At 54.1% G+C, this 57671-nt stretch carries 39 protein-coding genes, 3 tRNA genes and 1 pseudogene (1 of these 43 running past the window's edge); 14 read left to right on the top strand and 29 right to left on the bottom strand.

Annotation, left to right across the window (positions count from 1 at the left end):
- The 6 genes from HMPREF2804_RS02065 to HMPREF2804_RS02040 all read left to right on the top strand — a co-directional run.
- Nucleotides 1-137, top strand: the 3' end of a protein-coding gene (locus HMPREF2804_RS02065; protein WP_070450853.1) for an HtaA domain-containing protein. 2557 nt of this gene lie to the left of the window's left edge; 137 of the gene's 2694 nt are visible here — the last part of the coding sequence; the start codon falls outside the window, past its left edge; its stop codon occupies nucleotides 135-137.
- A 199-nt stretch (nucleotides 138-336) separates the two neighbouring features.
- Entirely contained in the window at nucleotides 337-1521 is a 1185-nt protein-coding gene (locus HMPREF2804_RS02060) for a heme/hemin ABC transporter substrate-binding protein (RefSeq protein ID WP_048754549.1), read from the top strand.
- Between the two features lie 12 nt (nucleotides 1522-1533).
- Complete coding sequence (locus HMPREF2804_RS02055; protein ID WP_048754548.1) at nucleotides 1534-2619, top strand: FecCD family ABC transporter permease; 1086 nt, start codon at nucleotides 1534-1536, stop codon at nucleotides 2617-2619.
- Nucleotides 2619-3380 (top strand): heme ABC transporter ATP-binding protein, encoded by a 762-nt coding sequence (locus tag HMPREF2804_RS02050; RefSeq protein WP_048754547.1) that lies wholly within the window; start codon nucleotides 2619-2621, stop codon nucleotides 3378-3380. The genes HMPREF2804_RS02055 and HMPREF2804_RS02050 overlap by 1 nt, the downstream gene beginning before the upstream one ends.
- 246 nt (nucleotides 3381-3626) lie before the next feature.
- Nucleotides 3627-6188, top strand: coding sequence for an HAD-IC family P-type ATPase (locus HMPREF2804_RS02045; protein WP_172884750.1), 2562 nt, complete (start codon nucleotides 3627-3629; stop codon nucleotides 6186-6188).
- 463 nt (nucleotides 6189-6651) lie between these two features.
- Nucleotides 6652-8727 (top strand): glucose PTS transporter subunit IIA, encoded by a 2076-nt coding sequence (locus HMPREF2804_RS02040; RefSeq protein ID WP_048754546.1) that lies wholly within the window; start codon nucleotides 6652-6654, stop codon nucleotides 8725-8727.
- A gap of 109 nt (nucleotides 8728-8836) precedes the next feature.
- Here the strand turns inward: HMPREF2804_RS02040 and HMPREF2804_RS02035 are convergent.
- Nucleotides 8837-10282, bottom strand: a pseudogene (locus HMPREF2804_RS02035) (ABC transporter family substrate-binding protein).
- Nucleotides 10283-10598: 316 nt separating this feature from the next.
- On the opposite strand from HMPREF2804_RS02035, the gene HMPREF2804_RS11170 reads away from it, so the two are divergent.
- A complete protein-coding gene (locus tag HMPREF2804_RS11170; protein ID WP_048753391.1) occupies nucleotides 10599-10841 on the top strand; it encodes a hypothetical protein in 243 nt (80 codons plus the stop codon).
- An 89-nt stretch (nucleotides 10842-10930) separates the two neighbouring features.
- Here HMPREF2804_RS11170 and HMPREF2804_RS02025 read toward each other — a convergent pair whose 3' ends face one another.
- From HMPREF2804_RS02025 to HMPREF2804_RS01985, 9 genes are all read right to left on the bottom strand, one after another.
- Complete coding sequence (locus HMPREF2804_RS02025; RefSeq protein ID WP_070627051.1) at nucleotides 10931-12649, bottom strand: ABC transporter family substrate-binding protein; 1719 nt, start codon at nucleotides 12647-12649, stop codon at nucleotides 10931-10933.
- 365 nt (nucleotides 12650-13014) lie between these two features.
- Entirely contained in the window at nucleotides 13015-14733 is a 1719-nt protein-coding gene (locus HMPREF2804_RS02020; RefSeq protein ID WP_070627049.1) for an ABC transporter family substrate-binding protein, read from the bottom strand.
- A gap of 384 nt (nucleotides 14734-15117) precedes the next feature.
- Nucleotides 15118-16833 (bottom strand): ABC transporter family substrate-binding protein, encoded by a 1716-nt coding sequence (locus tag HMPREF2804_RS02015; RefSeq protein WP_070627048.1) that lies wholly within the window; start codon nucleotides 16831-16833, stop codon nucleotides 15118-15120.
- Nucleotides 16834-17074: 241 nt separating this feature from the next.
- A complete protein-coding gene (locus HMPREF2804_RS02010) occupies nucleotides 17075-19189 on the bottom strand; it encodes an ABC transporter ATP-binding protein (RefSeq protein ID WP_070627046.1) in 2115 nt (704 codons plus the stop codon).
- Nucleotides 19190-19194: 5 nt separating this feature from the next.
- Complete coding sequence (locus HMPREF2804_RS02005) at nucleotides 19195-20268, bottom strand: ABC transporter permease (protein WP_070627044.1); 1074 nt, start codon at nucleotides 20266-20268, stop codon at nucleotides 19195-19197.
- Nucleotides 20265-21260, bottom strand: coding sequence for an ABC transporter permease (locus tag HMPREF2804_RS02000; RefSeq protein WP_013398417.1), 996 nt, complete (start codon nucleotides 21258-21260; stop codon nucleotides 20265-20267). The genes HMPREF2804_RS02005 and HMPREF2804_RS02000 overlap by 4 nt, the downstream gene beginning before the upstream one ends.
- 527 nt (nucleotides 21261-21787) lie before the next feature.
- Nucleotides 21788-22741, bottom strand: coding sequence for a phosphoglycerate dehydrogenase (locus HMPREF2804_RS01995; protein ID WP_070627042.1), 954 nt, complete (start codon nucleotides 22739-22741; stop codon nucleotides 21788-21790).
- 139 nt (nucleotides 22742-22880) lie between these two features.
- Nucleotides 22881-24647: an MDR family MFS transporter gene (locus tag HMPREF2804_RS01990; RefSeq protein WP_070627040.1), complete on the bottom strand. Its 1767-nt coding sequence runs from the start codon at nucleotides 24645-24647 to the stop codon at nucleotides 22881-22883.
- A 2-nt stretch (nucleotides 24648-24649) separates the two neighbouring features.
- Nucleotides 24650-25363, bottom strand: coding sequence for a TetR/AcrR family transcriptional regulator (locus HMPREF2804_RS01985; protein WP_048753409.1), 714 nt, complete (start codon nucleotides 25361-25363; stop codon nucleotides 24650-24652).
- Nucleotides 25364-25430: 67 nt separating this feature from the next.
- On the opposite strand from HMPREF2804_RS01985, the gene cls reads away from it, so the two are divergent.
- On the top strand, nucleotides 25431-26909 hold the full coding sequence (gene cls, locus HMPREF2804_RS01980) for a cardiolipin synthase (protein WP_070627039.1): 1479 nt from the start codon (nucleotides 25431-25433) through the stop codon (nucleotides 26907-26909).
- Between the two features lie 257 nt (nucleotides 26910-27166).
- Here the strand turns inward: cls and HMPREF2804_RS01975 are convergent, their stop codons facing one another.
- Complete coding sequence (locus HMPREF2804_RS01975; RefSeq protein WP_048753412.1) at nucleotides 27167-28363, bottom strand: RNase H family protein; 1197 nt, start codon at nucleotides 28361-28363, stop codon at nucleotides 27167-27169.
- Nucleotides 28364-28518: 155 nt separating this feature from the next.
- On the opposite strand from HMPREF2804_RS01975, the gene HMPREF2804_RS01970 reads away from it, so the two are divergent.
- Entirely contained in the window at nucleotides 28519-28929 is a 411-nt protein-coding gene (locus HMPREF2804_RS01970; RefSeq protein ID WP_246824095.1) for a putative quinol monooxygenase, read from the top strand.
- 100 nt (nucleotides 28930-29029) lie between these two features.
- Here HMPREF2804_RS01970 and ilvD read toward each other — a convergent pair whose 3' ends face one another.
- A complete protein-coding gene (gene ilvD / locus HMPREF2804_RS01965) occupies nucleotides 29030-30874 on the bottom strand; it encodes a dihydroxy-acid dehydratase (protein ID WP_070627037.1) in 1845 nt (614 codons plus the stop codon).
- Nucleotides 30875-31252: 378 nt separating this feature from the next.
- Here ilvD and HMPREF2804_RS01960 point away from each other — a divergent pair, with 378 nt between their 5' ends.
- Together HMPREF2804_RS01960 and HMPREF2804_RS01955 are read left to right on the top strand one after the other, a co-directional pair.
- A complete protein-coding gene (locus HMPREF2804_RS01960) occupies nucleotides 31253-33115 on the top strand; it encodes an alpha,alpha-phosphotrehalase (protein ID WP_070627034.1) in 1863 nt (620 codons plus the stop codon).
- Nucleotides 33116-33265: 150 nt separating this feature from the next.
- Nucleotides 33266-33748 carry a hypothetical protein gene (locus HMPREF2804_RS01955; RefSeq protein ID WP_070627032.1) on the top strand — a complete coding sequence of 161 codons (483 nt, stop codon included), beginning with the start codon at nucleotides 33266-33268 and terminating at the stop codon, nucleotides 33746-33748.
- A gap of 113 nt (nucleotides 33749-33861) precedes the next feature.
- On the opposite strand, the gene HMPREF2804_RS11060 is transcribed toward HMPREF2804_RS01955, so the two are convergent.
- From HMPREF2804_RS11060 to HMPREF2804_RS01900, 10 genes are all read right to left on the bottom strand, one after another.
- A complete protein-coding gene (locus tag HMPREF2804_RS11060; protein WP_168164900.1) occupies nucleotides 33862-34239 on the bottom strand; it encodes a hypothetical protein in 378 nt (125 codons plus the stop codon).
- Between the two features lie 339 nt (nucleotides 34240-34578).
- On the bottom strand, nucleotides 34579-35148 hold the full coding sequence (locus HMPREF2804_RS10910) for a hypothetical protein (RefSeq protein WP_168164899.1): 570 nt from the start codon (nucleotides 35146-35148) through the stop codon (nucleotides 34579-34581).
- A 128-nt stretch (nucleotides 35149-35276) separates the two neighbouring features.
- On the bottom strand, nucleotides 35277-35972 hold the full coding sequence (locus HMPREF2804_RS01940) for a hypothetical protein (RefSeq protein WP_070627027.1): 696 nt from the start codon (nucleotides 35970-35972) through the stop codon (nucleotides 35277-35279).
- A 26-nt stretch (nucleotides 35973-35998) separates the two neighbouring features.
- Nucleotides 35999-36697, bottom strand: a complete 699-nt coding sequence (locus tag HMPREF2804_RS01935) for a hypothetical protein (RefSeq protein WP_070536619.1) — start codon at nucleotides 36695-36697, stop codon at nucleotides 35999-36001.
- Between the two features lie 27 nt (nucleotides 36698-36724).
- Entirely contained in the window at nucleotides 36725-43036 is a 6312-nt protein-coding gene (locus tag HMPREF2804_RS01930) for a DUF6531 domain-containing protein (RefSeq protein WP_070627026.1), read from the bottom strand.
- A 463-nt stretch (nucleotides 43037-43499) separates the two neighbouring features.
- Nucleotides 43500-44420, bottom strand: a complete 921-nt coding sequence (locus tag HMPREF2804_RS01925; protein ID WP_179918997.1) for an ABC transporter substrate-binding protein — start codon at nucleotides 44418-44420, stop codon at nucleotides 43500-43502.
- Nucleotides 44421-44503: 83 nt separating this feature from the next.
- Nucleotides 44504-45262, bottom strand: coding sequence for an ABC transporter permease (locus tag HMPREF2804_RS01920; RefSeq protein ID WP_070627024.1), 759 nt, complete (start codon nucleotides 45260-45262; stop codon nucleotides 44504-44506).
- Nucleotides 45259-45951 (bottom strand): ABC transporter permease, encoded by a 693-nt coding sequence (locus HMPREF2804_RS01915; protein ID WP_013398405.1) that lies wholly within the window; start codon nucleotides 45949-45951, stop codon nucleotides 45259-45261. The genes HMPREF2804_RS01920 and HMPREF2804_RS01915 overlap by 4 nt, the downstream gene beginning before the upstream one ends.
- Nucleotide 45952: 1 nt before the next feature.
- Nucleotides 45953-46858, bottom strand: coding sequence for an ABC transporter ATP-binding protein (locus HMPREF2804_RS01910; protein ID WP_070627023.1), 906 nt, complete (start codon nucleotides 46856-46858; stop codon nucleotides 45953-45955).
- A gap of 643 nt (nucleotides 46859-47501) precedes the next feature.
- Nucleotides 47502-48302, bottom strand: a complete 801-nt coding sequence (locus tag HMPREF2804_RS01900; RefSeq protein WP_070627021.1) for an alpha/beta fold hydrolase — start codon at nucleotides 48300-48302, stop codon at nucleotides 47502-47504.
- Nucleotides 48303-48763: 461 nt separating this feature from the next.
- Between HMPREF2804_RS01900 and HMPREF2804_RS01895 the strand changes: the two genes are divergently transcribed.
- On the top strand, nucleotides 48764-49789 hold the full coding sequence (locus HMPREF2804_RS01895; protein WP_210399304.1) for a helix-turn-helix transcriptional regulator: 1026 nt from the start codon (nucleotides 48764-48766) through the stop codon (nucleotides 49787-49789).
- A gap of 42 nt (nucleotides 49790-49831) precedes the next feature.
- On the opposite strand, the gene HMPREF2804_RS11055 is transcribed toward HMPREF2804_RS01895, so the two are convergent.
- From HMPREF2804_RS11055 to HMPREF2804_RS01870, 6 genes are all read right to left on the bottom strand, one after another.
- Nucleotides 49832-50008: a hypothetical protein gene (locus HMPREF2804_RS11055; RefSeq protein ID WP_168164898.1), complete on the bottom strand. Its 177-nt coding sequence runs from the start codon at nucleotides 50006-50008 to the stop codon at nucleotides 49832-49834.
- Nucleotides 50009-50355: 347 nt separating this feature from the next.
- Nucleotides 50356-50428: transfer RNA gene (locus tag HMPREF2804_RS01890), tRNA-Phe, on the bottom strand.
- A 73-nt stretch (nucleotides 50429-50501) separates the two neighbouring features.
- Nucleotides 50502-50575 (bottom strand) — tRNA-Asp (locus tag HMPREF2804_RS01885).
- Nucleotides 50576-50642: 67 nt separating this feature from the next.
- Nucleotides 50643-50715: transfer RNA gene (locus tag HMPREF2804_RS01880), tRNA-Glu, on the bottom strand.
- A 410-nt stretch (nucleotides 50716-51125) separates the two neighbouring features.
- Complete coding sequence (locus HMPREF2804_RS01875; protein WP_070627019.1) at nucleotides 51126-52529, bottom strand: FAD-dependent oxidoreductase; 1404 nt, start codon at nucleotides 52527-52529, stop codon at nucleotides 51126-51128.
- A gap of 389 nt (nucleotides 52530-52918) precedes the next feature.
- Nucleotides 52919-53254, bottom strand: coding sequence for a DUF2218 domain-containing protein (locus HMPREF2804_RS01870; RefSeq protein WP_048780084.1), 336 nt, complete (start codon nucleotides 53252-53254; stop codon nucleotides 52919-52921).
- Nucleotides 53255-53576: 322 nt separating this feature from the next.
- Here HMPREF2804_RS01870 and HMPREF2804_RS01865 point away from each other — a divergent pair, with 322 nt between their 5' ends.
- Complete coding sequence (locus HMPREF2804_RS01865; protein WP_070627018.1) at nucleotides 53577-55040, top strand: NCS2 family permease; 1464 nt, start codon at nucleotides 53577-53579, stop codon at nucleotides 55038-55040.
- A gap of 286 nt (nucleotides 55041-55326) precedes the next feature.
- Nucleotides 55327-56796, top strand: a complete 1470-nt coding sequence (locus tag HMPREF2804_RS01860) for an NCS2 family permease (RefSeq protein ID WP_070627017.1) — start codon at nucleotides 55327-55329, stop codon at nucleotides 56794-56796.
- 317 nt (nucleotides 56797-57113) lie between these two features.
- Here the strand turns inward: HMPREF2804_RS01860 and HMPREF2804_RS01855 are convergent, their stop codons facing one another.
- Nucleotides 57114-57635, bottom strand: a complete 522-nt coding sequence (locus HMPREF2804_RS01855) for a hypothetical protein (RefSeq protein WP_070627016.1) — start codon at nucleotides 57633-57635, stop codon at nucleotides 57114-57116.
- Nucleotides 57636-57671 lie beyond the last annotated feature (36 nt).

Below are 57671 nucleotides of genomic sequence, written 5' to 3'. Positions count from 1 at the left end.
GTCGTCTGGCGCATACCGGTGCCAGCGGTGTAGAGGCTGGGGTTGCTAGTGGTCTGGCCTCTCTGGTCGCCGGTATTGGTGCCGTACTGTACACGCGCCGTCGCAAGTCCTCCAGGATGTCTGAGCGCTCCGAATAAACCTAAGATCAGCCTATAAATACCGGCATATGCGGCGATTCTTAGGCTCGGGTTTATTCCTCGGTGCAGCATCCGCACCTCATAGCTCACCGGATGCGCCAGGGTGCGGGTAGTATCGACTACCCGCACCCTCACCCTAAGCACACGCTCTCATCACGAATACATACACTCACAGTTTTAGCCGATAGGAACTCTTCATATGGCTTTTCGTCTCTCACACCCCGGCGCAACAACACGCCCCAGACACCGGCAAGGCAGAGCGAGCGCATCGCAGAAGGTTACCGCCGCGCTATTAGCGGCATCCATATTTTTTATCTCCGGATGCGGCATCGGCACCCAAAATCCGGGCAGCACGAGCGCATCCTCGCATTCCGTGGTTGATGAACAGACCACCAAGTCTGAGCTTGAGAACCTTGCGCAGGATCTCAAGAGCAATGTTTCTTCCGATCCGAAATCGCTGACGGGTCCCAGCAGCGCGAAGAACACCCCCGAAGTTCAGCCGATGGTTGAGACTCCCACCCCGCAGCTTCCCGTGACCTTCAAGGATTTCAAGGGCGATGAGGTGACTGTTAAGTCGGCGAACCGCATCCTGGCTCTTGATCTGTACGGCACTCTCGCGCAAGAGGTCATCTCGCTGGGTTTGGGTGATCGTCTGGTCGGTCGTGTAACGTCTTCAACCGAGTCTTCGCTAGCGAAGCTGCCGCTCGTCACTCAGAACGGCCACGACCTGAACGCGGATGCGATTCTCGCGACGAACCCCGATCTTGTGCTCTGGGATAAGAGCAATGGTCCCGAAGAAGTTGTTGAACAACTGCGCGATGCGGGCGTGACTGTGGTGGTGTTCGACCATGAGAGGCGCATGGATAAGATTATTCCCCAGCTCAAGGCTGTGGCACAGGCTTTAGGCGTGCAGGAGGCGGGCGATAAGGTTGCCGAGCGCGTGCAGAAAGACCTTGATTATGCCCTGAATACCATCAAAGAAGTTGCCCCTGAAGGCGATAAGAAATTGTCGATGGCGTTCCTGTACGTGCGTGGTAATGCCGGGGTATTCTTCATTCTCGGCAAGGGTTCCGGTGCGGATGATCTGATTGCCGCGCTTGAGGGCAGAGATGTGGCTTCCGAGCAGGGAACGCGCAACATTGTTCCTGCGAATAGCGAGGCGCTGGTCAAGGTGAACCCGGATGTCATTTTGACTATGACTCACGGCGTGGAATCTACCGGCGGCTTGGATGGATTCTTGGCACGTCCGGGGGTTGCCGAAACGAACGCGGGAAAGAGCAGGCGCGTGGTTGATATGAACGACGGGCAGATTCTATCCTACGGTCCGAACACCCCCGCCGTTCTGCTTTCCCTAGCCCGCGCTATCTACGCACCCCAGCGTTAAGAGGCTCTACCTGTGAATTCGTCCAACCGCACTGATGCGGCGACTCCCGGCAGCGCGGATTATCGCAGCAAACGCCGCATCCGTATTCTCGCAACTTTTGGCTTTCTGAGTATTGCCCTGATCGTCATAACCGTGGTGTCGGCGGGGTTGGGTCAGTACAATATTCCGACCGATCATGTGGTGGCTTCGCTGGGGCGCCGCTTGGGTATGATTCCCAAGGATCCGACCGCCTATCTTGAAGACAGCACCCTGTGGAATATTCGTTTTCCGCGTGTGCTTTTGGGGCTGCTCGTGGGCGCTGCCCTGGGATGCTCGGGCGCGGTCATGCAGGCGGTTTTCGGTAACCCGCTGGCCGAGCCCGGGGTTATCGGTGTGTCTTCGGGCGCCGCGGTGGGAGCATGTGTAGCGGTCGTTTTCAATCTCGAATTCTTCGATATTTACACGGTTCCAGCTTTCGCCTTCGGCGGTGCCCTCGCGGCAACAGCACTGGTTTATTTTCTCTCGCGTTCCTCAGGTCGAGCGAAAGTTCTCTCCATGATTTTGACGGGTATTGCGGTAACTGCGGTGGCAAACGCCGCAATCGCGTTCTGCCTGTACCTGGCCGATAATGTCAGCCGCGACCGCATCGTCTTCTGGCAGATGGGATCGCTCAACGGGTCTACGTGGAAGGCTCTTGCCAGCGTGTGGTTCGTGATCGTAGCGGGGCTAATCATGTGCTTGATGATTTCACGCAAACTTGATCTGTTGGCGCTGGGCGAGCGCGCGGCACAGCATTCCGGGGTGAATGTTGAGCGTCTGCGCGGTGTTGCGATTGCTGCTACGGCGCTTTTGACGGGTGCGGCGGTGGCTCATGCGGGCATTATCGCCTTTGTGGGGCTTATTATTCCGCATCTGCTTCGGCTTATTGTGGGGCCGTCTAACCGTTTGCTGCTGCCTGCTTCGGCGCTGGGCGGGGCGCTGTTAATTGCGCTTTCCGATTTGGGGGCGCGCACTCTCATTCCGGTCTCTGACCTGCCGATCGGTATTTTTACGGCGCTCGTGGGTGGCCCTACGTTCTTCTTCCTGCTGCGCCGTTCGATGGGGAAGGGAGGTCTTTAATGCTTATTGTTGATGAGGTGTCGCTGTCAGTGGGCGGGCGGCGCATCTTAGAGGATGTCTCTTTTGAGGTTCGGGCGGGCGAGGTTGTGTCGCTCATCGGTCCCAATGGTGCCGGTAAGTCCACGATTTTGGGGGTTATTGCAGGCGATATTAAGCCTGATTCCGGTTCGGTGCTGCTCAAGGATAAGCCGGTGGGTGAGTATTCATATCTTGAGCTTGCGCGCCTGCGTGCCCTGCTGCTGCAGAAAACTCAGGTGGCGTTTTCGTACCTGGCACACGAGGTAGTGGCGATGGGGCGCACCCCGTGGCGCGGTACCGAGCGTGCGCATGAGGACGACGCCGTGATCGAGCAGATGATGGCGTGCACGCATACAGAGATGATGGCAAATCGCGATGTGACAACCCTTTCGGGCGGCGAAAGCGGGCGCGTGCATTTGGCTCGTATTTTTGCGCAGCAGACTCCCCTAATACTCTTGGATGAGCCTACGGCGGCGCTGGATATTAAACATCAGGAACAGACTCTGCAGATGAGCCGGGAGCTTGCCGCTGAGGGCACGGCGGTGTTGGCGGTTCTGCATGATTTAGATGTGGCGGCGGCGTATTCGGATAGGATCGTGCTGCTGGATAGGGGTCGTGTGGCTGCCAACGGTACCCCTGCCCAGGTGTGTACCGAGGAGCGGCTGAGCCGTGTGTATCAGCATCCGATTGAGGTTTTGGAGCATCCGGTGACGAAGCGACCTCTGGTTCTGCCGCGGCGATAGAGCGGCACTGTGCTTTGAGTCGTCCTTTTTCTGGGCTGCTACCCCGAATATTTCATGCCGGTATCCGACGGATTCTCAGTATATTCCCAGTTCGGCATATAAGCCCTGTGCCATGGTTACTTGTTAGAATAAAGTAATGCCCGGCGCAGGGTTATTTCTCGTGATAAGAAGTCTGAACTCGCCCGGGTGCAGTCCAAACCGTATGTATTACTCTTCCCCTACCCCACGAAGGAGAGTACCCCATCCATGAGTTCTGACCAGCACAAGACAATGCTGTCTGAAGCCTCCGGTTATGTTCCCGAATATTCTGCTCAGGCACACAGCGGTTCTCAAGAGCTTGCTGTTCACGGGCTCAGCAGCGATGAGGTTGCTAAGCTCACCGCCGCCGGTAAGGTCAATGCTCAGAATAATAAGTCTTCCCGCACCTTGTGGAGCATTATGCGGGCACACCTATTTACGGTATTTAACCTGGTGCTTGGGCTGTGCGGTCTGGTTGTGATTCTGTACCAGCGTTGGGCTGATCTGCTCTTTCTGTTCGCCGTGGTGGCGAATGTGATTATCGGTTTTGTGCAGGAGTACAAGGCTAAACTTGAGCTCGACCGTATCTCTCTGCTTGACCGATCCCCGATCACGGCAGTACGCGATGGCGCTATGATCGAGGTTCCTATGGAGTCCCTGGTTGAGGGCGATGTGGTAGTACTCAAACGCGGCGACCAGGTTCCTGCGGATGCGGTGGTCCTCACCTCCGATTCGCTAGAGCTGGATGAATCCCTGCTGACCGGCGAGAATGACCCCATTCCGAAACGTCCGGGCGATATGGTGCTTTCGGCATCGAGCGTGCTCGGCGGCACCGGGCGCGTACTGCTCTCGGCGGTGGGCTCCGAGTCCCGTGCAAGTAAAATTTCCGATGAGGCCCGTCAGTTCTCGCGCATCCAGTCTGAGCTTCGCGATGCGCTCGACCGCGTGGTGCGGTGGATTACCTTCGGCCTTGCCATCATTATCCCGATCGTGCTGTGGGGCCAGGTGCGCGCGGCGGGCGGCCTTGAGATCGTCAATCGTGACGGTCTCTGGGAGAACGTTGCTATTGCGGTAGTTTCGTCAGTAGCATCTATGATTCCGCAGGGTTTGGCGCTCATGACAACCTTGGCGTTCGCGGCGGCGGCTGTGGCTCTGGGACGTAAACACAATATTTTGGTGCAGGAACAGCCCGCCGTTGAGGTGCTCGCCCGCGTGGATACGGTGTGCTTCGACAAGACGGGCACCCTGACCGAGGGCGGCGTGATTTTCGATTCGGTACGTCCGCTGACTACTCCGGCCGAGGCAAAAGCACCCGATGAAAATCAGGCGTGGCGCGCATCCCTGCCGCAGGGCTGGGACCAGGCATTGGCGTGGTTCGGTCATGATGAAAACGCGAATCCGACCGCAGCAGCACTCACCGGTGGGTTCGAGCAGGCGCCCACCGAGCAGGTCAGCGGCATTGTGCCGTTCTCATCGGCGTTACGCTTTAGTGCTATCGAGTTTAAGTCTTCGGGAGCCTGGCTTCTCGGCGCTCCCGAGGCTCTGCTGAACCAGGGCACCGAGGAACGTGAGCGGGCCCGTGAACTCGCATCATTAGGTCTGCGCACGATGGTACTCGCGCATGCATCCGCTGTGGTACGCAACGATGACGGAGACCCGGTGCAGCACATCCCCGCCGACCATACCCCCGTGCTCTTCGTGATTTTCCGCGAAAATGTACGTTCCGATGCCCCCGAAATCGTGGACTATTTCAATCGCCAGGGCGTAACCCTCAAGGTGTTCTCAGGCGATAACCCGTACACGGTGCAGGCAGCTGCGAAGACCGCCGGCATGGATATTTCTGCGGGCGCGATTGATGCCTCTACCCTGCCGGAAGACGGCCCCGAACTCGCCGAAGCCGCCACAACCCACAATATTTTCGGTCGCGTTTCGCCCGAGCAGAAGAAGAACATGGTGATCTCGCTCAAAGAGCAAGGGCACGTCGTGGCAATGACCGGCGACGGTATTAACGATGCGCTCGCCCTCAAACACGCCAATCTCGGCATTGCAATGGGTAACGCTGCACCCGCGACGAAAGCCGTCTCGCGCCTGGTGCTTCTGGACGGCAAGTTCTCTTCGCTTCCCGCTGCCTTGGAACAGGGCCGCCAGGTGATTGCGAACATCGAAATGGTGGCAAACCTGTTCCTAACAAAGACCGGCTTTGCGATCCTGCTGGGTGTGGTCTTTGGTCTGATGGGCCTGATTTTCCCGTTCTTACCGCGCCAGTACTCGACCGCGGATTTCCTGATTGTTGGGGCGTCCTCTTTCGCGCTGGCACTGCTGCCGAACTCGCGCCGGTACGTGCCCGGATTCTTGCGCCGCGTGCTAAATTACACGATTCCGAACTCTATTATCGTGGTGGCGATGCTGGTTCTGGTAAACCTGGCGGCGCTGTTTATCTTCCGTCCGGAAGGGGATATACGACAGGTTCAAACGGCATCGTTTATCACCCTGGTGATTATGGGGCTGTGGAATCTGGCAGCGGTAGCACGCCCGCTCAATACCGCACGAATGCTTCTCTTCGGAGCGCTTTTGAGTGTCTTCTTCGCAGCCCTTCTGGTACCGCTTCTCGTCAAGTATCACCAGTTTGAGATGCCATCGACGGAACTTCTTATGCTCTCTATCGGCGCCGGAGTACTGGGTGCCGTGCTGATTGAGGTGAACGCGCATCGTAGTCGCCGCTGGCAGAAACGCAGCTACCCCGAGCTTGAGGTGGCTTCACTGAGCTTCTTCCCTTCCGCGACGAAATAGCTCAAGACCGCATCTTCCCCTCAGCAGTCGTCTAAGAACCGGTGCCGTAACATCTAATGAACGGCACCGGTTCGGCGTTTAAACTCTTTCGGATGCTCTGCCTCGCCGTAACGTAAAAACCGCCGTATACCTGAACGGCACAATTTACACTTTCTGAACTTTCAAAACCTCATCTTGCGCTCGCGCAGGTTTACGCCTAAAGTTACATGCAGATATTGTGATTCTAAGAATCACAAAACCATAGAACACAGGGTTGTTACTGGTAAGGCAGGCAAGACCTGAGTTGCTGAATCCCTTGAGGGAATAGATTCCCTAGGGTTCGTCGTTATACCCACGATGCTTTAATGCATCACGGTACGGTGGCAGGCAGCTCGGGTCTTTTTTGTTTCTCTCGGGGCGTTTTGCTCTGAGGATGCCGCCGGCAACATCCCTAACACACTATTCACCGTGCAAGGATAACAACGTGAAAAACCACGAACTTGGCGAGAAGATTCTGACGGGACTTGGCGGTTCCGAGAATATCGCCCACTTTACGCACTGCGCAACCCGTTTGCGCGTAACTCCCGCCGACAGGAGCAAGGTCAATACGGAACAGATTAAGAGCATCCCCGGGGTGCTCTCGGTCATTGAGCAGTCCGGTCAGACTCAGGTCGTGCTCGGCGATCGTGTTGAGGGGGTCTACAACGAGATGCAGACCCTGCCTGGCATGGCGAACCTTGGCGAAGATAATGCTGGTTCCAAGAAGGCTTCCGGGGGCAAGAAGGCTGGCTGGCTCACCAATATCTTCGATGTGCTCTCCGATTCCTTCCGTCCCCTGCTGTGGGCGCTGTTGGGCACCTCCATGATTCTGACCCTGATCGTGTTCTTGCAGCAGTTCGGTTTCTTCGGTCAATACACCGACCTGACCGGCCAGAGCGTGAACATCGATATTGTGAACGGTCCGCGACTTTCCGATGAAGCCGCCGGTAAGGCGCTCGAAGCCGAATGGATGAAGCAGTTCGCTTTCTGGTACATCCTTAAGGCTGCCGCTCTGTCGGTGCTGAACTTCATGCCCATTATGCTTGGCGCAACCGCCGCAAAGCGTTTGGGCGCGAATATGTGGGTTGGTGCGGCTATTCCGGCGGCGCTGATGACCAGCACCTTCCAGAGCCTCACCAAACTTGCTGACCCGGCTACTAAGATGCTTGACGTATCCATTATGGGTCTACACCTGCCGCTGTACGCCTACGATTACACCGGCCAGGTGTTCCCGCCCCTGCTGGCGGTTGCCCTCTTGGCACCTCTGGAGCGCCTGCTGAAGAAGATCATTCCGAACATGCTGCAGATGGTCTTCGTCCCCATGCTGTCCGTTATTATTCTGGTACCTGTAACCGCCTTCGTGGTGGGTCCCATCGGTATTGGCGTGGCTATGGGTATCTCTGACTTCCTGAAGAATGTTAACGATGTAGCTCCGGGAGCTGTGGGTGCGCTAATCGCAGGTCTGTACCTGTTCATGGTTCCGTTGGGCCTGCACTGGCCGCTGAACGCCGTGATGATTAACAACCTGCAGACCCTGGGCACCGACTTCATCCAGTCCCCCATGGGTGCTTACAATTTCGCCGTCTTCGGCGCGGTCACCGGTGTTGCTATTAGGGCTTCACGGAATAAGGAGCTTCGCCAGACTGCGGTGGGTGCTTCCATGTCCGGCCTGCTCGGTGGTATTTCCGAGCCTTCCCTCTACGGTGTGGTTCTACGCTACAAGCGGGTTATTCCCCTCATCCTGATACCGGCTGTGGCCGGTGGTGCCACCATCTCACTGCTAGGGGTCAAGTCGCACGCTTTCGCCTTCACCTCGCTCCTGTCGATTCCCGCAATGCAGCCTTCCGCCCTGTATGCTCTGGGCTTGGCAATTGCGTTCGGTGGTGCAATGACGGGTGTTCTGCTCTTCGGGTATGAGTCCAGGAACGCTGCAAAGGCTGCCGAGGCTCCTGCAGATTCCGCACGGGATGCGGCGGCAAGCGCATCTGCGAAGAAAGACTCCGCCGAGCAGGCCGGGTCAGCATCCGCAGCTGCAACCGCTGCAGCGCCCGCACTAGAGGCAGGTACCGTTCTTGAGGTGGCTTCTCCCTTAGAGGGTAAGGCCGTAGCGCTTTCCGAGGTTCCAGACCCGATTTTCGCTGCCGGTAAGCTCGGCGAGGGTGTTGCTGTTGAGCCGACCGGCACCACCGTGGTTGCACCTGCGGCGGGTAAAGTCGCAGCTACTTACCCCTCCGGTCACGCGGTGGGCCTCAAGCTGGATAACGGCGTGGAACTTTTGGTGCACGTCGGTTTGGATACCGTGAACCTCGATGGTGAAGGCTTTACCGTCAAGGTAAAGAAGGGAGATCAGGTTGCCGCTGGCGATACGCTGATCGAGTTCGATCCTGCGGTCATTAAGAAGGCCGGTTACCCGCTCATCACTCCGGTGATTGTGACCAATACCCGCAAGTTCGCCTCGGTTGAGGGCGTTGTGGGTAATGCAAATAACGCATCCACCGTTTTGAAGGTGACTACTAAGTAGGTTTTCCGGTGAGGCAAAAGCCCCGTGTGCAGTTGAGCTGCACGTGGGGCTTTTGTGATATTCCGTTGTTTAGTCATGGCGGCGGAGCCTCTTAAGCCCCCGGTTCATACTACGATTTTTTCTCCCACCCCACGTTAATCCACACATTGGGGTCGTAGTAGGGTGCTGCGAAGAGCGCGGGACCATAGTTGGCGAGTTTTTTGCGCACCGCAAGATAGTTGGGCCCGTTGTACAGCGGAATATAGGTGGCAACATCCTGCTGATGCTTCTGTTCAATGGCGTTGGCGCGTTCCAGCTGCTGGTGTGTATCCTCGGTTCCCAGCATCTGCGCCGCCATGCTGCGGATTTCTTCGGTGCTCCAGCCTTCCGTGACGGAAGCGTACAGGTAGTTAACCGCCTCCACGGGGGTTGGGGTGATGCTGTACCCGGTGAAAACCGCATCGTAGTCGCCAGCGGCGAGCGCAGTGCTGTATTCGTTGGCTGGGCGGGTTTCAACCTTGGCGTCAATCCCCATGCGCTTGAGTTGTTCCATCATGAAGTTGCTCATGGAAGCCACCGTTGGCTCGGTCGTGAAGTTGGTGATGGTCAGGGCGGCTTTTTCTTCGCCTTTGGTGTAAATACCTGCGCGAGTGTATCCGGCTTTCTCAAGGATTTTGACGGCGTTTTCGATGCTTGGTCTGCTGGGATAGTTGTTGCGGTACCCGTTTTGGAGCGGCAGGAAGCAGAGCGAGCCGGGCAGGGTTTCTTTCCAGCCAAGCTGTCCGAAACGTATATGCTGAATCTGTTTGCGGTCGATTCCGGCAACCACGGCCTGGCGTATGGGCAGTGGAACTTTGCGGGGGTTGAGCTGTAAAACGCCCGCGTAGAGCGCCATTCCGCGGCGAATTTCGATGTCTGCAACACTCGTGATGTCGTTGTAGGCGCTCACGGTGTTCACGTTAACAACATCAAGTTCTCCGGTTTTGAAGGATGCGCGTTCTTCGGCGCTGTCTTCTATCTCGTACCAGGTGATGGTATCGAGAAGGGGCTGTGTGCCCCACCATGCTGGATTTCGCTCGACTCTCAGGTATCTTTCGGCGGTATTCCACTCTTGAACTTTGTAGGGTCCCGCTCAGTATTTATCAAGGGGTTTATCAAAGCCGTTGTTGAAGAGCTCCGGGTCTTTTAGCGCCGGGTGCAGGAAGAAGCAGAGGCTTCCATCGGCTGGGTACCACGGGGTTTTCATGGTAATGCTGATGGTGTGTTTGTCACCTGCTTCTTCGATCGAGGCTATCTGTTTCCAGGCTCCCCCGTCGTGTATTCGGTAGTCGTTGCCGCCGTCGTCTTTGCCGCGCAGGATTTCCCAGGTGGTGCGCAGTGCCTCAATGTCGATAGGGGTTCCATCGTTAAACGTGGCTTTTGGGTTGATCTTGATGCTGATGGTTTGTGTACCGTTCGCGGTTTCGGCTTTGAACTCGGTAACGTAGTCGGGGTTGGTAGTGAGGTTTCCGGCGTAGTCGCTTATCCATCCCCCGGTGGCGGCCGCCGAGTTCACGGCCGCGTGAATAGTGAGCATTGAGATTCCGTACCCGGATTCAGAGGTAATGTTAAAGTTTGGTCCGATAGCTGGATATGACAGGTTGAGGCTGCCGCCTTCGCGCAACTCGGCTCTATCGCGCGGGTTGGTTGCTGTTGCTTCTTGAGAGTCTGTTCCCCAGCCCGAGCCGGGCAGTTCTGAAGCGTTGGTTCCGGATTGGCAGGCGGTGAGCACGCCGATTCCTGAGAGCGCAAGAGTACCAGTGAGCAGGGTTCTGCGAGAGACAGATACGTTCTTCATCGAAGCTCCTGAGGTTCTGGGGAGAATCTGTGCCGGGTGAGCTAGTTCGCCGTGAATGGGTAAAACATACCGGATGCACAACAGTAAAACATCCCTGCTTAATTATATCCCGGCTATCCTGCCTTTTGAGCTTATTTCACGCGGTTTCATGAGCTTTCGCAACACCCTTCATCTTTTGATCTTCGCCACGCTGATCTTGCCGGTGGCTGTCGGCGGCGGAGGTATATACCGCCTTCACTGGTTGGAATTACATAGGACCAGCACAGAACCTCAAGGGCTTCATCTCAGCGACTACTAGTATCTTTCAGAAAACAGCCCAGCAAAAGCAAGTGCCCCCAACCGCATATCGGTCAGGGGCACTTCGGCTCAACAGTGCTGCAAGATTGACTACTCCTGCCAGCCTACATTGACCCATAGATTAGCATCTGTATAACTTGTCTGGAACAAGCGAGGACCATAGTTTGCCAGCTTACTCTTCACAGCCGAGTAGCTCGGACCATTAGCGAAGGGCAAGTAAATAGCAACCTTTTCCATGTGGAGCTTCTCTACCTGGTTGGCAAGCTTAATCTGCTCATCCTTAGATTCAGTTGCCGAAATCTTAGCAATCAGCTTATCGATTTCGTCGTCACCCACACCGTTGTTAATATCCTTGGTGTAGAAGTACTGGGGGCTATCTGCCATATTCGCGCCTACAGCCCAACCGGAAAGCGTACAATCGTAACTCTTCGTACCCACGACAGAGTTAAAATTCGACTCTGGCTGATTATCGTTGGTTACTTTAATACCGGCTTGTTTAAGCTGTTGCTCTATTCGCTGGAATTTTGCTTGGGTGACGGTATCACTACCGAAAGTAGTAATCGAGAATCCTGCAGTCTTACCGTCCTTCTGGTAAAAGTCACCGCTCTTGGTGTACCCTGCTTCTTCCAGAATCTTCTTGGCAGTATCTGCTCCCGAATCCTTCGGAACGTTATCCTCATATCCCTTCTGGAAAGGCATAGCGAGCATAGACCCGGGCATTGGTTCTTCCCAGCCAACCTGCTTAAAGGTAACATCTGCTAGTTGAGAACGATCAACCGCTGCAAAAGCAGCACGGCGAACCGCCAGATCTGTAACGCGAGTAGCATTAAACTGCAAGTTCTGCACGCCAGTATTCTGACCTGAACGAATTTCAGTACCGTTCTGCCCCTTAACCGCGCTATAGGTTGCAGCATCGGTAAATCCTGCGGCATCCAGTTCACCGTTCTTAAATGCAGCCCGAAGAGAATCGATACCCATCTGACGCCAGATAATCTTCTCCAGCAATGGCTTCTTCTCGCCCCACCACTTATCGTTCGGAGCCAAAGTAATAACCTTCTCAGAAGAGTTCCAGTTACTTACCTTAAAAGGACCAGCCCAGTATTGATCCATAGGCTTATCGACAAAACCATCGTTGAACAGCTTCTTATCGACAAGAGCAGGATGTGTAGCAAACGTACCCAGGTCATCCGATAGATAGTATGGAGTTGAGAGAGTGATCTTTACATGGAACTTGTCACCATCGACAGCTTCAATACTTTCCATCTGCTCCCATGAAGGGTTGGGGATGATGTTGTAGCCTGAGTCTCCGCCACCCTTATAGATCTCCCAGTATGCCTTGACTGCTTCAACGTCAATAGGAGTACCGTCATTAAAGACCGCCTTGGGGTTAATCTTGAATTCTACGGTCTGAACCCCATCTTTAGTCTCCATCTTGTGTTCCAAACAGAAATCTTTGTTGATAGAGCGTTCGCCTGCAGGGTCCGTATTATAAAAACCAACAACGGCTGGTATGTTACAAGGGCCTCCAAAAGCTGCTAGGTTCTCTGTGGTATAGCCACTCTGAGTCATGGTGTTGAAGTCCGGGCCCAAAGCACTTACGGAAAGTTTCAGTTCGCCACCCTTCTTCAGTGAAGAGTAGTCTTGCTTGTTAATCTGCAGATTCTTGACAACTTCTTCCGCGCTAGAAGCTGCTTTGCCGCTTAGCTTGTCATCTTTTGAACCGCCACACGCAGCCAGTAAGCCAACACTTCCCAGGGCGACAGTGCCCGTCAGCAGGGTGCGGCGGTTGAAGGTTCTCTGAACGTTCATGATGAGGATTCTCCTTTACTGCCTCGAGTCTATACGATGTGACACATCACCTATGATTCAAGGCACATACAACAATGTTGCTTTTATAGTACAGAACCCCCTACCCCACCGCAAATAGTTTTCGTGCCTTACCAACCTACGGAATTTTCTACCGTGTAAAACCTGTAGATTCTCCCCCGTCATATATTCGCTTTTTTAGAATAAAACTAATTTTTATCCGCAAATGCGATAAAGCGCGAGCGGATAATATTTTGTCGAGCAGATAACGGGTTGTTATCTGCTCGACAAAATATTATCTGCTCGCCGGGTTAGGGTGAGTGCAAATGTGCATAACACCCACCCCATCTGTCAGAAAGCAAGTAAAACTACTTCACCCAACCAACCTTAGTCCAGTCGATGGTCTTGAACAGGAACGCACCATAGTTAGCGAGACCCTTCTTCGTGAAGACGTAGTGAGGACCGTTAGCAGCGCATCCTAAGAAGGCAAGTTCGGCGGTATGCTTCTTCTCGATCTCGTCGCATTTGAGGTTCCGCTCCTTATCGTCCTCAATCAGAAGCATTTCATCAATCATGGCGTCGATTTCGGGGCTGCCGATACCGTCGCTATTGGACGAGTGGAAGAACTGTTGGGTGGCGACCGTAGCATCGGGATTATTCGCCTCGTATCCCGCGAACGTGATGTCGTATTCCCAGTTGCCCAAGACCCGACCGAAATCGCCTTCGGGATGCTGATCGACCTCAATATTGAGCCCGGCTTCTTTCATATTCCGCGTAAAGGTCTGAGCCATACCCTTATCAACAGGATCGTCGCCAAAGATCACGATCTTGTAGTGAATCTGCTGCCCATCTTTCGCGTAGAACTCACCGTCTTTAGTGTATCCGGAGTCCTCAAGCACCTTCTTGATGGCATCTTTGGGACTGCCCTCTACCTTGGGGAATGCATCCTGATAGTACTCCGAGAACGGCATGTGGAGCATCGATCCGGGTATCTCTTCTTCATAGGGCAAGCCCTGGTACCGAATCTTGGCAAGGGCCTCCCGATCAAGCCCATAGAAAATAGCCTTCCGCACGGCGGCATCCTTGACCCGCCGGGGGTTCACATCGATACCGGAAACATGCAGGCGCACTCCCTTGTGGAGTTCCGTGCCCGCCACCGCCTTAAACTCGGAGTAGGCAGAGGCGGTCCCGGCAGCCGCAGCATCGATTTCGTCATTCTTGAAGGCCGCTTTCTTCGCTGGTTCATCCATCTGCCGGAAGATAATCTTCTCCAGCACGGGCTTATCGCCCCACCATTTATCGTTCGGCACCACCGTAACGGTCTTCTCGGAGGAGTTAAAGCCGCCGTCTTTGATCGTGAAGGGTCCACAGCCCCACTCGGGATGCAGATTATCCACAAAGCCCTCATTGAAGACCTTAGGATCTTCCAGCGCCGGATGCAGAATAAAGGTGAATAGGGCGTTCAAGGGGTAGAAGGGCTTCGAGAATGTCACCTTCACGTGAAAGTTATCTTCTTCGGCTTCCACGCTTTCAACGTATCCATAAATATCCGAGGCCACAATATTGTATTCCCCGTCAGCCTTTTGCTGAGTTTTCCAGGTGGCCTGCAGGGCTTTCACATCAATAGGCGTTCCGTCGTTGAACTTGGCCTGGGGATTCAACACGATCTTGACGATAACCTTCTCCCCCTCTTTTCCGGGGGTAAAAGACTGGGCATATTCTTTCCTGAGGGTCGTAGTACCGTCAAAGTCTAGGGTCCACAAGCCTGCATCATGAATGGTGCTCATAATGGTCTGAGTATCGGTCATATTGCCCGACGTAGTCCGGGGGTTGAAATCTGGTCCCATCGACCCGACCGGCAGCCGCAGGGTTCCGCCCTGTTTCAGCTCAGAAACCTCGTGAGCATTGATGTCGTAGAGGTCTTTAAGGTTTGCACCCTGCCCGGGAGCGGTAGTTTTTCCGTCCTTCGCACCGCCGCCACATGCGGAAAGCACACCGACGGTTCCAGCTGCCGCAGCTACGCCCAGCAGAGACCGGCGAGTCAGTGCATGAGGAATGAACGCTGCTGGGGTTTTGCTGATGCTCATGATGTGTTTCCTTACGTGTATGCGCCCTGCGATGGGCTTGGTGTTTCAGAGACTTTGAGATAACTTATGCAGTATTATGCATAAATTATCCATACCCAGAACCATACACCAAGCTTCACGCAAAGGGTAAGGAAAACAGTAATAATGTGTTGTAAATTACATATTTTTATGCATATTTACACATGTTTTGAGTGTATATTTTCTTATTTTTTCAGGAAATAATGAGCATAACTTACAATAATCTAGAATATTTACTGAATATCATGTGTGGCTATGAGGGCACAGACAAGGCGCATCCCTACTCCCCCACGAGGGAATGCAGGATGCGCCTTATACATATTTGTAGAACGCTCCCCTAATTTCTAGGGGCTATAGCTCAGCAGACTAGTTTGTGAATCCGATGCGCGACCACGCCGAAGGGTTGTACTGCGGATCATCAAAGAGAAACGCACCGTAGTTCGCCAGGTTCTTCTGGCAGCATACGATCTGCGGACCGTTGTAGAAGACGCTGCTCGTAGCAAATTCCTCCATATGCTTCTTCTCGATCTCGTTGCACTTGAGGTTACGTTCTTTAGCATCCTCAATGGAGAAGAGCTCTTCAATCATGGCGTCAATCTCTTCGGAACCAGCCCCATCGTTGTCTTCGCGGGAGTAGAACTGCTTGGTGCCTTCAGTACCATCGTTGCTGCTTACGCTGTACCCAATGAAGCTCAGTTCGTGCTCCTTGGCAGACATCACCTTACCCAAGTTACTAGCAGGCTGCTGATCGACATCGCTCTCAATGCCCAGATCACGAAGCTGCTGAGAGAGGAAACGCGCCAGAGATTTTATGGTGTTATCCTCACTAAAGTTGTTCACCACTACTTTCGCGCGTTTTCCATCCTTTTCATAGAAATCGCTGTTTTTAGCGTATCCGGCCTCTTCAAGAATCTTAGCGGCCGCAGCCTTCCGATCGGCTGCCTGCGGCATACTATCGGCATAGTACTCCGAGAACGGCATATGGATCCTCGATCCGGGCAGGGCCTCGTTGAACGGCAAACCCTTAAAGCGAGTATCGGAAAGCGCCTTACGATCCAAGCCCACCATAATGGCGCGGCGAAGCGGAGTATCAACTTTGACGGGGTTCATCACCACACCGCCTGCAAAGAGGCGCTGGCCCTGGCGGAACTCGGCATTTTTAACATTTTCCAGTTCCTTGTATACGCTCACGACGTTAGCGTTTACGGCGTCAAGCTCGCCATTGGCAAAGGCGGAACGCTGCGCAGGGGTATCGAGCAGGCGGAACGTAATGGATTCGAGAACCGGTTTTTCGCCCCACCATTTGTCATTTCGTGTGACGGTCAGCGTTTTCTCGGTTGAGTTCCAGCCGCCTTCGGCAACCTTAAACGGTCCTGCCGCATAATCGGAATTCGGCTTATCCACTAGACCATTGGCAAAGAAATCGGTATCCGTCATTTTCGGATGCACCACATAGCTGAAGAGGCTGGCAATCGGGTATGAAGGCTTCGACATCGTGACCTTCACGCGGGTTGCGCTGCCGTCTTCTTCGATTGACTCAATATTTGGGTACAAACCAGTGCTCTGAATCTGATAAGTCTTGTTGTCTGAAAGAACTTTATGAGTCGCTCTTAGCGCTTCAATATCGAGCGGGGTACCATCGTTGAATTTTGCCTTTTCATTCAACGTGATATGCAAAACCTGTTTGCCGTTCTCCATTGCGGAGGTGAACTCGGTGCAGAAGTCGGGGTTGGGTGAAGTTTTGCCTTCGTAATCTTGCTGCCACAGACCACTCGTGAGCAAAGAATTATACGAAGAGATAGCACGAGCATTATCGCCAACGGCGCCCTGAGTATGCAGAGGATTGAAATTTGGTCCCAAACTGGTAACCGCCAGACGCAGCTTTCCGCCGGATTTGAGGGCAGAAATATCCTGCTTATTAATTTTTACGAGGTCTGCGATATTCGCACCTGCCGTTGCTGCAGCCTGAGTAGAGCCGGAACCACCGTTCTTGCCGGAACAAGCCGCAAGCATACCAGCGGTGCCCAGTGCAGCACCACCTGCGAACAGGGTGCGGCGGTTCAGAGTGGAGTGAGCTTTCACGAGCGTATTCTTTCTATCACCGACAAACGCACAGTCTAGCGCTACCGCCCGTGGTAGCGGCGTTTGATACATCTTAATTGTATTCATAGAATTGCAGAGCGAGAATTTATTTCCTGCAATCTCAAATACTGGTAATTCATATCACTATTTCGCTTTATCGCATAATATAAATTTTTATCTCTTTAAAACGTTGCGGGGATGATTCTCATAGAAGAATCACCCCCGCAACACACATGCGGTTCTACGAAACCGACTCTAACGCTACATCGGGAAGGTCTGCACCATCCGGGTAGTAGCAAGCATAACCGTGGTCTTCGCCGTCAAGCGTGATAACCTCGGGTTTTTCTTCCAGGCACCGCTTCTGCTTATCCTCAGGAAGCAGCTTAAAGATGGGGCACCTGCTGGAGAAGCCGCATCCTACCGGGGCATTGACCGGAGTGGGCAGGTCGCCATCCAGCATGATGCGCTGGCGCTTAGCCTCAACCTCCGGGTCTGGCACGGGAATAGCCGAAAGCAAAGCCTTGGTATACGGGTGAATCGGGTTATCAAAGACCTGATCCACGTGACCAATCTCGACGATGCGCCCCAGGTACATAACCGCAACCCGATCAGAAGCGTGGCGAATCACGGCGAGGTCGTGCGCCACCATCAGGTAACTCAGACCCAGGCTCGCGCGGAGTTCCTCAAGCAGGTTAATCACGCCCGCCTGAACGGAAACATCCAACGCCGAGACGGGCTCGTCCAGCACCACAAGTTTCGGGTTCACAGCAAGCGCACGGGCAATACCGATACGCTGGCGCTGACCGCCCGAGAACTGGTTCGGGAAGCGGTTCACGTGATCGGGCTGCAGACCCACGATCTTCATCAGCTCAACCACGCGCTTCTTAATATCTGGACGCTTCATACCCTGGTTTTCCAGAGGTTCAGCAAGAATCTCATAGACGGTAAAGCGCGGGTCAAGGGCGCCCGTGGGGTCTTGGAAAACCATCTGCTGGTTCTTGCGCAGTTCAAGAAGCTCACTGACAGATTTATGATCCTGCGTAGAGACACCGTTAATCAGAATCTCGCCATCGGTTTTCTTGCTGAACTCCATAATTTCCAGCAGCGTGGTGGTTTTACCACACCCGGATTCGCCCACGATCGAGAAGCATTCACCCTCACGAATATCGAAAGATACGCCGTCCACGGCCTTTACGGTACCCACGCGGCGCTTCATGAGAGAGCCCTTCATGAGCGGGAAATGCTTCTTCACGTTGCGCACTTCAAGCACCGGCGCGCGATCTTCGCGCGGAATGCTTTCAAACTTCGAAACGGGAGTTTCAGGAACGGTATAGAGTTCTTCGGCCGTCTTACTGATGAGATCCTGCGAGATAGTGCAGGAGGAGTAGTGCCCCTCACCAGCGCCCTTGAGCGGAGCGAGCTCGGGCTCACCAGCATCGTCCTTGCAGCACTGACCGCCGTTTTTGGCGACGGGGCAACGCTCACGGAACGAGCAGTGATCCACCGGGTACAGCAGATTCGGCGGAGTACCCTCAATGGGCACCAAAGAGGTCTTCTGCGAGCGATCCACGCGAGGAACCGCACCCAACAGACCGATGGTGTAGGGATGGCTGGGGTACTTATAAAGGTCTTCAGCCTTAGCGATTTCTACCGGTTTACCCGCGTACATCACCAGAATGTCATCGGCCATACCAGCGACGACACCCAAGTCGTGGGTAATCATGATAGTCGCCGCACCGGTTTCGTCCTGCGCCTTATCCATAACCTCAAGCACCTGCGCCTGAATGGTGACGTCAAGCGCGGTGGTAGGCTCATCCGCAATAAGCACGCGCGGATCGTTGGCAATTGCCATTGCGATCATGATGCGCTGGCGCATACCGCCGGAGAACTCATGTGGGAAAGAACGCAGACGGTCGGCCGGGGAAGGAATACCCACTAAGCGCATGAGTTCGATAGAGCGATCTTTAATCGCCTGCTTGCTCATACCCTTATTGTGGATTTTGAGGACTTCGGCAATCTGATCCCCGATAGTGTACACCGGAGTCAGCGAAGACAGCGGATCCTGGAAGATCATGGAGATGTGCTTGCCGCGGTACTGGCACATTTCCTTATCGCTCAGACCCAGCAGTTCGGTGCCGTTGTATGTGATAGACCCGGTAATATCGGCGGTCGTAGGGTGAAGCCCCATAATCGCCATAGATGCCACGGATTTGCCCGAACCGGATTCGCCAACGATACCTAGGGTTTTACCGGCGTAAAGGTCAAAATCAACGCCGCGCACCGCATGTACAACACCGTTTTCGGTATTGAAGCTAACATGCAGGTCTTTAACACTCAGAACGGGAGAAGTGCTCATGAGTTTTATGCCTCCTCATTCTGGGTGGATGCCTGAGCATCGGGATTGGGGTCGGTTGATGGTGCTGCAGCGTCGGCTTCCTGACCCTGCGCGTCTTCGACTTTGGATGCCGATTTCTGGCTCTTAGCTTTCTTTGACTTCTTGATCTTACCGACCGACATGGAGGTCGGGTCGAAGGCGTCGCGCAGGCCATCATTCATGAGCGAGAGCGGCCCCACCAGCAGGAAGAAGAAGATAACGGGGAACCAGAACATATGCGGCAGGGTATTAAGCTGCTGCGCGGCATCGGAAATCAACGACCCTAGTGAGTAGTTCGGATAGGTAATACCGATGCCGATAAAGGAGTACGCAACCTCAGAGAGCACAGCGATCATGATGCCGGTCGTGAAGTTCAGCACGAGCATCGAGCCGATATTCGGTACGAGGTGCCGCAGCACGATCTTGAAGGGGTGTACGCCCATGTAACGTGCTGCCTTCACGTAATCGCGCCCAATCAGGGATTGCGCCATCGCACGAATCACACGGGCAGGCCCCATCCAGCCGAATACAATCAGCACAGAGGAGAGCACAATCCACGTGGGAACGGTCTTCTGAATCTGCTTACCGATCTGACCGTTGATGAAAATCGCCAAAATCAGCAGCGAGGGAACCATAATCATGGTTTCCAAGAGGAAGAGCATAACCCTGTCGATCCAGCCACCAAAGTACGCCATCACACAACCGTAGATCGCGGAGATAATGACGGTGGCGATACCCACGACCAGACCGATTTCCATTGAGGTCCACACGGCTTCGCTCATCATGGCGAAGAGATCGTTACCGCCCACGGTGGTGCCAAACCAGTGCTCTGCGGAGGGGCCTTCACCGCCAAGGGTCATAAAGTCAGATTCGGTTGCGGAGTACTTGGAAACATATTTGCCGAAGTACCCAAAAAGCCCCACACAGATAAAGACGATAAGCCCGAACACCGCAGCCTTGTTGCGCAAGAAGCGGCGGAGGATAATCACATTCTTGTTGAGAACTTTAAAGTCACCATTCTGCACGACAGGTACCGTGCTTGTTTCAGTTACCTGGCTCATGAGATCCTCACTCGGGGGTCGACGATCGTGGTCGCGATATCGGCGATAATGGCACCGATGGCGAACAGCACGGAACCGTAGGCGAGAGTAGCGGTCGCAGCGTTCACATCCTGCTGACCAATCGCATCAATAGACCATTTACCGATGCCGGGCCATGCAAACACGGACTCCGCAAAGAAGGCACCCGCAAAGATGGTGGGAATGGTGTATGCAATCGACTGTGCCACCGGGATAAAGGACACACGCAGGGCGTGGCGGGTAATCGCCTGGTTACGGGTGAGTCCTTTCGCGCGAGCGGTACGCACGAAGTCTGCGTTCACGTTATCGAGCAGGTATTGCCGCTGAGCAATCTGATAGCTAGCCCATCCGAAAATCGTCATACAGAAGGTCGGCACCACATAGTGCGCCGCCATGTCTATGGTGGTATCCCAGAAGCCTGTTACACCGGGCGTCGAAATACCGGTCACATAGAAAATCTTTTCGCCGCCGTTTTCAACCACAATGTTGTTAATGGCGGTCGCTCCCTGCTGCACCACGAAGTATGCCACGGGGGCAGGAATAATATAGACGAGATAGGAATACCCGGTAATAACCCGGTCGGAAAACTTGTACTGACGCGCTGCCGAGTAAACACCCAGCGCCACACCGATAATAATGGTCAAAATAGTCGCTGCGAGCATCAATCTGGTAGAAACCCACAGGCGCTGACCGAATTCCTGATTGATATATCCGCTGTTTGGGCTGCGTCCCCAATCAAATTTGGTGACAACATTCGTCAGCCATTGAATGTATCTGTCCCACGCACTCATTTCGGGGTCGAGTCCGAGGGAGGCGAGAGTGCGATTCACCTGTTCAGGCGAGGGGCGCGGCACCTTTTCCTGCTCCAAAAGGGCAGGTTTTAGCGTGGTAACAGCCGCAAAATAACCCATAGTCGTGGTTAAGAAAACCATCACGAGGTAAGTGAGCGACCTCCGGAGGATATACCTAAACATGGGGCGGTTCCCCTCCTAGATATTCTGGTTTCGTAGGCATGTGTGTTACAGCTTCCGTCATCGGATAATCCAGTGACTACAGTCACTAGAAGCGTAGTTCCTTTATCTTATATTTACATTCGGGTATCCACCAAACCCACATCGCCTTAAAATCAGCCGACAAGCACCATTTTGCGGGGTACTGCGAGGAGTTGGGAGGCGGCATCCCCGGTATCGCTATCAAAATAAGGTTCGGCAAAAAGTTACGAAAGATTTACACACACCGAAGATTTGTGGCGTCATATTTTTCCAGAACGCCTCAAACCCTCTCCAGACCCCAAAAAATCCACGAAAAACCATGTAAACAGGAGCAAAACCAACATCTAAAATAAGTAGGCCCTAACTTATATTTTCGGGATTTAGGGCAAAAAAATTTTATGAATCTCATACTAAAAGCACCCCGTATCCTGTGATTTATGAATGGCATCACAGGGTACGGGGTGAGAATGTATCTCTTTTACACGTGACTTTCTACGTTCGTTGAAATTCTAGAACCGGTTACGGTACTCACTCGCAGCCGCACCGGTGCTGAAAGCACGAATATTGTGGGCGATCAGTTCCTCCGGATTTACGGGGCGCCCACCGGCAGCATGCGGGGTGATCACGATATTCTTCGCATCCCAGAGGGGCGAATCGGAGGGGAGCGGTTCGGTCGCCGTCACGTCCAACGCAGCGCCCGCAATCGAGCCGGAGTTTAGGGCGGCGATGAGCGCATCCTCATCAACAGTGGTACCGCGCCCGACGTTAATCAGGTAGGCGCGCTTGGGCAGCAGCTGCAGCTTATGGGCATCGAGCGCTTTGAAGGTCGAATCGCTGGTGGGAAGCACCATCACGAGAATATCCGTAGTTGGCAGGTATTCATCGATTTGTTCGGTCGCAATCACCGGGAATCCAGAGCGCTCCCCCGCGCTCTGTGCAACGCCGGTTACGTTCGCGCCAAAAGCCTTGAAGAGCCGCGCTGTCTCTTGACCAATCGAACCAAAGCCCCACACGAGCACATTGGCATCAAGCAGGGTGGTGACCTGGTCTTTCGGATGAAGTTCCTGCGCGCCGCCTAGCTCCTCAGCCCAACGATGCTCGGCCGTTGCCTGCGCCAGCGTCGGCAAGAAACGCACGAAGTTCAGGGTCAGCGCGAGCGCATGTTCCGCAACGGTTTTCGAGTGCAGACCCACACCTGCACAGATGGCGGCATCTGGGGTGAATCCCGCCACACGCACCGCATCCGGCCCCGCAAGAAGCGCCTGAATAAGCCCCACATTTTTCATGCGTCGGGCGGAATCCGCGAGCTGATCGGCGGTATTCGCCCAAGCAATCAGAACTTCGGCATCGGTATCTTCCTCGGCAATGGGTTCCGTGGGGTTGTAGTGCCGCACGATATCGCCGGGTTCAAGCCCTAGTTTCTCTTCGTCGAGCGTAATTGAGGTAGGAATCAGAATCTTCATGGGTCCTCCTGTGGATGGTGCATGCAGGCTAACGTTCAGCGACGAAGGCAACCCGCATCCCGTGTGAGGGGGTTAACAATTATTCCCCTCCAGCATAGCGTGCGAGGGGAATAACTGTATAGGGTTACCTAAGAAGTCGCTAGGGCTTGGTGCCGCGCGAAGGTTCGCCGGCATCCTCTCGACCCTCGCCACGAGGCTCGGTTTTCGCCGGTGCATCGGATGCGCTACCGGCAAATTCCGGGTCGATCACGGTATGCGATTCACCCTGCATTTTCTTCAGGCATTCGGCATCTTTCGCCGCCATTTCGGGCGTGATGACATCAATGGCGCCGGTTGCCGAACGCGCCACATCGGTAGTAGTGTGCGTTTCGATGGTGGTGGCGAGCGCATCCTCGCGGATGAAGAGAAGCAGAAGCGCGGAGATTAGCCCGAGTGGTGCCAGGTAGAGGAAAAGTGGGATCAGGGCATCATTGTAGGCGTTCACGATAATGCCGTGAATCGGCTCGGGAATCCGGCTGACGAGCTCGGGAGTCAGGGAGGAGGTTCCGTGTTCCCCCGCCGAGGCTACTGCTTGCGCGGGCATGCGTTCACTGAGCAGGCTGCTCAGGCGTGAGGTAAACAGGCCGCCCACGAGTGATGCGCCCACGGTTGAGCCGACTTGGCGGAAGAAGTTGTTTGCCGCGGTGGCGGTTCCTACGACGGTGATGGGGAAGGCGTTTTGCACGATGAGGGTGAGGAACTGCATCGACATGCCCAGGCCCGCACCCATGACCGCCATGTAGCTGCAGAAGATCCAGGTGGGGGTGCTCGGGGTGATGGTGGAGATTAGGTAGAGCCCGAGCGCCACGAGTGCGGTACCGGTGACCACATATGCCTTGTATTTGCCGCGTGCGGAGACCAGCCGCCCGGTAATAATGGAGACCACGAGCAGGGCACCCATGAGGGGAATCATGAGCAGACCCGCCACGGTTGCGCTCACGCCCAGGGACATTTGCAGGTAGGTGGGAATGTACTCGACGGCACCGAACATGGCAACGCCAAGGGCGAGAGAGGCGCCCAGGGTGAGCAGGAAGTTGCGGTTGGTGAAGAGGTACATGGGCATGATCGGCTCTACGGCGCGGTTTTCAACCGGGATGAAGATCAGGGCCGCGACGACGGATGCGATGAGAAGCCCAATAATCTGCGGGGAGTTCCAGGCGTACTGGTTGCCGCCCCAGATGGTGGCAAGCACGAGCGCGCTGGTTCCTGCCATGAGAATAATGCTGCCCAGGTAGTCTATCTGCCGCTTTTCGCGGTCTTTGAGCGCGGTGTGCGGGAGCAGGAAAATGACGGCAAAGATTGAGAGTATGGCAAGCGGCAGGTTAAGCCAGAATGCCCAACGCCAGCCGGGACCCTCAGTGATCCACCCGCCGATGAGCGGCCCGGCGACCGAGGAGAAGGCGAAGACGCCGCCGATAATACCCATATATTTACCGCGTTCGCGGGCGGGGATTACATCTGCGACCACGGATTGGGAAAGAATCATGAGGCCGCCACCGCCGACTCCCTGGAGTGCGCGGGCGACGATTAGCCAGGTCATATCGGGGGCGAGCGCGCCGATGATAGATCCTGTCATGAAGGAGAGGATGGCAAAAATCAGGAAGGGTTTACGCCCGAACTGGTCGGAGAGTTTGCCGTACACCGGCATGGTGATGGTGGAGAGCAGGATGAAGGTGGCAATTACCCAGCTCATATGCTCCACGCCGTGCAGTTCGCCCACAATGGTCGGCAGTGAGGGTGCGAGGATGGTTTGGTTCAGTGCCGACATGAGCATCACGATGACCAAGCCGGAGAACATGAGCGCTATTTGATGTTTTTTAGCTTCAGCCGTGGTGGCTTCAGCGGGTTTGTCTGAGTGCGACGTCATTCCTAGTTTTCCTTCAGCAGGGCTTGAAAAGTTTTGACGGTGTTGTGGATGCGCCGCTCGACCTCGTCTTCGTCGGCAATATCCTTGGCGAAGTGCAGCTGCCGCAGCACCGCGGATGCGAGCTGGACTGTGGCACGGGTGCGTTCTTCGGCAGTTTCTGTTAGCGGCATATTCTCGGGGCGGGTTATCAAAGGGCCGCGCCTTCCTGCGGTATTGAAGGCATCCCAATCGACGGTGTTGAGGTAGTCGATGAGCACCTGTTCGCAGTTGATATGGTGTACCTTCAGCCGGTGCCTGAATTCGGGGAATTCGTCGATGCGCTCCCGGAATTTTGCGTGGTCGGCAAAGTTGAAGCTATGCCGCACGATGTACAGCAGCAGATGGGTGATACGCACGATGAGATTGTCGTTCTCGTGCGCCCGATCGCTGGCGAGCAGCTCGTCGGTGATGGCGGGGGCGCGCAGGCCGAGCACCGCATCCTCTTTAGTTCCGAAGTAGTTGAAGAAGGTGCGGGGCGAGATTCCAGCTTCCGCAGCGATGTCTTCGACAGTACTGCCGCGCATACCGTGCTGGCGGGCTAAGCGCAGGGCGGTTTCGTGAATGTTCACCCAGGTGCGTTCGCGGCGGCGTTCACGCAGGCTTGTCTCGGCGCGACTCGGCTCAGGTTTTTGCATAACTGCAATTATTGCATTTATGCACTTTTTGCACAACTGCATTATGTGGGCGACGCGGCGTGTCCTGCCTCTCCCCCACAGAAGACAAGATGCTAGGCATAATAATAAGGTGAACTTTTTTTCACCCGCATACCTCGACTTTCTACCCGATTGGCTCAGGATTATTCTGTTCTTCGCAGACCTGAGCATCCGTGTGCTGTCCCTATTCTGGCTGCCCTACAACCGCAAGCCCGTGGTCGCACTCGGCTGGCTCATGGCTATCTTCTTCATCCCGTTCATCGGGTTCCTAGCCTTCCTAATTTTCGGGTCCTCTCACCTTCCGCAATACCGGCGAGCCCGGCAGCACGCCATGAACGACCTGATCCGCGAGACCACCGGCGGCACCCCGCAGCTCACCGACTCCGACGGGCTCAACGAAGCAACCCTGGTCGCCAGCCAACTCAACTACAAGCTCGGTTCGCTCCCCCTCGTCGGCGGAAACTCCTTCACCCTGCACAACGACAACCACGAAGCCATGCGCATCATGGCGCAGGAAGTCAACAAAGCCCAGCGGTACGTTCACTTCGAGTTCTACATCACCGCCTACGACGAAGCCTCCAAAGTACTTTGGGATGCCCTCTTCGCCGCCCAAAAACGTGGCGTGCGGGTGCGCGTGCTCATCGACCATATCGGCTCGCGCAAATACCCTTCATACCGGCAGCTGACAAAAATGCTCAACGAATCGGGTATCGAATGGCGCCTGATGCTGCCCGTCAAACCCTGGCGGCTGCAATGGCAGCGCCCCGACCTGCGCAATCACCGCAAAGTCCTCGTGATAGACGGCGCAGTGGCATTCTCAGGCTCGCAAAACGCCATCCACCGCTCTTACGACCTCAAAGAAAACGTGCGTAAAGGTCTGGAATGGAAAGACCTCACCTTCTCATGCACCGGTCCCATCGTCGAAGAACTCAACGCCGTGTTCGTCTCCGACTGGTACTCCGAAACAAACCAGCTGATCCTCGAAGAAATTGAGGCGAAAATCCCCTACGTTCCAGGCTCAATGCGCGCCCAAGTGGTTCCCTCCGGCCCCGGGTTCGAGACGGAAAACAACCTGCGTCTAATCAACTACATGATCTATAACGCAGAAAAACGCATCACCATCTGCTCACCCTACTTCGTGCCCGACGAAACCCTGCTGCAGGCACTCACCAACGCAGCGTTCTCGGGCATCGAAACCACCGTGATCGTCTGCGAAAAAGGCGACCAGTTCCTCCCCAATATGGCGCAGCGCTCCTACTACGAGACGCTGCTGCAATCCGGGGTACGCATTCTGCAATACCCCAGCCCCACAGTGCTGCATTCCAAGTTCATGTACGTAGATGACGAAATGGCGTTTATCGGCTCCTCGAATATGGACCCCCGCTCATTCTCGCTCAACCTCGAAGTATCAACCTTTATCGCAGACCCCGCTATGGTGGATGCGCTCGCCGACGTTGCGAAAACCTACGAAAGTATCTGCACGGAATTGCGTTATGGCCCGTGGTCCTCACGCCCGCAACGCATTAAAGTCACCGAAAATATCTGCCGACTCTGGTCATCGCTCCTGTAAAACTCGGGCTGGGAAAGCCCGTAACATGAGGGAGTTCGGCATGACCGCGCTCTCGAAGCGGTACCTGCGGCTGTGGTGATAACCGCGTGCAAGTGCACCTTCTGCCGCCTCTGAAAGACCAGCTGACATGGGGTTTTATACCGATTCGCCGTATCCGCGATGTTTTCTTCCGCGAATGCAGAAAACGCACGATCGCCCGCACCCGTCGCGGACGCATCGCGCGTCGTCCATTTCTACCCAAAAATATAGTATATAGCCTATCGCCACATGCGATTTCCCGCGTGTATCGCCGAGGGTTTAATCTGCAGCCACTCCGGACTGGGCAGCCGCACGGCCTTCTTGCACCCCGACAGAGCCGTGATAATCGACTCGCACCGGCGGTTGAACTCAACCGTATGCCGCTTATCCACGATCTGCCCCGGAAAATGGCGGTGCATCTTCGACACCGAATCGCTGCTCTCCTGCAGACCGTGCCCGGTATGGCCCGGCACATGCTTCACAATCACCCGATGCGCCCGAATAGCCGCAGTCAGCTGTTCCATCTCGGCGATAACCCGGGCATCCTGCACGCCCTCACGCACCCAATAATCGAAAGCCCAACGGCTGTGCGCCAGCCGAAGAAGAAAAGTCAGCGCGCCCAAGGAATCAGTGTTAATAATCAGGCGGCGACCGCCGTGATAAAACACGTGAAACGCCGCGAGCATCGCCGAAAGCTCACCGGTCATAATATTCACGGCATCATAGTGGGTGTGAAAATAGAAGCCGTCCTCACTCACCCCGGCAATGCCCATGCGCCCACCGCGCAAATACTTCTTATTATGGGTGGCGCGAAAGGAACAATCGGTAAACACGTTATAGTCCACGAGCTGATTTTCGGGAACCTCTGCCAACGTATCAGCGATCATCTGCTCGGTCAGCTGCTCGGCACGATCCTGAAAATAGCGCATCGTCTCGGCGGCATCCGTACCGGCAAGACGCACATGCACCTCACCCAGCGAATGGTTATCGTAAGGGTCAAGCACCTTCTCAAACGCCCGGTACTCCATCGCCTTCTTAAGCTGCTCACAATTACGAAAAAGAAGCTTCAAATCGTGCCGGTCGGCAGCAACCGTCACCAGGTGGTGCGTATAATCCGAAGGAATAACATCCCAGGCATTAAGCACAATGCGCCCCAAAGTCTTCGGGTGCACCACATCGCACGGGTCAAGAAGCGAATGCATACACGATTCAACCACCGGTTCCTGGTTGATGACAATGCGCTCACCGTTTTCACGCGAAATATAGACAAGAGCCGTGAGGGTGCTGTAACAGTACCCCTTGGTTTTACGGGTGTATTCGGCGACCGCAATCACAGCCACGCCCCGAGTTGTATAGCCCGCCGGGTATGAGGTGCTGTAGTCGGGCGCCTCCCAGGTTAGGGTGCACCGTTTAATATGAGCCGGTGAGAATCCCACGTGTGTACACCCCCTTGCCGCATAGTCTCCTTCTTTCGTGTAGTGAGGAATTGTTCCACTATCTTTTATATGCTCGCCGGTGTCTGTGCGCAAACGTTGAACAGGTTATTTTACAGTCAGCGAAGAACCTTAAAAAGGGAAGCTAAAACCGTTTCTTGGCGGGAATTATGCGCGGTGAATGGGAGGTTCTGCCCCGCTCTGGCGCGCATCTGTGCGACGGTGTAGGGTTGGAGTTATCCGGTATATCTAACCTTGAGAAGGAGCACACCATGATCGGTGTTTATGCAGGTGTTTCGGTCAAGCCCGAGCACGTTGAAGAGTTCCTGGCATCCGTCCCCGCTCTCGTCGATGCATCGCGCAAGGATGCGGGCAATATCAGCTACGATTTTGGTCCCGCCGCCGGTGAGACCCCTGCGGGTGAACCGCGCACTTTCGCGTTTATTGAGCGTTGGGAGTCACAGCAGGCACTCGAAGCACATATGGCGACCGAGCATTTCGGTGCCGCTGTGAAAACCTGGGAGCCGCTGCTCGCCGCAGAGCTGGACGTGCGCATCTTCGAGATGTAGCGCCAGCTTTCCCTGCTAAAAAGAGCCTTTATTTGAATAAAGAGGGTTTTTCGCCGCTTTATTCAAATAAAGGCTCTTTTTATGCTCGGTCAATAGGCGACTAGATTCCCTCCGGGAGGATGCGCACCCCGCCCTTATCGGCAGAGGCGGCCAGCATCCCGTAAACCTTCAGCGCATTCGAGACCTGACGTTCACGCGGCTTAGTGGGCTTCCACGGGAGGGCGCCCTTCGCCTTGCGCCGCGCCTCCAAAACCTCGTCCGGCACATTCGCCCGCAGGATGCGGTTGTGCACGTCAATCTCGATCTCGTCGCCGGTTTCCAGCAGACCGATAGCGCCACCGGCGGCAGCCTCCGGTGAGACGTGGCCGATCGAAATGCCCGAGGTACCGCCCGAGAAACGCCCGTCGGTAATGAGTGCGCAGCTTTTGCCCAAGCCCAGGCCTTTCAGGTACGAGGTGGGGTACAGCATTTCCTGCATGCCGGGGCCGCCCTTCGGGCCTTCATACTGAATCACCACAATATCGCCGGGGTTCACGTGCTTCGACAGAATCTCAAACACAGCTTCATCCTGCGACTCAACCACGAATGCCTTACCCACGAAGTGGAAAAGTTCTTCATCAATACCGGCGGACTTGATGATCGCACCGTTCTGGGCGATATTGCCGCGCAAAACCGCCAGACCGCCGTCTTTCGTGTAGGCATGCTCCACGGAGCGAATGCACCCGTTTTCGGCATCCGTCTCATGCGATTCGTACTTGTTCGCGGTCGAGAACGCCTGCGTGGTGCGCACCCCGCCGGGTGCGGCAAGAAACAGTTCTTGAGCCTGCTCGCTCGCGGTACCGGAACGGATATCCCATTCGGCAAGCCATTCATCCAGCGAATCCGCATGAACAGAATGAACGTTCTTGTGCAGCAGCCCGGCACGGTTCAGCTCACCCAGCAGCGCGGGGATACCGCCCGCACGGTGCACATGCTCAATGTGATACTTCGTAGAGTTCGGTGCAACCTTCGCCAGACAGGGCACCTTACGCGAAATACGGTCGATATCGTCCAGCGTGAAGTCAGCGCCAGCCTCATGCGCAATAGCTAGGGAGTGCAGTACAGTATTGGTGGAACCGCCCATAGCCACATCCAGCGCCATAGCGTTCTCAAAGGCTTCCTTGGTGGCGATAGAGCGCGGCAGAACGGACTCGTCATCCTGCTCGTAGTAGCGCTTCGCCAGGCCAACGATGCGCTTACCCGCCTGCAAAAACAGTTCTTTACGCGCGATCTGGGTCGCAAGCGTGGTACCGTTGCCGGGCAGTGCCAGACCAATCGCTTCATTCAGGCAGTTCATGGAGTTTGCGGTAAACATGCCCGCGCACGAACCACACGTGGGGCAGGCGTTCTTCTCAATCTGGGCGAGCGCGGTATCGCTCACGGAATCATCCACCGCCATGACCATTGCATCCACCAGATCCAGGCGGTGCTCCACAACGCCTTCAACGCCCTCGCCGGATTCCATGGGACCGCCCGACACGAAAATTGTGGGGATATTCAGGCGCATTGCTGCCAAGAGCATGCCGGGGGTGATCTTGTCGCAGTTCGAGATACATACGAGCGCATCCGCACGGTGAGCGTTCACCATGTATTCGACCGAGTCGGCAATGAGGTCGCGTGAGGGCAGGGAATAGAGCATGCCGTCGTGGCCCATCGCAATGCCGTCATCAACCGCAATGGTGTTGAATTCTTTCGCCACGCCGCCAGCCTCACGAATAGCGCCAGCCACCAGGTCGCCCATATTTTTCAGGTGCACGTGACCGGGTACGAACTGGGTGTAAGAGTTGGCAATCGCAATAATCGGTTTGCCGAAATCATCATCACCCATGCCGGTTGCGCGCCATAGAGCGCGGGCACCCGCCATATTGCGACCGTGAGTTGAGGTGCGTGAGCGTAATTCGGGCATGTCTTTACCTTCCGTTGTGATGCATCTATAGATTCTACGCGCAGGCGGGCGCCCAATCATCGAAGGGTTACTTTGGTTTCATATGTTGGCATGCCGTGATGCTTGGTCATGAGCTGTGCCTGTGGCGCGCCGAAGGGTGAGTATGGATGCGGCGCGCACCTTATGCCGCGGGGCGGGCAAGGATGCCGGATCTGCGGCAGATTTGCCCCCTTGAGACTATATCCCCGTGCAGCGTGGAATGAGTCTATTATGCCCCCTATGCTGGTGGGGTAAGAACTCCCGCCGCGTGATTTGCGCCAGCTAGCGAACAAACGCTACGCAAGCGCACGAAGACTCGTACGGCCGCCCCCTTTATCTTCTCCATTGGATGTATCTTCTATGTCTCACTCCCCCGCCTCCTTCCGCAACACCGTGATCTACCAAATCTACCCGAAGTCATTCTATTCTGCGCACGGGCGGCCAACCGGCGATATTTGCGGCATTATCGAGAAGGTGCCCTATGTGGCATCGTTGGGGGTGGGCATGGTGTGGTTCAACCCGTTCTTCGCCTCGCCCCAGCATGATAACGGCTACGACATTTCCGACTACTACGCCATTAACCCTGAGTTGGGCACGATGGAGGATGTTGAGGAGATGATCGCCGCGTTTGGGGAGCACGGCATCGGGGTCATGTTTGATATGGTGCTCAACCATGTTTCGATCGAGCACGAGTGGTTTAGGCGGGCGCAGGCGGGCGAGCACGAGTACTGGGATTATTTCTATCTTCGCCCGGGGCGGGTTCAGCCTGACGGCACGGTGGTTCCGCCCACGAACTGGGGGTCGAAATTTGGCGGTTCGGCTTGGGAGCCTTTCACCGATACGGCGGGTGAGGTTTATCGGGACGAATCGGGGGTGCCGCTGTACTATCTGCACCTTTACGACGTCACACAGGCTGATCTGAACTGGTACAACCCCACCGTGCGTGAGGAGCTCTATAAGGTCGTCAATTTCTGGTATGACAAGGGTGTTCGCGGGTTCCGCTTCGATGTCATTAACGTGATCGGCAAGTCCGAGGAGCTTGAGGATGCGCCCGCCGGGGTTGTCGATAAGACCCTGTATACCGATACGCCCATCGTGCACACGCGTCTGCGGGAGCTGAACCGCGCATCGTTCGGGTGGTATGGGGATACCGTGACCGTGGGTGAAATGTCTTCGACGAGCATTGAGAACTGCGTGGGCTACTCCAACCCTGAGAACCGCGAGCTCGATATGGTGTTTAGTTTTCACCATCTGAAGGTGGATTATGAGGACGGCGAGAAGTGGTCGAAGGTGCCGTTCCGCTTTGCTGAACTAAAGGGACTGCTCAACGATTGGGCGCTGGGCATGCAGGCGGGCGGCGGGTGGAATGCGCTGTTTTGGAATAATCATGATCAGCCCCGCGCACTCAACCGTTTTGGTGACGTTCAGCGGTACCGGGCGGAATCTGCGACCATGCTGGCGACCGTGATTCACTTGCTGCGCGGCACACCCTATATTTATCAGGGCGAAGAGATCGGCATGATTGACCCGGTGTATTCTTCGATTGACGACTACGTGGATGTTGAGGCCCATAACGCTTTTAAGACCCTGCGTGCGCGGGGTCTCTCGGAAGGCGAGGCGCTTGAGGTTGTGCGCGCCAAGGCACGGGATAATTCGCGTGTTCCCATGCAGTGGGAGTCTGGTTCCGGTGGGGATTGTGGAGCGGTTGGTTTTGGTACCGCCGCTCCCTGGCTGGCGCCCGCGCCCAGCGTGGATGCGGCAACCGGTGCGGGTATTTCGGTGGCGGATGAGGAACGTGACGGCGTGATTTTGCCGTACTATCGCGAGCTGATTCGCCTGCGTGGGCAGTACCCTGTGATTTCTGAAGGCAATTATGCGCCCTATGCGCTCGACCATGAGCGGGTCTTCGGGTACCTGCGTGAACATATCGCTAAGGGCACGCGCACGCGGCTGTTGGTGCTCAATAATTTCTTTGGGGACGAGACGGCGGTGCGTGTTCCTGCCGAGTTCATGCCGGGCGAGGTTCTGGACGCAGTCGCTGGCAGTGAAGGCTCACGAGTTCCAGCGGAAGTGCAGTCTGCACGGGTGCTTTTGTGTAATTACAAGAATCCGCTCAGTCAGGTTAGCGGTGTTTCCGGCTCCGATCCCCGCGAGGTTGAGGTTACACTGCGCCCCTACGAATCACTGGCTTTGATCGTGGAAGAGCCCATCGTTTCTTCTTAGCTCGCCAGATTAATTGCTCGGTTACACGGGCATTTACAGGTATGGTTACATGCGCGAGCAGGTGGTTTTTGGTCCGAGCAGGTGTGATTTTCCTACCTGTTCGGCAAAAAACGACCTGTTCGCGGCTTAAAACACGGTTAAAGTGGGAGCATGAGTTTTGATTACATGCCTTCCGAAACCTTCCAACGTGCCGACCTTGACTTGCTTCTGAGCGTGCGGGTTGACGTGGCTCAGGTGCCGGGTGGCGCATCCCAACGGCAGATTTTGGATGCAGTACGCGTCTTCCTGGGCTCCCTCACTCGTGACGATTCCGCCGATGGGCACGCGATTGACCCGGATTTGGGGTTTGCGCGCCCCTACTATGCGGGCGGGTTTACGGTGGGCGTGGTGCCCGCATCCGGGCGGGGCAAGGTGGCGCTCGCCGGGATCCATGAGGGAGCACAGGCTGTTGGGTTAGGCAGGTTCAGCGTGCCATCGAACGGTAAGGCTGGTTGGCGCATCGTGACGTCGGTGGTGGTCTCTAGCGCGGGCGAGGATGTGCTGGATTCCCTAGAGGCTGGCATCGAATACCTGACGGATGCGCTCGGTAACCTGCGGGTAGGCCTCTCCCTCACGGAACTCCCAGTCGCTTAGACTCCTCTCCCCTCTCCAGTTTCTCCGACCGTCAAAAGAGCCTTGATGATGAATAAAGCGGGATTTCCAACTCTTTATCCATCATCAAGGCTCTTTTTATGCGCCCGGAAGAATTAGTGCGTAGGCGCAGGGTCGTCCTGCGCATTGGAAAAGACGGTTCCGCCGCGGGACATGCACACATCTTGCGCCCGGCCCGAGTCAATGTAGTCGAAAAGTAGTTTCTGGTCGTCCTCAGAGTGGGCTTTAGCCCAACGGTTATTGAGGATGCGGAAGGTTAGCTGGGCTTGGAGATAGGCTAGGTTGGCACATACGCTTGATGCCTGCACAGAGCTTATATCTCGCCCATTATTGACTATTTTGCCGCTCCCCTGCAGGACAATTCCGGTTTCATAACCGTCATCATAGACGTTGTATCCCGTAATGTTCTTATATTCAATCTTATTTTTATGCCCTTTGAAGGTACAAGTTTCAACAAAGCTTCGGGTTATCATTACGTATGTATTAAGATTAATTAAAGTTATGCCAATAACTATTATTGCAATAACAAACATGATGGCAAAAGAAATATATATGTTCGTAGAACTATATGAGGACGCAAAAAGCATAATGCACATCCCCAGCAGACTCAGCAGAATCTGTGCGATACCGAGAAGTTTTATGCGTTGTTCTTTAAAATTACTTGGGTCATTCTTCTGACTACTCTTCGACAGATATGCTTTAAGACCGTTTGACATTCTAGAAGGCTGAAAATCTTCCATGATAAATTTTCCTTTCTTCATTCATTTTTATCGCAAGAATTGACAGTAAGATAATCTGGTACGTCTATAAAATTACTCCTTACTTTCCCGGTATGGACTATTATCGTTCTCTGGGAAAACAAAACCACTTTGCTCCAAACAAATCTCACGCGCTTTCCCAGAAGAAATATACTCCTGAATCAAGTTCTGATCCTCATCAGACTCAGGCTCAGCCCACCGCTCATTCACAATACGAAACGCAAGCTGTCCCAACACATACGACATATTCACCCAGTTACTATGAAGCTCTATCCCTTCATCAAAATATCCTTCATCATTATAGGGACCATCAATATATAATCCATCTTCAAAATTATTATCACGATCCGTCCGCTCATAGTACCCAAAATCACGAATACGACGATATTCAACCTTTTCAACGAAACGGAGAAAAGTACGCCGCAACACATACGTACGCGTAATCTTCACATACGCATTCCGATACCACACATAAAATAACAGACCTGCTACCGAACATGACATTAAAATTCCCTGACATATACCGTCAAAACGGTTGAAGCGGAAATAAAAATACAGACATAGCACTAATGCCGCAAGGGAAACAACCCAGAATCCATAAGCAGCCAAAAGGAGAAATCCCATCCGGTGTATATTCTTTTTACCTGTAGACTTCCCTCGATTACGCTTCGACAGAAAACTCCGCCCGAAAGCAGAAAGTAGGGGACCCAAAAATGCGTTATCCACAACAACCTACCTGTATTGGGGCAAATCTATTCATCGGAAGAGTTTTCCTCAGATGAATTTTGGTCTGGCTTGTTGAGGTTCTCGGGGAATTCCATCCCAGTATTCTCTAAGCACACCCGATGAGCTTGCCTCGAAGACACATACTCCAAAACCTGCTCATGATCCTCATCAGACTCAGGATTAGCCCACCGTTCCTTGAGAATGCGAAACGCCAGCTGCCCCAACACATAATCATAATTAGCCCACACACCGTGAAGCTGAACACCAAGAGTAGGGAAACCCTCCTCATCTTCAGGGCCATTTAAATACAACCCATCAGTATCAATAGCGCCATTCGGCTCATCATGATATCCGTACCCGCTAATATGCCTATACTCAAGTTCCTCCACAAGCCTGAACAGGTTCCGCCGCCGCACATACGAACGCGTAATCTCCACATACGCATTCCGATACCACACATAAAACAACAGACCAAGCAGAATAAGAACAACCTCACCGACCGCGAATATCATAACACCGGTAAAAGTAGTACCACCACCGTTAATAGTGCTCCCAGTAAACAATATTGCTAAAGCAAAACTAAAAACCCAAATACCCCAAGCCGTCACAATCATCAAAGGCATCCGCTGAATCTCAGCATTAACTTTCTTACCCCGGTTATACCTCGACAAAAAGGTACGACCTAAAGCGGAAAGAATAGGACTCAAAAACGCGTTATCCATAACAACCCGCCTGAACTATGAAGCTCCTACTCATTAGATGGGTCTTCCTCTGTAGGATCTTTGTCCGGGATGATGTTATTCTCAGGGAAAGCCATACCATCATATTCCAAACAAATATTTCGAGCCTGCCCCGACGATACATACTCCTGAACTTGCTCATGATCCTCATCAGAATCAGGATCAGCCCACCGCTCATTCACAATACGAAACGCAAGCTGCCCCAACACATAATTATAATTAGCCCAATTACTATGAAGCTTAACACCAAGAGTAGGAGTACCCTTAGCATCATACGGACCATTTAAATACAGCCCATCCTCAAAATTACCTTCCCGATCATGCCCCTCATAATAGGAATACCCACGAATACGACAATATTCAATCTTCTCAATAAATCGAAAAGCATCCCGCCGCAACACATACGAACGGGTAATCTCCACATACATATTTCGATATAATGCATAAAATAATAGACCACTTAAAATAAAAACTAACTCGGCAAACGCAAATGCCATGGCACCACCAAAATTAGTACCACCACCGTTAATAGTGCTCCCAGTAAAAAATATTGCCGCAGCAACACTAAAAACCCAAAGAGCCCAGGCCATAACAATCATGAGAGGCATACGCTGAATATTAGAATTTACCTTCTTACCCCGGTTATACCTCGACAACCATCCCCGTCCCAAAGCAGAAACAAGAGGACCCAAAAACGCATTATCCATACAAAACCTTTCCTAACGTTAAATATACTATTCACTTACTGATTCTCCAGGAGAATTTTCTGCTCCTTGATGCGTCTGTGAAGTATTTGTATCAGATGAGGATTTGGCTCCACGACCAATTTTTACAGTGTTTTTACCAACGTTTTTAACATCCCATTGTTTGTTATATTCATCAACAGCTGTATCACCCATTACTTCCATAAAATTCTTGTCCTTAACCTTGGCTTGATTATGCGCTTTAAGATCTTCCCCCGGATGCTGTCGTATATACCGATCCCGATCCACTCGCAGGTTCTCATTCTGCCATGCTGTAGACGTAGCAGACCGGGGAATATCAACTGAAGCGCTGAAACCTTCAGAGGCTGTATTCTTGAGAGCCGATGTAGCCCAGCGCTGTGTTCGGCTACCATCAGGCAAGTTTCGAATGCCCGGGAGTTTCTTATAATCGACCCCCTCAATCCTAGCTTTAGGCACAGCCTTGATACCGGATCCAATGCCCTTAAGGCCTCCGCCCATGGCAGCGCTAGAAATCATACCCTTAACGCTCCAGTCGTCTCCAGCATTTTTAGTATAATCGTAGGCTCCCTCAATAGTGCCCGAGACCATGTCACCAGTAATCTCACCAGCCTGCTTACCTAATCGAGTGGCATGGGTCTTGATAAAGTTATCATCCAGGAGGTTTGGGTCCTTTGCTCGAAGCTTATCGACAGTCCTATTTGCCCAACGACCCGGTGCTTTATTTGCCAAGAAACGAGTTCCCTGAATCTTTTGAGCAACCTGTCCTTTTTCCCAGAGGAAGCCGCCGCGACCTAACGTAAAGATCTTAGTTGCCCCAGCCGTGACACCACCGACCAAACCACCGACAAGCGCGTCTTTCCCAACAGCACCCCAGTCTATACCGCCATCAGGACCAACCTTATCCATAGCCGAGGCAGCGGCGGAAGCCGCGCCCGCAATCGCACCCAACGCAATAATCGCCACCGGCCCAGTAAAAGCCACCGCAGCTACAGTGGCCACTATGGCTACAAGGTTGAAAGCAGTTTTTACCCAGAAACGTTCATTAGCATGCTCCGCATACTTATCGTATTCCTCAATCGACACAGGTCGCGTGCCCCAGGGATCCATGAGACCCACGGGGTTATTGCCCACGAAGGAATACGAGTCTGCAAACCAACCGGTACCTGGGACCGATTCAAGCGGGTCGAGCGAGAGGAAATGCTTCGATGCAGCATCGAAGGTACGCACACCCATGACGTCCAGACCAGCAACGTTTACACTCCCGGCACCCGAGAAGGCGAAGCCTTGAGGAAGAAGAGACTCCACCACGGAAGGCACCTTTCCCCAGGGTTCCTGCTGTGAGGGAGTTCCCACGCCCCACGGGTTAAACCCGCCCGGAACGCTCACCTGCGAGAACCCACCGTCATGACCGGGTGCAGGAACAGAACCGGCACCCAAAACTTGAGGAATCGGTGCGGTTGGGTCCCAGAGCAAAGGCACGGATCGACCGTCAAGCCCCGTCACCTGAGCAAGCTCGCCCACGGCATCTGTCACCAAGCGCACACGAGAGTATGCTTCCGTCGAGTGCCCTGTCCCGGCGTTATCCGTAACAGCGGCAAGAGAATCCCACATGCCCCACGAGTACTCACGTGTTCGACGGCTTCCCTGGCTTGTTGTTACCGTCTCCTGAGAACGGCGCCCAGCGGCATCGTAACTGTAAGTTGTAACCGTTTCCAGAGGATTATCCTCGCCCACATTCTCGCGAGCGATAATCTCAACAAGTTGATTGAGCGCGTTATACCTAAACGTACGTTCACCCAGCAAAACGCGCTCAGAGCTTTGCTGTTTGCTCTCCCGCGTTTCAGGCTCAGTGGGGCGGCGGTACAGACGTTCACGAACCATGAGCCCTGCGTCGAAAGTCCATTCAAATTCCCGTTCACCCTGGCGAGCGCCCGTCAGCTGCCCAGCGGCATCATAGGAATACATAACCAGGGAGTTTTCGGTATCGAGCCCGATAATCCGGCCTTCACGGTCACGGATAATTTCAGTTCGTTCCGTATGAGGGGCATGTTCCGCGTCTTTCCCGCTGTGATGAGGCGCGGTGCGGGTGTAAGAAGACACCAAACCAGAATCGCTGTCAAACTCCCAGGTGGAAAGGGTATCACCCAGCTGAGCACGCACTAGGCGCCCCATCACATCGTAGGAATACTCCGCAACCGTCATCTCGTCGTTATGAGAGGACGATGCTTCACGACGTACAGCATGACCGGCACCGTCATAAACGGTCTGTTCGGTGCCGTACGGGGTAACCATCATGGTGCGGTAGCCGTCTGCATCGTATTCGAACGTAAGCGTATAAGCGCCGGTCGAAACGAAAGTACTCAGGCTCTGGGCTTTCGCATCAGTATCCGCAGAATTGTGGAGGTTCTCGGTCGCTTCTGCGCCAATAACACCCGTGCGGGATCGTTCGATGAGGAGTCCTCGGGCATCATACACATACCGATGCTCAAGGTAGGAACCGTCGGATGCCTGGGGGTCGAGTTCCTGCGCGGTGACATAATCGCGCACCCATAGCTCACGATCCCCGCGTTCACGCCCGTATTCGGCGAGCAACACACCGTTGCAGCTGGCGCTCTTGAGGTTACCGCCACGCTTGTAGTTATAGGCGTATGCATAATCTTGAAGACCGTTGAAGTAACGGGTGGGACGACCAGCGGCATCGTAGGCGTACTCTTCCACGATCTCGTGGGATGTGCCGGTGCCTCGCGTCACACGGGTTACCCGGTCCATAGCATCATACTCGTAGGCGGTAACCTGACCGGTAGCGTCCATAACCTGCGCCACCTGTCCGTTTTCGGTGTATGAGAAGTGGGTGCGATACCCCAGCCCATCCGTTACACGGACTATCTGCCCGGCAGCATCGTACGCGAAGGTGCGGCGACCGTAGGTTGTATCTTGGACTGAGGTGATACGACCGCATCGGTCATACTCATAGGCGGCAACTCGCGCACCTGAAACTACACGAATAACACGACCGCACGAATCATAGACGGTTTTTTCTTCGGTGCCATCGGGGTTGATACGCCGTACAAGCTGAGATGCGGCGTCATATTCAAACCGGGTGACCGCCCAGCGTGTGGGTTCTGCCTCGCGCAGTACCCCTTCGGCGTCAGGAATGCGTTTAGGAGTATCTAGTCCAACGGCATGCGCTGCCGTACGTCCAGCGGAATCATATTCGTAAGTCTCAACACGACCTGCGGCAGATACTACACGCAGTGGGCGCCCAGCCTTATCGCGTTCGATGCGTGTCAAGCCACCGGAGGCATCCAAAATTTCTACGGGACGACCAGCGGCATCATAGGTCACCAGGTCTTCCACATGTTCTTGGCCGCGGCTGGTCTGTGTTCCCTCGGTGGTTACGCGCCCGAGCACATCAAGCCGTTTGAACGAAGAACCAGAAGCAGCAATAGTACGTTCAAGGCCACCTTTACGCTGCACAAAACGTTTTGCTTTCACACCGGTCGGGTCTGTGACACTGGAAATTTCACCCGCAAGGTCATAGGTGTATCGAGTAGTAGCACCCGTGGGATCTGTGATACTGCTCAGCTGCGATAACCCATCCCAGGTGTACTCCCAGGTGCCGCCCGAAACGTTTACGTAGCGCGCAAGGTTGCCCCAGGTATCGTAATCCGCCCGAGTTACGCGCCCCAGAGGATCGGTCACAGATACGATATCGCCGCCTTGGTTATAGGTAAAGCGGGTTGTATTCCCCTCGGGGTCGATAACCGCTGAGGGAAGGAAACCGCGGGTATGCTCTGCACCGTAGCGTTGCTGCGCCTGCTGTACGAGCGCCGGAGTGTCACTTTCAGCAAAGGTCGGATAAATAAACTTCCATCGGGCACCTTCTGGGTTCTGGATAGCGGTTACTACGCCCGAGCTGCTGTAGGTCAGTGTATTTTCGTACCCAAGACCATCAATAATTGTGATAACGCGCCCGAACTCATCACGTACAAGGCGAGTAGTATCGCCCGCACCATTGGTGATAGCCACAAGATTCCCGTGGGAGTCATACGTGAAATCGGTACGTACACCGCTGGGATCGATCTGTGCGATGAGGTTACCACGTTCGTTCCAGTCAAAACGCGTGGTTGCGCCGGTGCCATCCGTCACCGCGCTGGGGTTCGGATTCGCCGTATCATCGTACTCATAGGTTATCGTGGTCGGGTCGCCCAAATTGCGCCGGTCGCGTGCATCCCGCACTGAAATACTTGTCAGACGGTCATAATCATCCCAAACATACGTGTAATCCGCGCCTTCGGGGGTGCGTTCTCGGGTTATGCGGCTGCGCGAGTCAAAACGCCGTGTGGTCAAAGAGCCATCACGCCCCGTCACACTAATGCGGTTGCCCCAGGAATCATATCGCATGGTTTGTTTGCTGCCGTCCGCCGCAGACAGTGCGACTAAGCGCCCCTTTTCATCACTGCGCCAGATATTGGGGTTCTCGCCCGTTTCAGCGTCAGCGACAATAGTCATCAGCCCCTGAGCGTAGGTGTATGAGACGTCACGCCCATATTCGGTAAGCTGATGGATCACCCGTCCGGAATCATCGTAGGTGTTTGTCACCTCAACGTGACCGTTAACGTTGGTAACTTCGCGGATTAGTCCTTCGTCTGTATGCGAGTATGCGCGGGTTCCGGCGTTCGTGGTCGCCGATACCAAGTGTTCGCCTTCGTAGGTATACTCCACCACGGCAAGCTCTTCGCCAGCGTGGTCGCCGCGAGTGTTGTAGGTGTAAGCAGCTACAGGACGTTGGGGTGCGGTCGAATCATTCGAGCCTTCGTCGTAGAGCACGTAAAGACCGCGTTCAGTAACCGGATGCACAAGTTCCGCAATCCGGCTCTGATCATCTCGACAAGCAATTACCGTATTTGCCGTATGCCCTTCAACGGTACCCGCCCAATCTCCGGCAGGAGTGAAGAAAATCCGATGGTGTTTAGCGTTAGATACCACCCAGTAGAACGGTGCCGAGGAACCAGCGGTACCAGTCTTCGCCTGGGAATATGCCTCATCACGAAGTTGTGTAAAACGCTCGTACTGATCCGCCCCAATCGTCACCTTCTCCAGCCACCAGGGTTCGTGGGTGCATCGCGCATACCCCTCACCTTCGCGGGCGAAGAAGAGGATACGACCATCGTGGGTGTGCCAGCGGGCTTCCTGAGCGGTAAATTCCATGTGCTGGTCTAATGTGGATGCCCACCCGGGACCAAAGACACCCGATGGTATTTCATCAGGATGCGTAACCGCCAAGCTGTTGTACATCCGTTCCAGGCGCAAAGTACCCGAACCAGTGCCGGGGAAGGAAAGGTCGAGCTCTTCCTCAATAAAGTTACCCGTGGCGGCGTTCACAGGGTCATTCACGAACCCCGAGGTGAGATCAGCTCCAGCTACCGTAGCAAGTGGAATATCAAGTTCTTTGCGTTCTTGCGCCTTAACGCCTGCTTTCGCAAGAATTTCTTCAATCAGGAAGCTATCGTAGGTCGCCACCATATTGCTAGAGGCACCAGCCTGACGGAAAGCCTCAGCGATCACGTGTACGAAGGATGCATCCTCCATGTTTTTGCCAGCCCAGTCACCCGTTGCTTTGAGCAGACCCCTAATATCGAACTGACCCCAGGAGGTATTTTCCATAAACCCCTGGTATTCCTTTTGGATGCTTTCAAGTTTCTTCCCCAAGTCCTCACTCAGGGTGCGCGCTTGATTGAAGTAGACATCAAGATTATCGGGGATGGCGGAAGTCTTTGAGACACCCGGACCGCCCACCTTAATATTTTTCCTAGCCGGATCCAGCGTATCCATCACCATGTCAGAGACGTTTTCTAGGAAGGAGCCGCCTTTGCCTTCTCCCCCTTGGGAAGAGCTCTCGGTCGCTGGCGGCGGCGTACGAAGACTCGGTCCGGTTGAATGAGTTTCTGGCTTTTTCTTACCTGACCACGAATCACCAACCTGTTGGAAAAAGTCACGCTTATCCCAATCACGAGCCTTCTGACGGTTCTCTTGCTCTAGACGGGCAAGCTCCTTATATTTCTGAAGTTCGTTGGCGGCGTCGGAGAGCGCATCGCCCAGCCGTTTTCCATCGCGAAGAGCAGTTTCCGTGTTGTGCGCGAAAAGGTCCGCGTACGGTCCGGCAAATTCGGTCATCGCCTGATCGCGAGCGCCTGAACGCTGGGTGGAGTCCGTGGTGTGCAAATATTCGGAGGCTTCACGCAGCTGACGCATCAGCTGGTCTGCTCTGCCGTTATCGAAGTGCACGTCTTCTTGTGAGGCTTTATATTCTTCAGACATCAGGAACTCCCCCGGAAGTGTGTAGTTTCAGATGGTGTGATGCTCACGAGCGCACTCTGCCCGCGCCGAAGCAGATGGGCATAATGCACCACGCCTCTTTAACTGAGGCTTGATCAGGCATGACATCTTCCGTATAAGCAACGATCACTGGTGTATCCGCGCTCTAGTTCCTTGAACGCATTCACATTTCATGGACTACGGAAGTTTCACTCAAGGCTATCTACTTTAACGTTGAAGGTCAAGGATATTTGGGAGCATTCTTGAACGTGTTTCATCGTGCGTATACAGTTGTGGTGCCCTCTAGTACACCACCTACACAAAGAGCTTTGATCGCGAATAAAGCGGGATTACCAACGCTTTATTCACGATCAAAGCTACTTTGCATTCCAAGGAATGGATGCCCCAACCGGATATTCTCTGAGCACCAGAACCTAGCGGTATCCAGCGCAGAAAGGAAGAAAGGCTACAACAACCCCTTATCTTTGAGCCAATTTGCCGCTGCCGTGGATGGGTCCAGTTTCTTATCGCCGGATACCTCGTCATTGAGCGAGCGTAAATCGTCGGTCGTCAGCACCGCGCTGATGCGGTTCAGTACCGCCTGCGCATCCTCGGGTACCCGTTTGGTGTTGATAATGGGGAGTACCTGCTGCGCCGGAATCATGTTTTTCGGGTCTTCGAGCATCACAAAATTGTTCTGCGTAATTGCCGGGGTGGTCGAGTACAAATCTACAACCTGCACGGTGTTATCCTGCAGGGCTTTGACGGTGAGTGCCCCTCCCCCGTCCGCAAGCGAGACGAATTCCGCCGGAACGCACCCGTACTTATCTTTGAGCCCCGGAATTCCGTAGGCGCGTTCGGCAAATTCGGGAGCGGCACCAATCTTCAGTTCGGTACAGACCTTCGCCATATCATCCAGGGTGTGCAGATTGTATTTTTGGGCGGTCTGCTGGGTGACGACTAAGGTATCTTTATTTTCCGCCTGCGAGGCGTCCAGAGCCTTGAGGTTTTTATCCAGCACCCCACCGAGCGCCTGCAGAATCTCTTGTTTGGTCTGCGCTGTGGAATTCTCGTCAAGATACAACAGCAGGTTGCCCGAGTATTCGGGAACCACGTCGATAGCCCCGGAGGTAAGCGCCCCCAGGTAGGCTTCACGCGCGCCAATCCCCAGCTGGGTGCTCGATTTAAACCCATTTTTATTTAGTGCTTGGGAGTATACTTCGGCGAGAATCTGCGACTCTGCGAACGCTGCTGACCCCACAATAATGCCGTCGTGTTCACCGCCGAAAACGTTTTCGCCGCTCAGCCCGCAGGCACTCAGCGCTCCTAACATCCCAAGGGCGCCAACAACACCCAATGCCCGCCGCCTGGTAACGCCGCGTGCCATTCCAGTCTCCGCCGTTCCTTGGCTTTTCGCGCTCTTTCCGGATAGAGAAGAACGATCGTTCGTGTTTCGGCGATGCGCCAGGCTCATGCGTGCGCCCCTTCCGTGTGCGAGTTTGCCGCATCCAGTGCGCTCTCGTGTTTCTGTTGCCTATGACGTTTGGATGCGCCTCCGCGCCCGCTTCCACCCCGCAAGGGCACGGGGGTCACGGCCCGCTGTGCTAGGGCCATGAGCGCATCCACCACAAAGGCGAGTACCGCTACCAGCAAGGTTGCCACGAGCATACGCGGATAGTCCCGCACCGCGAGTCCATCAAAAAGGTACCGGCCCAGGTTATTCCCATTAATGTAGGCGGCGATAGTCGCGGTCGCGATCACCTGCAGCACCGCGCTGCGCAGACCGCCCATAAACACCGGAAGGCCCAGAGGAATCTCAACCCGGCGAAGAATCTGCCCTTCGGTCATGCCTTGGGCGCGTGCCGCATCCACCACATCCGGATCAATCCCGGTCACGGCTTCGAGGGTATGCGCCAGCAGGGGCGCCACCGCGATAATCACGAGCACTGCGAGCGGGGGAATCGCGTTAACACCAAACCAGAGAGCAAGCAGGGTCAGCAAACCCAGGGCGGGCAGAGCGCGCAAAGCGGCGGTAAACCCCAGCAGAGCGTGCCCGCCGCGGCGTGTATGCCCAGCCCACAGCCCCAAAGGCACGGCAATCACCAGGGCAATCGCAACCGCAAACATGGTGATGCCCAGATGCTCGACGGTGCGCGCAAAAATGCCCTGAGGCCCTTGCCAGTTGGCGCCATCACCCAGAAAAGCGAAGGTGCGTTCTATAACATTCATGCGGTCCTCCAGGCGGTCAGGCGCCGTGCCGTGAGGGCAAGAAGCGCGTCGGCGAGGTAGGCGAGGACGGCGCTGAGCACCACGCCCGTGATAAGTTCGGCGGGTATACTACGCGCTAGTCCGTCGGTAAAAAGCGTGCCGAGCGAAGAAACACCAATAACCGCACCCACAGATACCATCGCAATATTTGCCACCGTCGCCACGCGGATACCGGCAAAAAGCACGGGTAAAGCGAGTGGTAATTCCACCGTGAAAAATGCACGAGCCGGGGTGTATCCCAGGGCGCGCGATGACTCCACCACATGCTCGGGAACCGCATTAAAAGCATCTACCCCGGAACGCACCATCAGCGCCATCGTGTAGATCGTAAGCGCCACAAGCACGTTCACCGGCGAAATAATGCTGGTCCCCAGAATCAGCGGCATGAGTACGAAGAACGCGATCGACGGGATTGTATAGAGCAGCCCGAAGCCGTGCACCAGGGCGTGCGCACCACTCCGGTAGGTTTTCGCGCCGTCTTCCCGCGCGCGGCGTCGGCTCGCATACCGCGCCACCGGAATCGACAGGGCGGTTCCCACAAGTACCGGAATAATGCCCTGGTACAGGTGATTGAGGGTCAAATCAAGGACGCGCTGGATGTTATTTCCCAACCAGTCCCAGTGCATCGAATCTGCCAACAACAGGTCCATACTATCCCCACCCAGAGGTCGATGCAGCGCCCTCGCCCGATACTGCGGCTTCGCGTGTGCGGCGGTAGCGTTCGCGGCGAATATACCGCACCTGGCGCATCACATCGGCAGGCAGCAAGGCACCCACGGACTGGCTAACGAAAGATTCCACAAAATCATTAGCGGGATTCGTCAAGATCTCTTCGGGGGCGCCATATTGGGCGAGCTTGCCGCCGGGGGCGAAGACCGCAATATTATCGCCGAGGAATAGAGCCTCATCAATATCGTGGGTTACGAAAACAATGGTCTTATGCAGCTCGCCCTGCAGGCGCAAAAGTTCTTCCTGCAGTTCGGTGCGCACGATCGGATCGACCGCAGAAAATGGCTCGTCCATGAGCAAAATAGAGGCATCCGCCGCGAGCGCCCGCGCGACTCCCACGCGCTGTGCCTGCCCGCCGGAAAGCTGAGCCGGGTAGCGCTGCGCTAAGGACGCATCCAAACCCACGGTGCCCAGAAGGTCAAGAGCGCGTTCTTTCGCCTGCGATTTGGAGGTGCCGTTCAACAGGGGCACGGTCATAACGTTCTCAAGCACGGTACGATGCGGCAGCAGCCCGCCGCTTTGCATGACGTACCCGATGGATCGGCGCAGCTTGTAAGGGTCTTGGTCTGCAATATTTTGCCCGCCGATGGTGATCGTGCCTTCCTGCGGCTCTACCATGCGGTTGATCATGCGCAGGGTGGTGGTTTTACCGCATCCTGAGGAGCCGACGAAAACGGTGGTTTCACCGGCGGGGATGCTCAGAGTCAGGTTATTGACCACGGTGTTAGCGCCGTAGCGTTTGGTGACTTGGGAGAATTCGATTCCCGCAGTGCGTGTTGCCTGCGCGGAGTTCGACGGTATGGTTTCTTGGGGAGTGGATGCTGGCATTCGATCTCTTCCGTATGCGCCGGTTTTGCCGCCGTGTGTACAGACGTTGTGCAAATAACACAACGTCTCCACCCTAACGGAAATTCCAGGAAATTGAAACGAACCAGCGTGTTTACCAGCCTGTTTGGCGTAGTCCTCTTCTCTTTCGGCGCAAAAGGAGCCTTTTAGGATGAGACGTATTTTCGCCGTTTCGTTCAGATAAAGAACCTTGTGAGCAGAGAGGTAAAGGGCACGGGCCCATGTACGAGGGCGGGCATCAGACTATAGGGTGCGTGGACTGGGAGCAGCCCGTGCTTAAAGAAAAAATCCGCCCCCACTGTAGAAGCCTGGAGGGCGGATTGTGGCTCCAACCTCAACACGATAAAATTTTCAGGGCGAGGGAGCTTAGACCTTAAATGTAGAGAATCTTCTACAGCCTTAGTTCTTAAGTTTTCAAACTCCTCAAGGGATATTTCGTGATTTTGTTTAGGTAAACTAGATATCAAATCCATGTTTACTGGTCTTTCGTTCCACCACCTTTCGGCAAAAGATACAGGGGCTTCTACCAATTCGCCACCCACATCAAGTTGACGACGAGGCAATTAATAAATATATTACATGTTATATCTGTCGTGTAAATTAATTTAATATCTATATCTAGAGTCTAGCTGTAATCCTCTTTAAAATTATTTATACGCTCTAGCCAGTTCTGAATAAGTGAGTCAACCAGAGTGGATTGATCTAAGTGTGCGGTATGACCCGCACCATCTAAAATCGCATAAGATGCATGCGGATAATTTTCAAGAATATTATATGAATCTATATAGCCCACAAGATTATCTTGACGCCCAGTTATAAACAGTGTAGGTCGATAAAACTTATAGCTCTTTGGTTCAGGAATTCCAATAAGCTCCGTATTAGATGCAATAGAATCAATAGTTTGTTTATTTAAACTTGAAAATGCAGGGAGAATATATTTGTTAAATTTTTCGAAATTTTCCCTCGTCTCTATAATGGATGTTTTTGTATATACGGATCGTTGGGCAGGATCTAAACTAGCCAAAAATGACTTATCTGTAATTACCGGAATTCGCACTGGCACATTACGTGCAGAATTATTCGCAATAATCTCAGGGCAAAGCATTCCTAAACCAAGAACTTTTTCTGAATTTATATATGTTAAAGCACGAGCTAACATACCCCCAAATGAATATCCAAAAATAGCAAACTCATCTGAACCAATTTCTTCATCAATAATTTTCTGGATATTATCAAGTACAGAACTATATCCATTTATGCCTGTTAAATAACTACTCTTTCCCATCCCTGGTAAATCGACATAGATACGTTTCCAATTACCCGAGAGACCAAATATACGATCTAGCGGCAAAAGCGAACGATGATCCAAAGGGAAACCATGAATACATAAAAGAGGTGTCCCATTGCCGAGAATGCGGGTATACATTCTATTTCCCCTTCCTTACGCAGAAGATCTGGCAATAAATACTAAGATATGCATCTCTGAAGATAAACTGTTACATTTCTATGCGAACTAAAACAGTTCACTTAGTCTATACACCATTGCCTTCTAAAGACTATATCCTTAAAGAACAGATAACAATACATATGCTCTATATAGCCATTATTTTCGAGCATCAATAAATAGTTGAACAAAATAATCCCATAGAAACCTTGCTAAACTTAAATATTACAAATTGCTACTCTATTATAATTTACCTTTCTCGCCTTCCTGAGTATTTATGAGTAGTAAAACTTGCGTCGAATACAAATATTTCCCAAATAGCAACCCATATTTCCTATAAACTCACCCTCCCTATTTATCTTACACATCGAACCTTATAATTTTACTGACAAAGCTTCATCCGTTGCAGCAACCACCTTTGGTAATCACCATATATACAATTTATGACATCTACTGTCATATATGAAATACTAATTTGTATGCGGGCTGATAGATTACTTTCCATCATATGGCTTCTGAGGGGACGTGGTCCCATGACGACTGCGCAACTATCTAAAGAGCTAGAAGTGTCGACTCGAACAATATTGCGCGATGTAGATGCACTCTCTTCAGCAGGAGTTCCCATATATACCGAACGCGGACCCCATGGGGGAATCAGGCTACTCGCTGAGTATAAGACTGATGTTAATGCGCTCACGGCTGAAGAAAGCCAAGCGCTCTTCGCATCCATTAGCTCATGGGGTCCAGACTCGTTAGGGCTAGGAAAATCACTTACATCGGGGCTCCGCAAGCTTCTGGCAGCCACTCCCAAAGCATATGTTGAACAGACTATAGATGTAGCTTCACGCGTTATTGTAGATCCTAAAGGGTGGTTACCAATGCCAGAGCATGAACAAGCTACTGATATCTTCTACCTCATCCAGAATGCAGTTTTTGGAAAATACTCTGTGCAGATTAAGTACCACGAGAAAAACAGCCCAAACACAAAGACAAAACTCGTAAACCCGCATGGTCTAGTTAGCGCTGGAGCATCATGGTATGTCTGTTTAACTAGTGATAAAAATATGGAAACAGTATACTTTCAAAAGCTTTCCCGTATTGAAGAGGTACATCCTTTGCCACATATTCCTATCCCAAAGAATGAGGACATAGACGTTGCAAATGAGTGGCAACGTCATCGTATAGAATTTCAGAAGAATTTTGTCCCACTAACTATATATGCATGGGTAAAGGATATACGGTGGAACGATATCAGGGAATGGACAGGCAGGGCAAATCCAATACCAAGTAGAAAGATACCTCCCTCGCCAACTGGGTGGACCTATTACCAGCTAGATTTTTTTGATTATTTACATGCTATGACGGTTCTTCTTCGTCTAAATGTAGATATTTATATAGACTCTCCTACAAACGTGCGGGACGATCTGCTAGCACTTATCCGAAATATTGAAAAACTCTACGGGTTCTAAGCGGTTGTGGTGCTATTTGGTTATTGGACAGAGGGTTATTCATTAGGGGTGGTCTTGGAGCCGAAAAATAGTGCCCGCACGACCGAGAACACCCGATGATACGAGCTTAGGAGTCTGCGGAAGATTGCAGACAGTGCCCGCCAGCATTTGGAGTGCGCGATTACCGTGTTCTACCACCCGGTGGTGGTGAATCTGACCGGCTAACCTGCTTCTCGTCATCGGTCAGTTTCCGCTGGGTGGCTTCTTCGGGGGGCAGGCTTAACCCTTGGTATCCCTTATCTGCTATCACGTTGTTCGGGTCTAGAAACTTATCTAAATCGTGGTACCGGTACGCAAACGCGTCATAGCGTGCCCGGCGACAGGGTCGGTCACTCCTCCACCAGCGGTGTCCCGTCCAGGGTTCAGAGGGTCTGGTGGTTAAGGCGTTTGCCGCTGTATAGACGCATTTTGCAGGGAAGCGGCGGCACAGGGAAAACGGGCGCAAAAGAGAAGCGGCTATAACAGCAGGACCAGGCACGGTTAAAGAAAAAATCCGCCCCCACTGTAGAAGCCTGGAGGGCGGATTGTGGCTCCGACCGGCGTCGATCCGGTGACCTTACGATTTTCAGTCGCACGCTCTACCAACTGAGCTACAGAGCCTTGCGCATCGAAGCAGATACGCAACGACCGCGTCTTCGTGATGAATTTCTTCACCTGAATCACGCGGCCAGAGCGACCCCGACGGGACTTGAACCCGCGACCTCCGCCGTGACAGGGCGGCGCGCTAACCAACTGCGCTACGGGGCCTTGTTGGATTCGGCAGGGGTATAATCTGCTTCTTCAACATGGCTTTGCAAATCTGAGGATTTGCAAGTACCCCCAACGGGATTTGAACCCGTGCTACCGCCGTGAAAGGGCGGCGTCCTAGGCCGCTAGACGATGGGGGCCCAGTCGATGCGAACGGGTTCTTTTCATCCCGTCGTTCGAACCTCAACTAGTCTATGACAGATTTTTAAGCCGTGCAAGCCGGATTCTTCAAAAACTTCTTCATACCCGCCGCACTCCCCCTTCTAAGATACCCTGCTCACCTACATAGTTACTAGTCAGAACGTATTTTATAGTCACCAGAAATTTCTCAAAATTTTTCTGAATAACCTCCGCAAACAGCACGAAATGACCGGGTAAGCGCCGCGCATCCCCTACACAGGTTCAGCAAAAAGGCGTAGAATATGCCGCGCGCACGCGCACACCATGATTTTGATACAAGAAATCCCCACCGGTTTCGGGCTGTGCCGAAGACCCGGCGGGGATTCTTCATTGCGGCTCATGTACCGCAGAAAATCGCTGCGTACAGCTATTACTCGCCGCGCGAAATACGAATCATCTCATCACGGTCAACAACCTTCACACGCTCACGTGGCTCGCCCTTCGCATCCTGTGATGCTGCACCGAGCGCCTTTTCGTGATCGTCCAGACGGTGCCAGCCTTCCCAGGTGGTATAGCGAATGCCCTTAGAATCCAGGTAATCGCTGAAGGTGTCAGCATCCGGTTCGGCAGCGGTGTACAGGTTCTCGCGGTCCTCCAACAGGTGGGTGATGGTTTCAAGTGCATCGCCCTTTGTGGAGCCAATCAGACCCACCGGTCCGCGCTTAATCCACCCGGTAGCGTACAGGCCGAGCACGTGCTCGCCGTTTTCATCGACCACACGGCCCTCAACGTTAGTAATCACGCCCTTATCAGCGTCATAGCCAACCTCAGGCAGCTCAGATCCGAAGTAACCGATCGCGCGGTACACGGCCTGCACGGGGTAGTCCACGAACTCGCCGGTGCCCTCGATACCGCCCTTACCGTCAAGCTTATTGCGTTCCATGCGGATGCCCACAACCTTGCCGTCCTCGCCCAGAATCTCGTGCGGGGACTGCAGGAAGTGCAGATGCAGACGGCGCGATGCGGTCTGCTCGCCCTCCTCCTGGTCGGTAAGCCAGGTGGTGAGGGTCTTCATCATGGTCTTAACCTGGTTATTCGTCTGAATAGCTTCATCCGAAGCCTCGTCGAACTCGAAGTCCTCTTCGTAGAGCACAATATCGACATCGCGGGAATGAGAGAGCTCGCGCAGCTCCAGGGGGGTGAACTTGATCTGCGCGGGGCCGCGGCGGCCAAAGACGTGCACATCGGTCACGGGCGAAGATTTCAGCCCCTCGTACACATTCTCGGGAATTTCGGTGACGAGCAGATCATCGGCGTGCTTAGAGAGCACACGCGCAATATCCAACGCCACGTTGCCGTTACCTAGCACCGCGATTTCCTTCGCGTTTAGCGGCCAGGTGCGCGGGTAATCGGGGTGACCGTCATACCACGAGACGAAGTCGGCAGCACCATAGGAACCGTCCAGGTCGATGCCCTTAATAGGCAGGGGCGCATCGTAAATAGCGCCGGTCGCAAAGATAATGGCGTCATAATGCTCGCGCAGGTCGGCAAGGTTCAAATCCTTACCGTATTCGACATTGCCGAAGAATCGAATATCACCGCGGTCAAGTACCTTATGTAGGGCGGTGATAATGCCCTTGATGCGCGGGTGATCGGGCGCCACACCGTAACGAATGAGCCCGAAGGGCGCGGGGTAACGGTCAAAAATGTCGATAGAAACCTCAACGGCTCCAGAGCGTACTTCCTCAGATTTGGTGAGCAGATCGGCGGCGTAGATACCCGCAGGACCCGCACCTATAACGGCAACGCGCAACGGGCGTGCAGCTTCAGACACGTATTTTTCCTTTCAAAGTTCACCCATAGGGCGAGCTTAGCCTTAACATCCTTGCTTATTTTAGCGGTCATGCCTGAGCAAACGCAGAAAACATGAGCTGAACCACTCAAAAGACACATTTTTCATGTTTTTATCCCAAGGATTTTGAAGGCTCCATCATTAATATTCCTGTCACGACTTCGGAATATGTGCGCGAGCATAAAATTCGTCACCTGCGTTACGAGAGCACAATAAAACCCACCAATGCAGTCTCGGTGGGTTTTTCTCATTCCGTCTTCCCGCATTGCCCGCTCTTATTGCCCCGCGAGCAGGTGGCTTTTGGCACGAACAGGTAGGAAAATCCTACCTTTTCGGCGAAATCCTACCTGCTCGCAGAATGAATACAGGGGTTAGACCGCGTGGAATTCCACGACTAGTTCTTCGCGCTCGCCAAAACGCACAAGGTGACGCTCCAGCACGCCTGCAAGGCTCTGTGCTTTCTCGTCGTCTTCGGCACGAACCTCCATGATGAGCGCATGGTTCGCATCATCGGCCACCAGATCGCCATACCCACGAAAGATACCGTCGCGATTAAAGATTAAGCGCAATCCACCAGGAATTTCCTCGGTACTAATTTTGCGACCCATATGTGAGCCAAGCTGTTTAATATAACGTGCCGGGCGGTCGGTACTGACCGTGGAACGCTGACGAACGGGCAGAGATTCTGCGGCTGGATACTCACTCATAACAACCTTCTTCATGCTTCAGGATGCGCGCCCAGCGCCAATTCCCAGGCGGCACATATCATCCTTAGGTAACCCTTATCTTAGCAGTGTTGTGAGCGTGTGCCGATGGGGTTTCGCCTACAGCGCGGGTGGTTCCCCCACGGAAAACTTACCGCCTAAAAGCGACCATCATGCGCAGACGCAAAGAAGTAGCCTTTTACGGGCTACTCCCCCTAGAATGTTGTAGTAACAAGAGCGTCACGCCCCACGGCTGGCGCTTTTCTTATGCGCATCCCCAACCGGCGGTTGCGCGCCCTACGAGAGTATCTACGGATTTTCACGAATGTCTTCTGAGAACACCGCGGCTCCCCAGACGCCTAAACCCAGCAGTTCGGGCGGCACACTGGACCGTTACTTCAACATTACCGAGCGTGGCTCAACTATCAGCACCGAAATTCGCGGCGGTTTAGCGACCTTCTTCGCCATGAGTTATATTGTGGTGCTCAACCCGCTTATTCTCGGCCTCACGCCCGATTCATCCGGACGTTCCCTCGGCGTGCCGCAGGTTGCCGCCATGACCGCGCTTGTTGCAGGCGTGATGACCATTCTTCTAGGCGTTTACGCCAAACACCCCTTCGCGATGGCGGCGGGACTGGGCGTGAACGCACTATTGGCGACTACGATAGCCACGACTCCTAACCTCACCTGGCCGCATATTATGGGGTTGGTCGTGTGGGCGGGCCTGCTCATGACCGCCCTCGTGCTGACCGGTTTCCGCACCGCCGTTTTCGACGCCGTGCCCGAAAGCCTGAAAACCGCAATCGTGGTGGGTATCGGACTCTTTATCGCCTTTGTTGGGCTGGTGAACGCCGGAATTATTCGCCGTGCAGAGACCGGCTCAACCCCTGTCGTGTTCGGTGTTCACGGGCATCTGCTCGGCTGGCCCACTCTCGTGTTTATTGTGGGGTTTTTCCTGACCATTATTCTGTATGTTCGTCAGGTGCGCGGCGCTATTCTCTACGGCATGCTCGCATCCACGGCACTTTCGCTTATTCTGGAGGCGGTCGCCCCCTCCGGCAGCGTGCAGGCTAACCCGCTTGGCTGGTCGCTCAATGTACCCACCTGGGACGGCAGCGGTTTTGGTCTGCCCGATTTTTCGCTTCTGTTCTCCGCAGATCTTTTCGGTGCCTTCAGTTCTTTGGGTGCAATGGCCTCAATTCTGCTGGTGTTTACCATCCTCATTTCGGCGTTTTTCGATGTGATGGGCTCCATCATGGGTATGGCAGTCGAAGCCGGTTCTATCGATGAAGACGGCAAGATCGAAGACATCGACCGTCTACTTCTGGTAGATGCGCTGGGCGCGGTCGCCGGTGGCGGCACCTCAACCTCAACCAACCAGGTATTCGTGGAGTCGGCAACCGGTATTGGCGCGGGTGCCCGCACAGGTCTGGCAAATGTGGTGACAGGTGTGCTCTTCCTGGGCGCTATTTTCCTCTCTCCCCTGGTGACGATTGTCCCCTTTGAGGCGGTCGCCCCCGCAATGGTGTTCGTCGGGTTCCTGATGGTGCGCCAGGCGGTTAATGTCGATTGGAACGATCTTGCCCTGGGAATTTCGGCCTTCTTGACGATCGTCATCATGCCGCTGTCGTATTCGATTGCGCACGGTATTGGTGCCGGGTTTATTTCGTACACGGTTATCCGTGTGGCGACTGGTCGCGGACGCGAGGTGCACTGGCTCATGTACGTGGTTTCGGCGGTGTTTACGGTGCATTTCGGAATGGGCCTGATTGAGGGGTGGATGCGTTAGAGCATCTTTCTCTCTCCCCTCCCATCGTAAAAAGAGCCTTGATCGTGAAAACTTCAGTCACGATCAAGGCTCTTTTTATCACCCACTTTTACCCCTAAAGGCGGATATACATCCCCGCACCCCGCTAAAGACCTGAGAATTTCCTGTCAGTAGCGCATTGAGGGTTAAACGTCATAGAATAATGTGGTAACAAAAGCGTCACACCCACCATAAGGGTTGGGCGCTTTTCTTATTGCGGCGCAAACCCGCGCACGCATCCTACGAGAGTATCTACGGATTTTCACGAATGTCTTCTGAGAACACCGCGGCTCCCCAGGCACACAAGCCCAACGCATCGGGCGGCGCACTGGACCGTTACTTCAAAATCACTGAACGAGGCTCATCTATTTCAGCCGAGATTCGTGGCGGTCTCGCCGCGTTCTTCGCTATGAGTTACATCGTCGTCCTCAACCCCCTGGTGATCGGCACCGGCGCAGACTCGGCGGGAAATATCCTTGGCGTGCCGCAGGTTGCCGCGGTCACCGCACTCGTCGCCGGCGTGATGACTATCCTCATGGGCGTCATTGCTAAACAGCCTTTCGCGATGGCGGCGGGCCTGGGTGTGAACGCGCTGCTGGCGTCCACAATCGCAACCACCCCCGGGCTGACGTGGGCAGATATTATGGGCTTGGTGATTATCGCCGGTCTTATTATGACCGTGCTGGTCCTCACCGGCTTCCGCACCGCCGTATTCGAGGCGGTCCCCGAGAGCCTCAAAACCGCAATTGTGGCGGGAATCGGCTTCTTTATCGCCTTTATCGGACTGGTTGATTCCGGGATCATCCGCCGCATGCCGGATGCCGCAGGAACTACCGTTCCCGTCTCGTTCGGCGTGGGTGGTCACTTACTTGGCTGGCCTACTCTCGTGTTTATTTTCGGTCTTTTCCTCACCATCGCCTTGTTTATTCGCAATGTGCGCGGCGCTATCCTCATTGGCGTGGTGGCTTCTACCGCGCTGTCTATCATCCTAGAGGCTATTTTCCATATCGGCAGCGGCAAGGGAAACCCGACCGGCTGGTCGCTCAATGTTCCCGCGCTCAATAATTTTTCCTTCTCAGCCCCCGATTTCTCGCTTATCGGGTCTGCACGATTCGGCGCGTTCGGCGCTATCGGCGTGCTGGGCGCATCCCTGCTGGTGTTCGCTATTCTGCTCTCGGTCTTCTTTGACGCCATGGGCGTTTCGGTGGGCTTAGCAACCGAAGCGGGCACCATCGATAAGGACGGCAAGGTCGAGAACATTAACGAGGTTCTGCTCGTGGATGCGGTCGGTTCCGTGGTCGGCGGCGGCGCATCCGGCTCTGCGAACCAGATTTTTGTGGAGTCGGCAACCGGTATTGGTGAGGGTGCCCGCACGGGCCTGGCAAATATCGTAACCGGTGTGCTGTTCCTGGTGGCGATTATCGCCTCGCCGCTGGTGACGATCGTTCCCTTTGAGGCGGTCGCCCCCGCTCTGGTGGTTGTTGGGTTCCTGATGGTGCGCCAGGCTGTGCATATCGACTGGCAAGACTGGGGTCTGGGTATCCCCGCGTTTATGACCATTATTTTCATGCCGCTGTCGTACTCGATCGCTAACGGTATTGGTGCTGGGTTCGTCTCGTACGCCTTTATCCGTCTGGTTCAGGGTCGCGGGCGCGAGGTGCACTGGCTCATGTACGTAGTGTCTGCAGTATTCGTCATCTACTTCGGCATGGGTATTATCAACGGTCTCACGCACTAGCGTTGGCTGATCCCGGGTATATATCGGGTGTAAAAAGGCTCTTTTTGAAGAGAAGCGGCGGAAAACTACGCTTTATTCAGAAAGAGCCTTTTTATACACCTATGGGGGGGGTGTAGATATGCGCTCGAAAACGTCAGAAATTTCACGGCTGCAGGTATACAACTTCACCCGTTTTTCCTGGTATTCTTCGCATAGGTTTACTTTCAGGTAAACCCAATTCAACGCACCTATACACGCAGACAACGCGTTTGAATGCGAACCAGCCCCGCCCTCTTGCTCAGAGACGGCGCGGGCTGGCTCAGGTTAAACCGAGAATTCTATCGGTCGCTTGGACGGCATAATTCTTTCATAATGCGCTCGGCCCTCTCTTGTGCACGCTCATCCACCACGCCAATATCGCATGCGTGCAGCAGGTCTGCCGCCACGTGCAGGCGCAGCACGCGCGGAAGGGCGGAAACCTCGCGCAAAATCACGTTCGCCCGCTCGGGTGGGGCAGGTTCCAGGATCCAAATCGGGGCAAATTTTGTGAGGTCACTGGGCAGAATGTAGGCGTCTATTAGAGGGGTTTTCATCCCCGAAAGTTCGTGCCGAGCCCCGGTGAGCGCGAGCGCACTCGCACCCGTTCGCAGCAGGTCGCTCGTATCGTAGGGTGCCACGTAGTAGTGCACAGTCATACCGGTGCGCTGCGTGTACTGCTGGAGCGCATCGAGTCCGCAAGCGCAGAGGATGCGGGCGCGTTCAGCAGCGATGCGGCGCGCATCCGGGGTAAGCAGGTGCCCTCCCCCGTTGAAATAGAGGGCGAGCTCGTCGAAAGATTCCTGCGAGATAACGTCACTCATGGATTGACTTCCTCTACCCCGTGAACGGGGTAAATT

Origin of the sequence: Rothia sp. HMSC065G12 (genome assembly GCF_001811455.1) — a bacterium.
Classification (GTDB): domain Bacteria; phylum Actinomycetota; class Actinomycetes; order Actinomycetales; family Micrococcaceae; genus Rothia; species Rothia dentocariosa.
The sequence above is the reverse complement of the archived record's forward strand: the minus strand, read 5'-3'. Positions and strand labels throughout refer to the sequence as shown.

Coding starts and splice junctions, on each gene's coding strand:
- HMPREF2804_RS02060 (WP_048754549.1), top strand. CDS start 337: ATGGCTTTTCGTCTCTCACACCCCGGCGCAACAACACGCCCCAGACAC.
- HMPREF2804_RS02005 (WP_070627044.1), bottom strand. CDS start 20,268: ATGAGCCAGGTAACTGAAACAAGCACGGTACCTGTCGTGCAGAATGGT.
- HMPREF2804_RS01900 (WP_070627021.1), bottom strand. CDS start 48,302: ATGTATACCCGCATTCTCGGCAATGGGACACCTCTTTTATGTATTCAT.
- HMPREF2804_RS11170 (WP_048753391.1), top strand. CDS start 10,599: ATGGGTAAAACATACCGGATGCACAACAGTAAAACATCCCTGCTTAAT.
- HMPREF2804_RS01915 (WP_013398405.1), bottom strand. CDS start 45,951: ATGGACCTGTTGTTGGCAGATTCGATGCACTGGGACTGGTTGGGAAAT.
- HMPREF2804_RS01930 (WP_070627026.1), bottom strand. CDS start 43,036: ATGTCTGAAGAATATAAAGCCTCACAAGAAGACGTGCACTTCGATAAC.
- HMPREF2804_RS01955 (WP_070627032.1), top strand. CDS start 33,266: ATGAGTTTTGATTACATGCCTTCCGAAACCTTCCAACGTGCCGACCTT.
- HMPREF2804_RS02010 (WP_070627046.1), bottom strand. CDS start 19,189: ATGAGCACTTCTCCCGTTCTGAGTGTTAAAGACCTGCATGTTAGCTTC.
- HMPREF2804_RS01940 (WP_070627027.1), bottom strand. CDS start 35,972: ATGGATAACGCGTTTTTGAGTCCTATTCTTTCCGCTTTAGGTCGTACC.
- HMPREF2804_RS01925 (WP_179918997.1), bottom strand. CDS start 44,420: ATGGCACGCGGCGTTACCAGGCGGCGGGCATTGGGTGTTGTTGGCGCC.
- HMPREF2804_RS01895 (WP_210399304.1), top strand. CDS start 48,764: ATGACATCTACTGTCATATATGAAATACTAATTTGTATGCGGGCTGAT.
- HMPREF2804_RS10910 (WP_168164899.1), bottom strand. CDS start 35,148: ATGGGATTTCTCCTTTTGGCTGCTTATGGATTCTGGGTTGTTTCCCTT.
- HMPREF2804_RS01985 (WP_048753409.1), bottom strand. CDS start 25,363: ATGCAGTTGTGCAAAAAGTGCATAAATGCAATAATTGCAGTTATGCAA.
- HMPREF2804_RS02020 (WP_070627049.1), bottom strand. CDS start 14,733: ATGAGCATCAGCAAAACCCCAGCAGCGTTCATTCCTCATGCACTGACT.
- ilvD (WP_070627037.1), bottom strand. CDS start 30,874: ATGCCCGAATTACGCTCACGCACCTCAACTCACGGTCGCAATATGGCG.
- HMPREF2804_RS02045 (WP_172884750.1), top strand. CDS start 3,627: ATGAGTTCTGACCAGCACAAGACAATGCTGTCTGAAGCCTCCGGTTAT.
- HMPREF2804_RS01960 (WP_070627034.1), top strand. CDS start 31,253: ATGTCTCACTCCCCCGCCTCCTTCCGCAACACCGTGATCTACCAAATC.
- HMPREF2804_RS01865 (WP_070627018.1), top strand. CDS start 53,577: ATGTCTTCTGAGAACACCGCGGCTCCCCAGACGCCTAAACCCAGCAGT.
- HMPREF2804_RS01860 (WP_070627017.1), top strand. CDS start 55,327: ATGTCTTCTGAGAACACCGCGGCTCCCCAGGCACACAAGCCCAACGCA.
- HMPREF2804_RS01990 (WP_070627040.1), bottom strand. CDS start 24,647: ATGACGTCGCACTCAGACAAACCCGCTGAAGCCACCACGGCTGAAGCT.
- HMPREF2804_RS02025 (WP_070627051.1), bottom strand. CDS start 12,649: ATGAACGTTCAGAGAACCTTCAACCGCCGCACCCTGCTGACGGGCACT.
- HMPREF2804_RS02000 (WP_013398417.1), bottom strand. CDS start 21,260: ATGTTTAGGTATATCCTCCGGAGGTCGCTCACTTACCTCGTGATGGTT.
- HMPREF2804_RS01995 (WP_070627042.1), bottom strand. CDS start 22,741: ATGAAGATTCTGATTCCTACCTCAATTACGCTCGACGAAGAGAAACTA.
- HMPREF2804_RS01855 (WP_070627016.1), bottom strand. CDS start 57,635: ATGAGTGACGTTATCTCGCAGGAATCTTTCGACGAGCTCGCCCTCTAT.
- HMPREF2804_RS02050 (WP_048754547.1), top strand. CDS start 2,619: ATGCTTATTGTTGATGAGGTGTCGCTGTCAGTGGGCGGGCGGCGCATC.
- HMPREF2804_RS01935 (WP_070536619.1), bottom strand. CDS start 36,697: ATGGATAATGCGTTTTTGGGTCCTCTTGTTTCTGCTTTGGGACGGGGA.
- HMPREF2804_RS01920 (WP_070627024.1), bottom strand. CDS start 45,262: ATGAATGTTATAGAACGCACCTTCGCTTTTCTGGGTGATGGCGCCAAC.
- HMPREF2804_RS11055 (WP_168164898.1), bottom strand. CDS start 50,008: ATGACGAGAAGCAGGTTAGCCGGTCAGATTCACCACCACCGGGTGGTA.
- HMPREF2804_RS01870 (WP_048780084.1), bottom strand. CDS start 53,254: ATGAGTGAGTATCCAGCCGCAGAATCTCTGCCCGTTCGTCAGCGTTCC.
- HMPREF2804_RS11060 (WP_168164900.1), bottom strand. CDS start 34,239: ATGATAACCCGAAGCTTTGTTGAAACTTGTACCTTCAAAGGGCATAAA.
- HMPREF2804_RS01910 (WP_070627023.1), bottom strand. CDS start 46,858: ATGCCAGCATCCACTCCCCAAGAAACCATACCGTCGAACTCCGCGCAG.